Annotated in this window: 30 protein-coding genes and 1 pseudogene (1 of these 31 running past the window's edge); 13 read left to right on the forward strand and 18 right to left on the reverse strand. The window is 59.5% G+C overall.

What is annotated here, in order from left to right:
• Window positions 1-312 precede the first annotated feature (312 nt).
• A complete protein-coding gene (locus tag JFT66_RS10385) occupies window positions 313-1,089 on the reverse strand; it encodes a siderophore-interacting protein (protein WP_034118296.1) in 777 nt (258 codons plus the stop codon).
• The gene (locus JFT66_RS10390; protein WP_153839749.1) at window positions 1,086-1,655 is read right to left on the reverse strand and encodes a PadR family transcriptional regulator; all 570 of its coding nucleotides are present in this window, start codon (window positions 1,653-1,655) and stop codon (window positions 1,086-1,088) included. The genes JFT66_RS10385 and JFT66_RS10390 overlap by 4 nt, the downstream gene beginning before the upstream one ends.
• A 457-nt stretch (window positions 1,656-2,112) precedes the next feature.
• Here JFT66_RS10390 and JFT66_RS10395 point away from each other — a divergent pair, with 457 nt between their 5' ends.
• From JFT66_RS10395 to JFT66_RS10420, 6 genes and pseudogenes are all read left to right on the forward strand, one after another.
• Complete coding sequence (locus JFT66_RS10395) at window positions 2,113-2,604, forward strand: CS1 type fimbrial major subunit (protein ID WP_198859215.1); 492 nt, start codon at window positions 2,113-2,115, stop codon at window positions 2,602-2,604.
• Between the two features lie 102 nt (window positions 2,605-2,706).
• A pseudogene (locus tag JFT66_RS10400) lies at window positions 2,707-5,225 on the forward strand (TcfC E-set like domain-containing protein).
• 62 nt (window positions 5,226-5,287) lie between these two features.
• Window positions 5,288-6,028, forward strand: coding sequence for a molecular chaperone (locus tag JFT66_RS10405; RefSeq protein ID WP_198859216.1), 741 nt, complete (start codon window positions 5,288-5,290; stop codon window positions 6,026-6,028).
• Window positions 6,025-6,525 carry a CS1 type fimbrial major subunit gene (locus tag JFT66_RS10410; protein WP_233097070.1) on the forward strand — a complete coding sequence of 167 codons (501 nt, stop codon included), beginning with the start codon at window positions 6,025-6,027 and terminating at the stop codon, window positions 6,523-6,525. The genes JFT66_RS10405 and JFT66_RS10410 overlap by 4 nt, the downstream gene beginning before the upstream one ends.
• A gap of 35 nt (window positions 6,526-6,560) precedes the next feature.
• A complete protein-coding gene (locus tag JFT66_RS10415) occupies window positions 6,561-7,757 on the forward strand; it encodes a hypothetical protein (protein ID WP_233097071.1) in 1,197 nt (398 codons plus the stop codon).
• Window positions 7,758-7,818: 61 nt separating this feature from the next.
• Window positions 7,819-9,069 (forward strand): hypothetical protein, encoded by a 1,251-nt coding sequence (locus tag JFT66_RS10420; RefSeq protein ID WP_198859218.1) that lies wholly within the window; start codon window positions 7,819-7,821, stop codon window positions 9,067-9,069.
• Between the two features lie 152 nt (window positions 9,070-9,221).
• Here the strand turns inward: JFT66_RS10420 and JFT66_RS10425 are convergent, their stop codons facing one another.
• On the reverse strand, window positions 9,222-14,309 hold the full coding sequence (locus JFT66_RS10425) for a dermonecrotic toxin domain-containing protein (RefSeq protein ID WP_198859219.1): 5,088 nt from the start codon (window positions 14,307-14,309) through the stop codon (window positions 9,222-9,224).
• 133 nt (window positions 14,310-14,442) lie between these two features.
• On the opposite strand from JFT66_RS10425, the gene JFT66_RS10430 reads away from it, so the two are divergent.
• Entirely contained in the window at window positions 14,443-19,122 is a 4,680-nt protein-coding gene (locus JFT66_RS10430; RefSeq protein ID WP_198859220.1) for a hypothetical protein, read from the forward strand.
• Here JFT66_RS10430 and JFT66_RS10435 read toward each other — a convergent pair.
• Together JFT66_RS10435 and JFT66_RS10440 are read right to left on the reverse strand one after the other, a co-directional pair.
• On the reverse strand, window positions 19,061-22,153 hold the full coding sequence (locus tag JFT66_RS10435; RefSeq protein WP_198859221.1) for a transglycosylase domain-containing protein: 3,093 nt from the start codon (window positions 22,151-22,153) through the stop codon (window positions 19,061-19,063). The two genes, JFT66_RS10430 and JFT66_RS10435, sit on opposite strands and share 62 nt — an antisense overlap.
• Window positions 22,154-22,233: 80 nt before the next feature.
• A complete protein-coding gene (locus tag JFT66_RS10440; protein WP_198859222.1) occupies window positions 22,234-27,246 on the reverse strand; it encodes a hypothetical protein in 5,013 nt (1,670 codons plus the stop codon).
• Between the two features lie 461 nt (window positions 27,247-27,707).
• On the opposite strand from JFT66_RS10440, the gene JFT66_RS10445 reads away from it, so the two are divergent.
• Complete coding sequence (locus JFT66_RS10445) at window positions 27,708-29,129, forward strand: amino acid permease (protein ID WP_034118305.1); 1,422 nt, start codon at window positions 27,708-27,710, stop codon at window positions 29,127-29,129.
• 377 nt (window positions 29,130-29,506) lie between these two features.
• Here the strand turns inward: JFT66_RS10445 and JFT66_RS10450 are convergent, their stop codons facing one another.
• Window positions 29,507-29,671: a hypothetical protein gene (locus tag JFT66_RS10450; protein ID WP_198859223.1), complete on the reverse strand. Its 165-nt coding sequence runs from the start codon at window positions 29,669-29,671 to the stop codon at window positions 29,507-29,509.
• Here JFT66_RS10450 and JFT66_RS10455 point away from each other — a divergent pair.
• Window positions 29,666-31,483, forward strand: coding sequence for a M3 family metallopeptidase (locus JFT66_RS10455; protein WP_198859224.1), 1,818 nt, complete (start codon window positions 29,666-29,668; stop codon window positions 31,481-31,483). The genes JFT66_RS10450 and JFT66_RS10455 overlap by 6 nt on opposite strands.
• A gap of 124 nt (window positions 31,484-31,607) precedes the next feature.
• On the opposite strand, the gene JFT66_RS10460 is transcribed toward JFT66_RS10455, so the two are convergent.
• Window positions 31,608-31,895, reverse strand: a complete 288-nt coding sequence (locus JFT66_RS10460) for a hypothetical protein (RefSeq protein WP_198859225.1) — start codon at window positions 31,893-31,895, stop codon at window positions 31,608-31,610.
• 57 nt (window positions 31,896-31,952) lie between these two features.
• On the opposite strand from JFT66_RS10460, the gene JFT66_RS10465 reads away from it, so the two are divergent.
• The gene (locus JFT66_RS10465) at window positions 31,953-36,788 is read left to right on the forward strand and encodes a dermonecrotic toxin domain-containing protein (RefSeq protein ID WP_198859226.1); all 4,836 of its coding nucleotides are present in this window, start codon (window positions 31,953-31,955) and stop codon (window positions 36,786-36,788) included.
• Between the two features lie 52 nt (window positions 36,789-36,840).
• Here JFT66_RS10465 and JFT66_RS10470 read toward each other — a convergent pair whose 3' ends face one another.
• The 4 genes from JFT66_RS10470 to JFT66_RS10485 all read right to left on the reverse strand — a co-directional run bounded on the left by JFT66_RS10470 (window position 36,841) and on the right by JFT66_RS10485 (window position 40,375).
• Window positions 36,841-37,965: an OpgC family protein gene (locus tag JFT66_RS10470; RefSeq protein WP_034118307.1), complete on the reverse strand. Its 1,125-nt coding sequence runs from the start codon at window positions 37,963-37,965 to the stop codon at window positions 36,841-36,843.
• A gap of 132 nt (window positions 37,966-38,097) precedes the next feature.
• Window positions 38,098-38,394: a cupin domain-containing protein gene (locus JFT66_RS10475; protein WP_198859227.1), complete on the reverse strand. Its 297-nt coding sequence runs from the start codon at window positions 38,392-38,394 to the stop codon at window positions 38,098-38,100.
• Between the two features lie 61 nt (window positions 38,395-38,455).
• Window positions 38,456-38,740 carry a putative quinol monooxygenase gene (locus JFT66_RS10480; protein ID WP_034118344.1) on the reverse strand — a complete coding sequence of 95 codons (285 nt, stop codon included), beginning with the start codon at window positions 38,738-38,740 and terminating at the stop codon, window positions 38,456-38,458.
• 15 nt (window positions 38,741-38,755) lie between these two features.
• Window positions 38,756-40,375: an FMN-binding glutamate synthase family protein gene (locus JFT66_RS10485; RefSeq protein WP_034118343.1), complete on the reverse strand. Its 1,620-nt coding sequence runs from the start codon at window positions 40,373-40,375 to the stop codon at window positions 38,756-38,758.
• Window positions 40,376-40,654: 279 nt separating this feature from the next.
• Here JFT66_RS10485 and JFT66_RS10490 point away from each other — a divergent pair, with 279 nt between their 5' ends.
• Complete coding sequence (locus tag JFT66_RS10490; protein ID WP_034118342.1) at window positions 40,655-40,927, forward strand: type B 50S ribosomal protein L31; 273 nt, start codon at window positions 40,655-40,657, stop codon at window positions 40,925-40,927.
• Between the two features lie 6 nt (window positions 40,928-40,933).
• Here the strand turns inward: JFT66_RS10490 and JFT66_RS10495 are convergent, their stop codons facing one another.
• From JFT66_RS10495 to JFT66_RS10510, 4 genes are all read right to left on the reverse strand, one after another.
• Window positions 40,934-42,319, reverse strand: coding sequence for an ATP-binding protein (locus JFT66_RS10495; RefSeq protein ID WP_198859228.1), 1,386 nt, complete (start codon window positions 42,317-42,319; stop codon window positions 40,934-40,936).
• Entirely contained in the window at window positions 42,316-44,127 is a 1,812-nt protein-coding gene (locus JFT66_RS10500; RefSeq protein ID WP_198859229.1) for a DAHL domain-containing protein, read from the reverse strand. The genes JFT66_RS10495 and JFT66_RS10500 overlap by 4 nt, the downstream gene beginning before the upstream one ends.
• Window positions 44,124-45,053: a cytochrome-c peroxidase gene (locus tag JFT66_RS10505; protein ID WP_052224563.1), complete on the reverse strand. Its 930-nt coding sequence runs from the start codon at window positions 45,051-45,053 to the stop codon at window positions 44,124-44,126. The genes JFT66_RS10500 and JFT66_RS10505 overlap by 4 nt, the downstream gene beginning before the upstream one ends.
• Window positions 45,054-45,136: 83 nt before the next feature.
• Complete coding sequence (locus JFT66_RS10510; RefSeq protein ID WP_034118338.1) at window positions 45,137-47,011, reverse strand: putative bifunctional diguanylate cyclase/phosphodiesterase; 1,875 nt, start codon at window positions 47,009-47,011, stop codon at window positions 45,137-45,139.
• 257 nt (window positions 47,012-47,268) lie between these two features.
• On the opposite strand from JFT66_RS10510, the gene JFT66_RS10515 reads away from it, so the two are divergent.
• Entirely contained in the window at window positions 47,269-48,615 is a 1,347-nt protein-coding gene (locus tag JFT66_RS10515) for an HD domain-containing phosphohydrolase (RefSeq protein WP_198859230.1), read from the forward strand.
• Between the two features lie 12 nt (window positions 48,616-48,627).
• On the opposite strand, the gene JFT66_RS10520 is transcribed toward JFT66_RS10515, so the two are convergent.
• The gene (locus JFT66_RS10520; protein WP_198859231.1) at window positions 48,628-52,761 is read right to left on the reverse strand and encodes a dermonecrotic toxin domain-containing protein; all 4,134 of its coding nucleotides are present in this window, start codon (window positions 52,759-52,761) and stop codon (window positions 48,628-48,630) included.
• Between the two features lie 219 nt (window positions 52,762-52,980).
• Here JFT66_RS10520 and JFT66_RS10525 point away from each other — a divergent pair, with 219 nt between their 5' ends.
• Entirely contained in the window at window positions 52,981-53,394 is a 414-nt protein-coding gene (locus JFT66_RS10525; protein ID WP_153839768.1) for an NUDIX hydrolase, read from the forward strand.
• 19 nt (window positions 53,395-53,413) lie between these two features.
• On the opposite strand, the gene metR is transcribed toward JFT66_RS10525, so the two are convergent.
• Both metR and JFT66_RS10535 read right to left on the reverse strand, forming a co-directional pair.
• Window positions 53,414-54,331, reverse strand: coding sequence for a transcriptional regulator MetR (metR, locus tag JFT66_RS10530; protein WP_034118334.1), 918 nt, complete (start codon window positions 54,329-54,331; stop codon window positions 53,414-53,416).
• A 78-nt stretch (window positions 54,332-54,409) separates the two neighbouring features.
• Window positions 54,410-57,671, reverse strand: the 3' portion of a protein-coding gene (locus JFT66_RS10535) for a dermonecrotic toxin domain-containing protein (RefSeq protein ID WP_198859232.1). The gene runs 2,351 nt beyond the window's last position; the window shows 3,262 of its 5,613 coding nt (coding positions 2,352-5,613); its start codon lies beyond the right edge, outside the window; it ends in the stop codon at window positions 54,410-54,412.

The raw sequence follows: 57,671 nt of genomic DNA on the forward strand, positions 1-57,671 counted from the left end.
TAGGTCCATAGGTTTCAGCTCTTTCCAGGGCATGGTCAGATCCTCGCGAAATCGACCCTGCCAGTTAAAAACTGTTACCTATGTGCGTGAACTGATTTGTAACCCATGTGGGTGAGTCATACCGGCGTGGACCTTTTGCTTACTTTTGGGTCCTTCCAAAAGTGAGCCGCTGTAAGAGCGGAACCCATAGTGGCCGTTACCTAAATAACGGATATGTACTCGGTCAAAACCCCCCAACATCCTGATTGGCTGTCACGCCACCATCGGGGCCCACCTCTCACATTCCCAAGGCCGGCATGTGCCTGCGAAAATTTATTCTTCTTCGCTGCCTTCGGCCCGCCAGTAACCCACGGCCTTCAAGAACTCGTCATTGACCTTGTGCGTATCCAGCAGCACCCGGCGCACTTGGCGAGACAGCTTGGTTTCGGTCGCGACGAAGGTGTACAACGTGCCGCTTGGCAGCGTCAGGTTGCGCACCGTGTCGAGCAGGTCATCCTGGCCGCGCAGCACCCAAATCACTTCCACATCGGCGGCACTTTTCAGGGGCTGCTGCTCCGCCGCATCAGCGATTTCAATCACCGCCAGCACCTTGCGCCCCGCCGGCAGTTCTTCCAGGCGGCGTGCGATGGCCGGGATCGCCGTTTCATCGCCGATCAGCAGGTAGCTGTCGAAGATATCCGGCACGATCATCGAGCCCCGTGGCCCGCCGATATACAGGTGCTGACCGACTTGCGCCTGCTCGGCCCAGGTGGAGGCAGGGCCATCGCCGTGCAGCACGAAGTCGATATCCAGCTCACCGATGCTCAGGTCGAAACGCCGTGGCGTGTAGTCGCGCATGGCCGGTTGCGGGCCGTCGCCCTTGATGGTGAATGTCGGGCTTTCCAGTGCGGCTTGTTCGGCGGCGTTCTGCGGGAACAGCAGCTTGATATGGTCGTCGCTGCCCAGGCTGATGAACCCCGCCAACTCCGGGCCGCCCAGGGTGATGCGGCGCATGCGCGGGGTGATATCGACCACCCGCAGGACTTGCAGGCGGCGACGCTTGATGTCGTGCATCACGCGATGAATTTCCAACTTGTTGTATTCGCTCATTCGCTTTGCTCCGGTACAAATTGAACTGCTGGGCCGTCAACGATGGCCTTGGCGGTGGTGTTGAGCAGGTCGGCCACCCGTTTGATTTCCTCCGCGCTCCAGCGCCCGTGATGGGAATGCAAGGCGTGACGCAGGTTGTGCACCGCCTCGTGGATTTGCGGCGGGCGGTCGTGCCCGCGTAGCGACCGTTTGCTGACGTCAATACGCATGCGCAACCCCTCCAGGGCAACCGCTTGCTCGGTCAAGAAGAGACGACCGGCGTCGGTGATTGTGTAGCGTTTTTTTCCGCCATCGGTGTCGCCTGCGATCAGGTCGCTTTCTTCCAGAAAGGTCAGGGTGGGGTAAATCACCCCTGGGCTTGGGGTGTAAGCACCGTCGAACAGGCTTTCGATTCGGCGAATCAAGTCATAGCCATGGCAGGGCTGTTCAGCGATCAGGGCGGGTAACAGCAGCTTCAGATCGCCGGCCGCAAAAACCCGGGGGCCGCGCTCGCCGCGTTCCCGGCCGGGGCGTTTTTCGAAACCGTCGCGACCATCGGCGGGCCTTTGGTGGGGATGCTCTCTCATGCTGGGATCCTCTCTACATGTTTAGACATAACTTAAGATATATCTTTTTCTTGGGCAAGCAGGACTGACCAACGGCGTGCAGAGAAAGATTTTGTAAAGGCAAGCGCGCGCCACCGTGAGGCTTTATGAACTAGAGTAATTACTCAGCATTCAGCCGGTAAAAATTAATCAATTATTAGATGAATGAAAGTTATTGTTTTAGAGCGATTTGTAAGTCTGTTCTTACAGATGTTTTTACGCATGAATCGTTCTTGTTTAAGTGTGTGTGGCTTTATTCTTACAGTTATTTTAAAAGTTTTGGCAAAATGCCATCTTTTTCACTCGATAATTGAAATCAAAAGCCACGTCCAATAAAGATGTGGCTGGCATATCTGTTTTTTTATTTGGTCGATTCTATTTAGGCGTTGCAGTAGTTAGCGGCGGCGCTTTAACCAACGAAAAAAACAGGTATTGACGTATGTTCAAGAAATTCGCAGTTTCCCTCCCTCTGGCTGTTGCAGTATTGGGCTCTTCAGTTGCGATGGCCGCCAACGATGCCAGCACCACGATTAATATCCGTGCCGACATTCCTACCAAGCAGTTCCATGCCCAGCCGCTGGACCCGGACTTCGGTAAAAGTGAGGTCATGACCTATAACACTGTTACCGGTCTGTTGAGCCCGCTGTCAGCAACCTTCTCCATGAAGAACACTGGCGGTTCCATCGACGCCTACCTGCAAGACGGCCCGGCCTCGCTGACCAACGGCACCGACGCAATCGCGCTGACGTTGACCATGGGTGGTGTAGTTCTGGACGCTACACCGAAGGAAGTGGCCGCCGACGCTGAATCCAACAGTGGCGTGCAAAAAGGTCTGACCATCACCGCCGTTAAACCGACGGACACACAAACCGGTGCTTACACCGCTACGCCGACAATCATTTTTGACAACGTACCGCGCACCACGTTTTGAGAAGGTGTACCCATAAGGCCAGCCCTTATTGAAACGCCAGCCGGCCGCTGCCTGCGGTCGGCTTTCAACCGGTCCGCAGTTTGCCAGCAGAGTATTAAGTGAATGTTCCCTTTCAGACCCCTCGTGGCAGCCATGGCGCTGACCACCTGTTCGGTCGTTATGGCCGCGCCTGACAATAACTACACCCCGCGCAGTTTATTGTCTCAGGCCAAAGGTTTGCCAAGCGATTTCGAAGAGCACTTTTTCGATGTGCCGTTGGCGGTACGGGTTGAGCGGGATCAACAGTTCCTGGGCGAAGCGATGATTGTTTTGACCCGGGATGACCGGATCACCCTGCTCGAGTTCACCGACCACAGCGACAGCCCGATTACGGGCAGCGAACGTGACACCTGGGAGAACTACCTCAAGCCCGGTGTGCCCTTGGGGCAATGCACCCAGGCGTGTCCCGAGCAGTTATTGGCGGTGCACTACAACCTGGAAAACTCCCTGGTCTCCATCCTCACCGAAAATGCTGAGCGTGATGCTGCCCCCAGCAGTTTTACACCCAGCCCGACGGCGGCAGCACCGGGCTGATCATCAACAACCAACTGAACCTCAATGGCGGGCAAAACCAGGACCTGGGCGGGCGTTTCGGCGTCGAGGCCAGCAGCAGCCTGGGCAACTGGAGCCAAACCCTGAATTTTCAACTGGCACGCCTCGGCGGGCCGGACACCCAGCTTTACCACGCCCTCTATTCGGCTTACGCCCAGCGCGAGTTCGAGGGCCAGTTTTTGCGCCTGGGCTACTTCACCCCCAACTCCGAAGGCCTGAACCGCCAGCCGCGTTCGTTCGGCGCGGCGCCGGATGTGGCCGTCGGGGTGATGGTCGGCAGTTCCGACAGCCTGGCGATGAATAACCCCAAGCCGAGCATCTACCCGATCTACGTCACCGCCAACCGCCTGGGGTCGGTGGAAATCTACCGCAATGGCCTGTTGATCAACACCCAGGCAGTGCCGGCAGGTTTGCAGACCCTCGACACCCGGCCCTTGCCAGGTGGCATCTATGAAGTGGAAGTGCGCCTGATCGAAGATGGCCAGGTCACCTCCACCACCCAAGAGTTGGTGTACAAGCCCAACAACTGGCGCAACCATGACGAGCGCTGGCGCTATAACCTGTTTGCCGGGCGTGAGAGCACGCTGCTCAACAACTGGGAACAGCGTGACAAGGGCGACATGACCGCCGGCGCCTCGGTCAACTACCTGGTGCACCCGCGTGTGGTCCTCGGTTTGTCGGGCCGCCAAGTGCAGGACCGTTTGCAGTTGGGCAGTTCCATCGACTGGAGCCTGGCCCAGGGCGTCAGCCTCTATGCCAACGTTTACCAGACCCGTGACTATGGCACCGGCATGGACGTGCAGGGGCTTTACAGCTACGGCACGGGCAGTGTGATCGCCAGCCACAACCGCAGTTGGCTCGACACCCGCAACACCTACGAAACCCTGCCCGACGGCACGCGCTTACGTCAGCGCAACACCTTTGTTGGCCAAACCAGCACGTCGTCGCTGTCGATCAACCACCGTTTGCCGGGCCAGAACTCACTGAATGCTCGCGTCTCCCACAGTCAGGGCAATGTCGAAGGGGTGGGCCTGGACCTGGGCTGGACGCGGCACGACACGCTGTTTGGCAGCGATGCCAACTGGCGCCTGTCGGTGTTCGACCGGCCCCCCACTGGCACTCTCAGCGACAAACGCAACCGTGGCGTCGACCTGACCCTCAACCTGGCCCTTGGTGGCCCTGGGGAAAGCTGGTCCGGCAGCCTCGGCTCGCGCACCGCCCGTGAAGGCCAGCGCGATAACAACGCCTCGCTGACCTACCGCAAGGAACTCAAGGACCACGCCCTGCAAAACGTCTCGGTCACCGCCTTGACTGACGTCTACGGCGTGGGCCTGTCGGGCATGACCAGCTTCGCCACCGACACGCTGGCGGGCGATGCTTTTGCCCAACGCTCGTCCTATAACGGCGATTTGACCGGTGGCCTCAACCTCAACAACACCCTCGCGGTGGGCGCGCAGAAGATGGTGCTGACCAGCCAGTACCATGGCAGCGGCTCGGGGATGATCATCGATGTGGAAACCGACGTGGAGGACATCGCCCTGCGTGCCGATGACGTGACCGGCTCCAGCATGGTGCTGCGCCCCGGGCGCAACTTCGTGCCCATCACTGCCTATAAGAGCAGTTCGGTCGCCTTCGACTTTGAAGGCAATTACCCACCAGCGGCCACCATCCAACCGGCGCGCACTGCTTACCACATGAACAAGGGCGGCGTGGGGTATCGCAAGATCAGCGTGATGAAAACCGTGACCGTGCTCGGCCGTCTGATCGACCCGCAAGGCCGGCCGCTCAAGGGCCATCACGTCATCAACCACGCCAGCCGTGGAGTCAGCGAGGTCGATGGCTTCTTCTCGATGGAAATGAACGCCGGCTCACCGACCTTGGAAGTGCGTCGTGGCAACGAGTTGCTGTGCCAGTTCCGCCTCGACCCGAGCAAGGCTCGCAGCGAGAACGATGTGCTGATGATCGGCGATCTGCGCTGTACCCAAGACACCCTGGCGGATGCCCAGGTGGTCCCGCGAGCCGCCGGCTGATGGCGCTGAAATTAGCAGGCGGCGCGAGCCCCTGCGCCTGTTATTCAACGAGGTTCACCGCAATGAAACGAGTATTGGCAGTCATTAGTTTTTGCCTGTTGGCCCAAGGGGTTCAGGCCGGGCCGAGCATCAATGTCGGGGTGGTGTATGACTACCTGGACGGCGACAAAAGTACCTATCTCAAACGCATTTTCAACGGCGGTACCAGCACGGCCTTTGTGAAGGTGGAGATACTTGAAATCGTCTACGACGCACAAGGCGGGGCCAAGGAAGTGCCGCTCCAACTCCAGGCCGACAGCCGCGCCCGCGACGGGTTGGTGGCCAGCCCCGCCCGTTTGATCGTGCCGGCCAACGCCATGCAGGGTACACGCCTGGTGTATCTGGGCGAACGCGGCAGCGAACGCTATTTCCGCGTGCGCTACATCCCGGTGATGCCGGAGAAGGAGGACGCGTTCGCAGTGACCGAGGAGGAGCGTGAGGCGTACCAGAAAACCCTGCAGGCTGGCGTGAGCGTATTGGCCGGCTACGGCACGGTATTTTTCGTGCGGCCCAAGGACACTCGTTTCGACACCCGGATTGAAAACGGTGGCGCCCGGTACGCGGTGCGCAACAACGGCAATAGTGTAATTGAGGTCGACGAGTTTAAGAGCTGCGTGGTCGGTAAAGCCGCTGACTGCTACCCCACCACCAAGAACCATGTGTTGCCGGGGCGCACTTTCTCCTTCGACAAGGAAGCGGGTCGCGAATACCGTTTCAAAATCGTAGAAGGCGAGGCGCAGAAAAACCATGTGGTGCAAGGATGAACCGCGCCAGGTCGCAGTCGCGGCTGTTGGCGGCAGCGCTGTTCTGTGTGCTGGTGCTGCTGAGTTTCCAAGCCATCGCCGCCCGCGAAGAAGCGGTGTTCCATGTCTCGGTCAAGGTGCCCACCAGCGACTTTTTCGTGCTGCCGCTCAACCCGGGGTTCCTGGAGCGCGAGCAGGTCATGGATTACAACCTGGTGACCGGCCGTCTCAGCCCGTTGCGTGAACCCTTCGATGTGAAGAATGTGTTGGGCGGTATCAATGCACGCCTGGGCTTTGCGCCGGTGCTGTCCAATGGCACTGACTTGATAGCCCTGGAAGTCACCTTCAACGGGCACCGCCTGGACCTGGTCGACACCCTGGTGGTACCGGAGGATGAGGCCAAGGTTGGCAAGCGGGTGCCGTTGGTGATTGCCGCCGAGCCGCAGCCCCAGAACGGTTATTTGCCGGGGCAATATTTTGGCAGTGTGCAAATTATTTTTGATGCGCTCAGACCATGAACATCAGTTCAAGCCTTTTACCTATGGATAAAATTATGTGGTTAAAAAGCCTGATTCTGGTTGTCGCCTTTGGCCTGCTTCCAGGCATTGCTGCGGCCGCACAGGTGTCGATCTTTGCCTCGTTCAAGCCTGACCCCTCCCAACCGATGCGCAATGTGTTCAAGAACGAAACGCCTCCGGGAGACAGCTATTGCGGTTGGGCGCCTCAGTATTGTCATAGCGATCGCTACAGCATCGGTGCGCCGATCACGTTTCGGTTGGCCCAGACGATCCAGCCCGGGCACGATGAGCGCCAAGGAGTGATGTTTCGGGCACCTACTTATCGTCAGAATGTGACCGTCATTCACGAAGAAACAGGGGAGTCCCAGACGCTCCAGTTTCGGGTCAGCGGTATCGGCATGGGGATTACTGATCGCCCGGAGGAGCCTGGTACCTGGGAGACCTCCTGGACGTACCCGCCGGCACCTTGTGTCAACAACGGTACTGCCGTCGGGAGCCCTGCGATCTACTTGTTTACCTATTTCTTGGCGGAAGGCGCCGAGGGCTGTGCAATCAGAGCCGCCAAGCCGGTTTCCCTGCTGACCTTTAGATCCTTCGGGTTTGCCTACGAATTGGTAACGCCCAACCCGCTCGGTATGCGCGTGGGTATTTATCGAGGGCAGACAACCTACAGCGTGGGGCCTAACAAGGACTTCGACCTGGGCGATGTGATGTTGCCCGACGATGACCAGATCACTCTGGATTTCCGGCTGACGGTCGAACATACCCTAAAAGTCGACATCCCGCCCGGCGGCACCAACGTCGAACTGGTACCCCAGGGCGGCTGGCAAGGCTGGTTGAACCAGGGCCGCAAGCCGACGCGGCTGTTCAAGGACCAGACCGTCAACCTCTACGTCTCTTCGCGCTTCAAGATGGGCCTCGATTGTCAGTACGCCGACGCCGACAACGACTGCCGGATCCGCGATAGCGTGTCTGGTGAATCGGTGCCGGTGAACGTCAGTGTGAGCTTGCCCTACGGCATCAGTGACGCGGCCGGGCGCCCGGTCAACCGCCAGCCGCTACGTCGCGATGGCGTGGGTACCGAGCTGTTCCAGCCGACCTTCTATGTGGACCGCAAGGCCAGCACCTTGCATTTCGAGATCGAGCGTGACGAGGTGGAAAAGATGCTCAAAGTCGGTGAGTCGAGGACGTACTCGGGTAACGTCACGGTGATCTGGGATTCAGAGGTTTGATTTTTTTAAACGGGATGTGTTGAGGTCTTGGTACCTGCGCTCCGACGAGTAAGTGATAAAAATGAATCTTAAAGTATTGAAGCAATCGGCCGTGGCTGCAGGTTTGGTGAGTGCGCTATGGGTAGAGGGCGCGAGCGCCGAAACGCAGCAGATCACTGCCAGCTTCAGGCCGGACCCCACCAATGTGACGGCCAACAAATTCAACAACACCACACCCCAAAGTTCGATTTGCCTGGCCCATATTCCGACTCAATGCAAGGCGCTGGGTATTTTCAGCCTGCGCTTTGTCAGCTTCTTAGCCAGTTCTCAAGCGCCCATCGTGGGCAACCATGAAGACCCGCGCGCCGGGGCCTATTTCCAGGTGCCTTCATCGTTCAGGGATGTGGAGGTGCGCAACACGGTAACCGGTGAGGTCGCAACGGTGCAGGTGCGCATTGCGGGCTTCGGGTCGCTCTGGTCCTTGCCGCGACCACCGGGTGTTTCTGCATGGACGCAACCAGGGGTTGGTTGGGGCGAGCAGTGGCGGCGCGCACCAAGCCCGTGCGTCACCACAGGGCATTTGGCGGCAGGCACCAGCTTTGCTTCATTCTTCTGGATCGTACCGAAGGATGCCGGCGCCTGTAGTCGTGTGCCGTCGGTTGATATTCCCAGGTTCAACTACTACACCACGGAGTACGCCTACGAAATGATAACGCCCAACCCCTTGGGCATGGCGTCCGGGCAATATGTGGGCAGCATGACGTACACCGTCGGCGGCGCGGGTGCGGACTTTGACTTTGGCGATAACATGGTCTCTACCGGTGATAGCTCACTCACCCTGGATTTCACGCTGGATGTGGACCATATCCTCAAAGTCGATGTACCGCCCGGTGGCAACGACATCGAGTTGGTGCCCCAGGGCGGCTGGCAGGCCTGGCTGAACCAGGGCCGCAAGCCGACGCGGCTGTTCAAGGACCAGACCGTCAACCTATACGCCTCCTCGCGCTTCAAGATGGGCCTCGATTGCCAGTACGCCGAGGCCGACAATACCTGTCGGATTCTCGATAGCGTTTCCGGTGAATCGGTGCCGGTGAACGTCAGTGTGAGCTTGCCCTACGGCATTACCGACGCGGCCGGGCGCCCGGTCAACCGCCAGCCGCTACGTCGCGATGGCGTGGGTACCGAGCTGTTCCAGCCGACCTTCTATGTAGACCGCAAGCCCAGCACCTTGCATTTCGAGATCGAGCGTGACGAAGTGGAAAAGATGCTCAAGGTGGGCGAGTCGCGGGCTTATTCGGGCAACATTACGGTGATCTGGGATTCGGAGGTTTAATGCGTATGTCCGCTGGTTGCCCCAGCGGGTTTCCTGTCGCGATAGAGGTAACCGCGCAGACCCGCTTCAGGTGTGAGGGCATCACACGCGAATGCCCACACCCATGACCTTCAAGAAAGGCACAGCAATACATAACCAGTACCGGCGGCGGATCAGATTCCGGCGATCACCATGGCCTGGCGTGTGAGTCGTCGGCTTAGTTCCCGTTCATCATGGAAGCTTTGGAGAAACAAACTGCCGTAGAACTCGTCACTCATGGGCGCGCCGGTCAGGACTTGCTCCTGGGGCACGTTCAGCGTGTCGGCCAGCTCGATCAGGTGCTGGCGCAGTTGCGTGGCGGTGCTCGGGCTTTTCTGCTCTGGCGGCAGTTGCTCATGGGCGGCCCAGGCGTTTTGCGCCAGGCGCAAGGCGTCGATGGTTTCACTGACTTGATGGTGCTGGCATTTGATCTGTGCATATTCCTCGGTATGGAAATTGCGCAAGTAGTCACTCCAGAAATATTGCTCAAGCATTTGGTCCGTCAGCCCATCACCCTGTTCATCCTCGATCACCTTGTTGTAGGCGCTGACCAGTTGCGCTGCTTCGACATTGCCAGCTGCCCGGTAAAGCATGTGGTCAGCCAGCCAGGGCAGATCCAGGCGCGCTTTCAGGCCGGTCTGATAGGCGCCGTACACCTCGACCTCGTCCAGGGTGCCGGGTATACCGTCGACCACATCGGTGGTCAGCCGCAAGGGCGGGCCTTCGCTGCCGTCCTCATTGAGCGTGGGCGTAGTGAGACGCTGCTGTATATCCCGATTGGCGATATGGTTGACCTTGTCCAGCCGGGCTTTTTGTTTGGCCAGCAGCACCAGGGCATTGGTCCGCTCTTGTACGGTGGGCTTGCGCCAAGCCTCCAGCTTCAGGGTTTCGATGCCCATGGCGTTGAACACCTGCGCGCCGGCATCGGCGCAGTGAGTCGGGGTCGCGGCGAGGTTGAACAGCGTGGTGCGAGTGGCTTCATCACTCTCGGCAGCCGTTAGCAGGCGTCGCACATTGGTGCGCAGGAGCGTCAGGTTCTGCTGATAGCGCACCAGGTCTGTCGGGTCCTGAACGATATCGAGCGGCGGCTGTTGCTGGCTTCTAATGATCTCGAAGAAACCCTGGGAGCCGTGTGCCTGCTCCAGTTCATCCCAGACTTCCTGCCACGCTGGACGTATCTGCGCAGGCAGGTGGCCAAGCCAGAACTGGCTGTCGTGTTCACCCCGGGGTGGGTAAGTGCGATAGGGGTCCAGGCCCGCGGCGCGGCGGTAGCTGACCACCCGGTCCTCGGCATCGCGCTCGAGTTTGTTGCGGTCCAGCCGGGTGCGGGCGATCAATTGTGCCGATGTGGAACCTGGTTCGACATCAGGTACCTGAGTAATGGAGGTGTTCAGCAGGCTCAGGTAGAAGTCCGATGCCCGCGGTAGCTCGAAGAGCCCTGCAGGCCATTGGCTGATACGCGTGTTGTTGAGCATCAGTATGTTCAGTTCAGCTAGGCGGCTGACGTCCGGCGCAGTGACCAGGTGTTCGTTGTGCGAGAGGATCAGCACCCGCAAGTGGTGCAGTTGGGAGAGCTGTTCCAACTGCTGTGAGGTCCAATGGATCGGGTTTTCCGCCAGCCCCAGTTGCGAGAGGCGACGCATACCGGCTACGGCGTCCGGCAACTTTTTCAGGCGCTTGCCGGTGAGGTCCAGGTTGCGCAGGTTGGGGAAGTTGTGCAGGAACGGGCTGTCGGCGTCGGTGAACTCGGCGCCCGCCAGGTTGAGGCTGGTGATGTGGCTCAGTTGGGTAGTGAGTTGGGGGAAGTTCTGCAAAAAACCGTTGATAGTTTCTCCGCGCAGGTCCAGTTCGCTGCCCACTCGTCTGTCGCCGCCCTCCGTTTCGTAGCCCTTGGCCGACTGCTCCCAGCTTTCGCTTATGAGCGTGCTCACGCGCTTCCTGAACAACTGCTCCGGCAGCGATGGCCGCATGCGTCGGGTTCCGGCAGCGGGGAGCTGCTGCCAGGTTTTGAGTTCCTTGTGCAGGGTTTTCTTCTGGGTTTCAAGCTCGCGCACTATGCGCTGCCCATCGGCCGAGTTCAGGGCGCGGGCGTAGTCGGCCACGTCTTCTTCAGTCAGCGTCGGATACAGCGCCTTGAGTCGTTCCTCAATGCTGGCGCGGCCCAGCCTGTCGCGCAGGGCACTGAAGGCGGGTTTTCCCAGCAGCAGCAGGGTCTCTCGTGGAGGGTCTGTGAACGGCGGTTGGGCCAGTACCGCACGGCGTTCGGCGGGTGGTTGCAGTTTTTGCTGGAGCCACTGGCGCAATGCCTGGCCTTGGCCGGGCGCGAAGTTCAGGTAGTCGCCGGGTCGCGCTTCGGGCAGGGCGTGCAGTACGGCCTCGTACAAGTCCCAGGTGGTCTCTGTGCCTGCCCCGTGCAGCGCATAGCGTCCCGGCGCTGTACGTATCAGCAGCGTATTGATAGATGCATCGTCCGGCCCGACACTGCAGCGCAATTGCCCGGTTGGCGATTGCTCGCGAATGCTCAAGCGCCGGTTACCGAACGCGGAACTATGGACTTTCAGGTAGCCGAGCAGCAGGCGCTCGGTATCGGGCGTCGGGACATCGCCCCTGTAAAAGCCTTCATAGGCGTGAGTGGCTCGCGTTTCGAACTGCAGCGCCCGGGCCTGCTGCTTGAGGCGCAACGGTAGCTGTTGTTCTTCGCTCATGAACCGTACTTCAGCGGGGCGGGCCTGGGCCAGTATCGCCTGGGCGAGGTGGTCGGGCAGGGCCGGGAACTGTCGCTGCAACAGCAGGCCGTGGGCGCTGTTTGACTGGCGTTTGAAACTGTACAGATGCTCGAATATGTCATCCTTGCGTGAAGCTACATAGCGGCTCAACTGTTCTCGCAATGCCTGCGCCCACGTGTCGGGGTCGTCGGGCAACGGCTCGCCGAGCAGCCCGGCCAGTTCGGTTTTGTCGAGCAAATCCACCACCCGCTGGGCCAGCCGGCCAGCCAGCAGGTCTTCGCGGCTGATGGCCAGGGTTGCAGCCGCAGTTGCCTGCGTCGCGCCATGCTGTATGGGGTCGCCGCTCAGGTCGGGCGCTTCGTACACGGCGATGGCCTTGCCTGGGGGCCAGCCGTCCATTCGCGTGACCATATCGGCCGACCAATAGGCGGCTTCGCCGTTGCCTGCAGACGGCTCGCTGAGTGTGTCGATGTGCTGCCTGAGTTCGAAGCGATCCAGCGTGTCAGCCAGTAGCGGTGGTGGTGCCTGGTTTTCGACGTACATATGCCGCAGTACGCCGGGTTCGATACCGCTGATGTAGCGCACGTGTTCCAGGCTTGCTTCGGACCAGGTGGCGGTTACCGTGCTCAGGCGCTGGTACAGTTGCGGCTCGTCCCAGGCCCTGGGCGCCTCGCCCTCCAGCACCACGGCACCGCGCCCGTTTTGTACCACCTCGGGGCGGTAGGCGTCGGCGCGTTGTGGATGGATGATCCGGTGCTGGCCGCTGTCTGGGTCCTGGCTGACGGCGTAGTGCCTGTTATCCAGGCGCAGGACGCTTTTGCCGTCGTGCCGATGAAAGCCGTGGGCGTCTGGTTCAGAGCCGGGTGGCAGGGTCAGGCCTGTCTGTTTGTATGGGCTTAAATCCGCATGCCATAAGCGCTGCTTGCCATCGGCCAGGGTCACCGGCTTCAAGCCTTCGACAAAGGGCGACGGTTTGAGGTGCGCCAGCTGCCCCGCAGCGCCAAACGCGAGCAGTTGCAGCACGTTTTCCGTGACCCCGACCACCTGTTCAATCGCCTCTATGCCCTGGCCCTCGGCCCAATCCAGCAGGCCCTCGCAAACCTCGTCGGCGAGTTGGTAGGCGGTATAGGCCAGCATCAGTTCACCTAAAAACGGCACGAAAGGGGTCACCACCAGTAACGCGGCGTTGAGGATGTCGGCGAAGATTTTCTCCAGGTTGTCCCACCAGGCCCAGCGCGCCATGCGGTCGGCGTAGGCGGTGGAAACGGCCAGCTCACTGGCGTCGTTGAGGATTTTATTGAGTTTTTGCTGGTACATATGCTCCCACAGCGGCGCTCGGATACGCTTCACGCTGAACTGCAGGTTGGGATTGTCGAGTGCGGTGTCGCGCCAGCTGGGCAATGGCTCGCCAGGTACATGCGGGTGCCAGGTCACCCGGCTCAGGCGTATCCCCAACCGGCTGAAGAAATGCCCTTGGTATTGATGCTCGACAAACTGGCTGAAGAATTTCTGGTAGTCAGGCTGGCGCAGTTGCCGGGTCAGTTCCTGCATGAAGTGGCTCGTCGAGGCGTAGCGTTTCAGCGGGTGTTCCGGGTCATCCGGTACATAGGCGATGACGGGCAGCACCTGGCGGCTGTGCTCCAGGTCGGCGGCGATCAGTACGACGCCAGTCAAGGTCGCGTCCATCAGGCTCAGGTCATGGCAGTGTGCGGCTTTACCCTCGAGCGTCAACCCTTGGCTGCTTTCGATCAAGCCGGTGATCAGCGCATGGTCCGCGGCCTGGATATCGCCCTTCATCAATGCCATGCGGGCGGCGACTTTCAGTGCTGCCCGTTGATTGACCAAGACCCGCGCGCGCAGCACGCCTTCAACCACCGGTTGGCTACGGCCCAGGTAAAGCTCAAGGTGCGCTTGGTACTGGGCCCCGATGTCGAGGGTGCGCACCAGGGTTTTGAACTGCTGGATCGACAGCTGGTTTTTGAGCGGTAGTGCGTCGAACCGGCCTGAAGCATCGGGCCGGGTGATGAACTGCGAGTCGGCGGTGAAGGTTTCTGTCTCGGCAAAGTTGTGCAGCGCCGCGTCCAGCAGCGACACCGTGCGGCTTTGTACGCCAGCGCTGAGGTTCTTGACCCACCAGGCTTGCCTGGCTGGGGCATACAGTTGCAGACAGGTGCGGTGCACATCCACGTCGAGGTTGTAATGCTGTTTCAGCGCCGCTTTTAACAAGGGCTCGGCGAATTTCTTGAGGTCGCTAGCGGGGGCCAGTTTGTTGTCGACCAGGGTTTGGGTTTTCCAGTGTTCGGCCATCGCGGTTTGCAATAGTTTGTGTTGCTGGGGTGAAGCGCTTTTGTACCAGGCGGGTATGGATTTGCGGCTGGCTTTCAATGCGCTGATGCGCGGTACTGGCAGCGTTTTGATCCAGTCGGGCAAGGCGTCCCGGATGAATTCGTAGTGTGTGCTTTGCGCGGCGAGAGCGGTGTAATCAAGAGTGGCCATGAGGAGTTTCTGCGGCAAATAGGGCACTCAGACTAGTGGCGCGCAGGGGCGTACTTGGCAGTAATTTTCTATCGGCATGGGGCGCCAGGCAGCCTGTAGCGTCGCAGGCTCCCTTCAACCGAGAAGCCTTTTCATGACGTCATCCGAGTCGAGTTCAACGTCCCGGCGCCAAGCCCATATCGAACAGATCGAGACGCTGTTGCGTCCGCCCCCATCCTTGCTGGCGGTGGCGCAACAGGCGGCCCAGACCTACCTGGACACGCATTTTACCGCGCAGCGATTGAGTGCCGGCCTGATCCATCTGGGCACCCCCGCGGCTGACAGCACCCGTGCCGCGCCGTCCTACACGTACCAATCCTTGCCCCAGTTGCTGGTACAGCGCCTGGCCCGGGCCAGGCCCACGTTGTTAACCGAGAATTATCAGGTCGTGGTCCTGCGGGTGCGCGAGGTGTATGCCCCAGGTGGGCCGACCCTCGCTGAACTGGAGAACCTGGTCAACGACTGCGGGGCCCTGCTGCTGACCTCTTATGCCGAGCATTTGCAAACCTGGTGGGGTGAGCCCTTCACGAGCAACAAGACACTTTGGAGCTACGTGTCCGATCACCTGCTGGAGTTGCTCTACGACTCTGCAAAGCCACCCGGCACCAACGAAACAGAGTTCGCCGAACTCTTTTCCAAAAACCTGTTGCGCCCCCTGCGGCCAGACCCCCAATGGAGCCTGCAGGACGGCCCGTTGCGGGTGCAGACCTTACACCTGCAAGGCGTGGGGCAAGTGGCGGATCAGGCGCAGATGTTGCCGCTACTGGTGCTCAGCCATGGCTCGAAAACCTTGCTGTTCAGCCCGGCGAGTGGGGTTCACGCCCTTGATAGCGTGGCGGCGGTCGGCGCGCTGTTGCCGGCCTACACCAGCCCGGTGCTGACGGGGGCGATCGAACAGTGGTTTGCCCTGGACGCCCAGGGCGACCCGTTCGATGCCCTGGCGGCGAGCTACCTGGCGCGCCAACTGCTGGAAATCGACAGCATCGAGCGCACTGTGCCGCGCACGGCAGATGAGTGTCAGGCGCTGCTCGATTACATCGTTGATCCACGGCGCTGGTTTGTCGGTGAAGTGAGTACGCTGCAACAGCGTCTGCGCGAGGCCATGCCGTTGTGGTTGGGCCAGGCGAACCACGAGGACAGCATCGCCTGCGCGCATCTGTTGCAGCAGTGGGTGATAGCCCTGCATGACAGTGGTGCCTCGCATTTTCTCGAGGGCATCGAGTCGATTGAATACTATGCCGACCATCAATTGCAGCACTGCCTGAAGGCGCAACCGAACGCCACGCCGATCAAGCCGGCAGAGGTTTGCCTGAGCTTCGATCGCGTAATCGCCGCGCCAGTGCCGGTGCCTGGCGGGTTCATTGCCGGGGAGGTGGACCCGGTCACGGTGACCCTGACCGAGTTGGCCCTGGAAAACCTTGCCGGTTTCCCTCACACCGCCAAGCACATCACGCTCAATGCTGACCCGGCACCGGCGTGGCTGACGTATAGCCTGATCAAGCGCTGTGTGGAGGAGGCCGATGTCGGCCAGACCTACCCGGCCCTGCTGAAAAAAATGCTGATCGATGACACCGCTGAGGCCGCACGCCGTCGCCAGCTCTTCATCCGGCAACTGCGGGTACAACTGCCCCTCACGGCCCTGGAGTCGAAGATCAAGGGTGAACACGGTTTGACCCACAGCGGTTTTCAGCGGGTGCGCGCTGCCGTGCAGGCAAGCGCGGCCGAGCGCAAGGTCGGCGGGCAAGCCATCGCCCTGTGGCCGCTGGCATTCAAGGCCACGGCGGATGCTCACCCGGATGTGGTCGCCGGTATGTTCATCATCGGTCCTCAACAGGGGCAAAGCGGGCCGCACCTGCTGTACCGGCCACTGTTCAGCCCGATGCTGCAGGAATATGAATCGATCGAGCATTTGTTCACGGCGATCAAGACTCCAGGCGCCTTGCAGGACAACGTCCTGACCTGGCTCGCCCCGGCGCGCCAGGCCATCTACGCCAACAATGGCTTTAACGAACCGCACATCCGCCGCTTTCTGTCGGGCGATGAATTCACCGTGTTTGCAAAGCCGGCTCCGGCGCAATTGAGCAAGCAGGTGGCCGCCAGCGACCCGGCGCAGCAGGTTTTCGAGGCCACGGCCCAGGCATTGGTGGCCCTGGCGGACCGCCAGTCGGTGTCCAATGCCGAGCAGCGTTGGCGCCACCTCAAGCAGGCCGGTTGGCTGCTGTTCGCCAGCGTGCTGCCGCTGCTCAATGGGCCGCTGGCGCTGGGCGGCTGGCTGGTTCAACTGGCGGCCAGTGTACAGGGCGATATCGAAGGGTTGCACAGTGGCGATGGGCAAGCGCGCAACGCCGCCTTGACTGACTTGCTGGTGAACCTGCTGGCGATTCTCGCTCACCAGGCCACGCCCCATGATGCCCACCACCCGTTGGACCTGGAGCACCCGGTATTCGCGGCCCTGGCGCGTGCCAGGCCGACCTCGGCGCCGCTCAGGCAGGTTCCTGCTCCTGCAACGTTCTATGCCCCCACGCGCTGGGCCAATGCCCGTGACGTACCGACCTCGCAGCAATTGGCGCTGGCCGAGCGCTTGTGCCTCAAGACCTTCCCCAAGCCCTGGCCGCTTGCCTTGGACGATGCCGTTTCCAGTGGCCTTGCCCAGGGCTTGCTGCGCGAAAGGTCGCAGTGGCGGGCGCTGGTACGCGGGGCGCTGTACCGGGTACAGGTCCAGTATGGCCAGGTCCGGGTGGTCAGCGCTGATGGCAAAACTCTCGGGCCCTGGCTCAGGCATCTGGGCGCGGGGCGCTGGGATTTCGACCTGCGCCTGCGGTTGCCGGGTGGTAATGCCGATGATGCGATTCAAGCGGTGCGGCAAGCGCTGCCGGCAACCAGCGCCACCCTTGAGGCGGATTATGCAAACGCCAAGGCCTCACGAGAAAGGGCCCACCAGGCGATGCAACTGGCCCGCACACTGGCGAACCGCTCAGCCGGGCAGCTCACCGAGCGGCAGCGCGCCCAGGCATGGGAAAGTTATGCGCGGGAAACAAACAACAAATTCGAATTGGCTATCGCTGAGTTGGCACTACTCAAGCGCCTGCGGGAGTTGGCCCCACGTGTGCGCTATGAGGAACAGCTTTGCGAGGCGCTGGAGGCGGTGATCCTCACCGCGCAATCGCTGGATGCACAGTCTCGACACAAGATCATGGGTCTCAATGCCCGGCTCCGGCCGCTGCTGGACCGGCTGAGTGAGGAAACCGAGGAGGAAGCCGATTCGGATATCAACCGCCGCGATCACGCCGAACTGGGCAGTATCATGCGTGAGTCGGCGGCTGTGCAGGAAAAGGCTATCCGCTGGCGTACCCTGGAATCCGGGTACCTGGAAGAGTTGAGCGGTGTACCGCGTCTGGGTCGGGATAAGGCTAAGGCGCTGACGCTGGCCAGGCGCCCCTCGATACGGGACCTGCAAGCCTTGCAAATGACCACCTTGTGGAGCATCGCCATCGACGTCGCGGGCCCCGCGCTCAGTGACGAAGTATTCGACAGTGTCGAAGAAACCAGCAAGCGTGCGCGCCGGGCCAGCCGCACCCTGGCGGATTTACCGCAACTGCAAACGACGCCCGCAGAACGGATTGAACTGCTGGAAAATATCGATCGTATCTATGCCCAAACCGACGACCAGATCGAGTTCTGGCGCGCCATGGAACCTGACAAGTTCGATCTGGACTACCTGCAAAAACTGCAAACCTTGCTTACCCAACTACACCAGCAGGTCGAAAAGGACCTGGCCAGCCTCCGGCAGCCTGAGGCGCACACGGGGCTACCGGCCGTGCCCGCGCCGGCGCCATCGGGCAGCCGACGTAAAAAAATAATCCGCACACGCAATCACGACCTGTATGTGGCGCAGCTCAGTGAAGCCACGCAACAGAGCCCCGTTACCGCAGAACTGCAGGAGGCTGGAGGCGAGGTCATTGGCACGTTTACCCAGGCGGACGATGGCGTGTGGGAGCCAGTGAAACCGACGCCCAAGCCGGATGCGCAACTGGGTCAATTGATGAAAAAGGCTCAGAAACTGTTGGCGGATGAGCGCCGGGCCATCCAGTCGGTCGAAGCCTTGGTTGAGCGAGTCAACGATCCGTCCTCCCTGGAGCATTTGCTCGACGCACAGGCCAATATTCGCCAGTGGACCGCCGAGGCGATTGGCCGCAGGCGACGGGGCATGGAAACCGTGCGGCTGGTGGCTCGCCAACAAACCAACGCATTGGAGATGGAGAATAATCTGGCGCTTGCGGTGAGTCGCCTCAAGGCCGCCGGGTTAGCGGCACGGATCCGAGCGACCCGGCTGCGGCCCACCACGCAGGAGCACGTCGACTTCCTTTATCGCCAGGGTGAAGTGCGGGTTTTCCGGCAGGGGCAACGCGTGCTGCTGCGGGGTACGGCCAATGATTATCTGCAGGTCTATGTGGTCACCGACGCACAGGATATCCGTGATGCTTTGTGTTACGCCCATTTCCACTACAAAAGGCGCCAGGGGCCGGATGATCACTACGAAGGCGAGCCCCATATCAAGACCCCCGAACAGGAGCGCCTCGGGCGACAGGCACAGGCCCGGGTCGAGGCTCAGGCGTTCGAGCGTATCCGCACCGGCCAGACAGGGCGCGTACGCCTGACGCTGGAAATCGGCCGGTCGAAGATCACCTTGCCGTTCGCCCGGCGGTTGTTTTTCACTGCCGAGGCGCTACCGACAGACAAAGCGTCTGCTCACCCGGCTTCAAGTACGGCATAAGAATCGGCGCCATGCCTTTGAGCACCTGCACGGGCAGCGCCGAAGTGAACTTGAAGCCTTGCGCCGAACTGCCCGGTACAAAGGCCGTGAGCGTGCCGAAGTGCCGGTCGCCGATATAGAACACAAAGGTGGCGGTACGGTTGATTGCCTTGGAACTGAGTACCCGCCCGCCGGCGCCGATGGCCTCGATGCGGTTGTCGCCGGTGCCGGTCTTGCCGCCCATGGCCAGTGGCGTGCCGTCGTCCAGCTTGAAGCTGCCGGCCACGCGTTTGGCGGTACCGGCATCCACCACCTGGGAGAGCGCCCCGCGCAGTGCCCGTGCCACCTCCACCGGCATCACCTGTTTACCGGCGGCGGGGTCATTGATCACTCGGGTTTCGTAGGGTGTACCGGCGGCAAAGTGCAGGCTGTCGATGCGCACCGCCCTGGCACGCACGCCGTCGTTAAGGATGATCCCCATCAACTCCGCCAGCGCTGCCGGGCGATCACCGGAGCTGCCGATGGCGGTGGCGAGGGAGGGCACCAAGTGGTCGAACGGATAGCCGACCGCCTGCCAGCGCTGGTGAATATCGAGGAAGGCTTCCACTTCAAGCATGGTGCGGATGCGACTGTCGCGGGCGCTTTGATGGCGGCTTTTGAATAGCCAGCTGTAAACCTCCTGGCGCTCGAACTGGCTGGCCTTGACCACCTCGCTGAAGGTGGCTTGCGGGTGGTTGAGCAGGTAGCCCACCAGCCACAGGTCCAGCGGGTGGACCTTGGCGATATAGCCTTGGTCGGGCAAGTCGTAGGCGCCGGGGCCGTAATCCTTGTAGAGTTTTTGCAGGCGTTCGTCGCTGAGTTTTTCGTTGGTTTTGACCCCGGTCAGGTGCGAGCGTACGAACAGGTTGAAGCTGGCCTGGCTGGCATCAGGCAGCAGGTAACGGTGCACGGCGGCCAGGCGCATCGGCGTGGGGCGCAGGCCATCAAGGAAGGTGTCGAGGCGCGCCTGGGTATCTTTTTTCTGGTACTTCTTCCAGAACTTGCGCAGGAAGGTGGTGCCCTCGCGGTCGGCGAAACCGGCAAGGTATTCCTGGCGGCGCGGGTCGTTGTCGTCCTTGAGCAACTGGGCGCTGTTGTTGGCGCCGGCATAGGTGCTGTAGCGCACCAGGTCACGCATCAGGCGAATGAACGGCAGGTTGATCGACTCGCGCAGAGCGTCGCGCAAGGTCGGGCTGCGGCCGTTGTCTTCGTTGCGAAAGTTATGGAAGTGATGCAGGCCGCCGCCGGTGAAAAAGCTTTCGCCGGGGCTGGCAGAGTAGGTGCGATCAAGGGCGGCTTCGAGCATGTTGCTCAGGGATTTGTCCGGGGCCTGGATCAGGTAGTCGAGGGCCCAGCGGCTCAGGCGGTCCTGGTTGTCGACGGTGACTGCTTTTAGCGCAGCGGGCGTTTGTATAGCGTACTTGTCGTGCAACTCGGTGATGATCTGCAGGTAGGTGGTCAGCACCCGCAGCTTGGCGGTGGAGCCCAGTTCCAGTTTGCTGCCTTCGTTGATATCGAAGGGCTGGTCGGTATTGTCGGTTTGTACCCGCACCCGTGACCCATCCGGCGTCAGCTCGAACAAGGTGAAGCTGTAGCGCACTTGCGCGGTATTGGTCGGGTTCAGCAGGCGCTCGCCAAGCAAACCGACCTGGCGGGCGTAGTCGGGGTCGGCCAGGTGCTTGAGGTAGTCGCTGACCTGGCCCTGCAACTGGGCTTGCAGGGTACTGGTGGCCGACAAGTCGAGACGGTCCAGATCGTACAGCGGCCGATCGAGCAGCGCGGCCAGGCGTGCGCGGGCCATGCTGATGCCTTTGGTGGTTTCGATGGGCTGCACCGTGGGTTGCTGCACCCAGTCGCGGTAGCTGACCTTGGCCGCCAGTGCAGCCTGCAACAGCGCCGGCGTAATCACACCGCTCTGGGCCAGCAGGCGCAGGTGGCTGTCGGTGAGCCGGGCCAGTTCGTCGCGACCTTTGGCCAGGTAGTGAGATGGGCGGCGCTGGGCAATGATCAACGACAACACTTGGCGCAAGGCCAGGCCTTGCTCGCCGTTCACCGGGCCGAGCAGCGCCTGGTTGACCTGGTTGAAGTCGGCGCCGTACCACACCCGCAAACCCTCGGCCAAGCCATGCACTTCGCCGTGGCCCGGTACCGCCGACAGCGGCACGCTGTTGAGGTAGTCGCGCAGGATATTCTGCCGCGCCGGCAACGTTTGCGGCCCATCGCGATAAGCGCGTACGGCGGCGGAAAACATCTGCCGCAGTTTTTCCGTGCCCGACACGGTCAGGCCATCCGGGGAGTGGCGGTATTTTTCCAGCTGGGTGGCCAGGGTACTGCCGCCGGCACTCTGGCCCGGCAGGTGCAGGGCCTTGGCCACTTGCGACCACGCGGCATTGGCAAAGCGCGGCCAGTCCACGGCGGGGTTGGCCTGGGGTTGGGCAGGGTCGAGCAGGTCGCGGTTTTCCACAAACAGCAGGCTGTTGACCACCAGGGGCGGGATGGCGGTAAAGCTTTCGTAGAGGTGTTGTGGGTAGTTGTACTGGTAGAGCGGCACGGCGCGACAGTCGGTGATCGACAGCCCGGCCTGGATCTTTTCCGCGTAGGGCACAAACAGGCCCTTGGCGCTGTAGTCCATCAGCGCCGGCGAAAAACGCGCCTGGGCCTCGATCACATAACCGCGCTTGAGCAAACGCGGCAGGAAGGTGCCAAGGTCGCTGTAGCCCAGGCGCCGGTCGAACGGGCCGGCACCGGGGTAGGCGATGGCAGCGCTGGGGCCAGGCTCGACCTGGTAGGTGAGGCTGCGGGCCAGGCGGCTGAGCTCCTGGGCCTGCAGGCGGGAAGTGCGCATCTCCTTGGCGGCGGCAAACCCCAGGCCCACCAGCGCCATCAGCACAATCAACCAGAACAGGCGTCGCCGATAGCGGGGCCTGGGTTTATGTTCGGGTGAAGGCGCTGGGTCCGAACTGCCTTGTAGTTTCGCAGCCTTGGTCGATTCGGTTTGCCACAGTGCGCCCATAGTCGATTGACCCCTGCACGCAGATTGATCGGACTTGTTTCAAGCGTAGACGTTGGGCGCCAGATCGGATGGATTTGTGCTCATGGCCGCGGAAATTTAACGCTGTTCTCCAGAAAGCCCAGCCAGGTTCGATTGTTGGCCGGAGCCCAGCGATAGTTCACGCCGTCATGAAAGAACACTGATTTGTCCTCCAGGTACCAGACGTGCATTTTTATCCGCAGCTCTCGCAGGTAGTCCTGCGCCGGGCACGCCAGCGAAGTCCAGGGGTCGCTGATCCACAGGTTCGCCCATTCGGCTGCGCGGAAGTCAACGGTAGTGTTCAGGACGGCGGGTATATTGCCGACCACCACAAAGGTATGCCCCTGGCACATCCACACCTGGGCGTTGCCGCCATTGGTGCGAATCAGTTCGCAGGCAACATGGGCCATCTGGTCGCAATTGCCGGCACCGGTCTTGAGGATGACCTCGGTGTAGTTCGGGTGGCCGACCTTGCTGTATTCCCACATCACCACAGGTTCGGCTTCTTGCAGGCGCAGGATTTCATCCGGCGTGGCGCCCTGGACGTTGGCGGATCGCAGGCCGGTTCTGTCCAGCATCGCCTGGGTGCTGGCGTTGGCTTGCTCGGCATAGTACTGGGGGAGCCGATCACTGGGGCCAGGTGGCCAGATATCCAGCTGGACCGGTTGCGAAGCGAAATTGAAGTTCAGGCGCCGGCCTTGGTCTGAAGTGTTCAGCAGTAGTTCGCGCTGTTTGATGACGCTCAGCCTGCTGGCCTTGGCACGGATTTGCGTGATTTTTTCGGACGAAAACCCTCGCTTGCTCAGCTGCCGGTACAGGACTTCCAGGGTCGGCAATGTCACCAGTGGTTGGTCTGGAATCAGTCCGCCAGCGCTTAAAAACTGCATTCTAGTGTCGCAATAGGCGCTGATCAGGGCTGCATCGTCGCCGCCTTGGCTAAAATCCAAGCGCTGGAATTGCAAGGTGTTGTCGGCCCCGCTGGGCGTTGCGTCTGTCCGGTAAAAAGCGCCGATATCGGGCTCGGCTACCCAGTAAGGCATTGTTCTGTTGGGTAGCGTGATTTTCAGCGCCCGGAGCGTTCTTCGGTCATGAATCACGTTCACCAGTGCGCCGAGTTCCACCACCTGGGTTTTTTCGCTGAGCAAGTTGTCCACGTCGTCTTCGGGAAAGCCGAACTGGGGCTCATTGTCGATACGTTTGCCGCTGACCTGTTGTTGGTAGATCAGCGCCGGTTGTTGGAGTTGCTCGGTCAGTTCAAAGCCATCGTAGTGTGGGTTGACTTCACGAACGCTTCGGTAATAGACCAGCTTGCGTTTGTTGCCATCAATCACTGGCGCCGGCTGGATGCGAATGTGGTCGAGCGCCTGCACTCGACGTTTATGAATCGAGGCTTTGAACGGATACAGCTTCTTGGTGAAACAGACGATAGGCACTGGGCTGCGCTTACCTCTAGCCACCGGGCAGGTAGTCTCGAAGTGGTCGTCAAGCCTGGCATGCGCCGCTGACGTAAGTTCATCCAGATGGTTGGAGTGGTCATGGGCCAACCGCCATACGCGGCCCTGATCCAGCAGGTCGGTGGCGCCGGCGCGTGGAATGAGCAAGGGTGGCGTTTCGAAAAAGCGCTCTGCCACCCGCGCTTTGTAGCCGTCGGCCAAGCTGATCGGGGTGACGGTTATCGCCGTGTCCAGCTGCACACCTTCCAGTGCGGGCCCATACGGCCTTGCGCTGAAGGGGTCGAAGGCAGACCAGGCGTTGGCGCGCCGGATCATCAACAGGTGGCTCAGACCCTCAGGGTGTTTGAGTACACCGGGCCCGACATCCGGGCGGTCGATCAGCCGCGCATAATCAATCGCTGTCCTGTGGGCAAACCGTTGCTGGGCATGCCGCAGTGCGCCCGCCAGTGCCCGCTGGCCGGAGTGGTTCAGCCGAGCCAGGCCATAGGCCGTCAGGCGCACCAGCGACGGTATCGCCTCCAGTGGGTTGATCAGCTCATTGAGATAGGTGGCGCTGAGCTTTGTCAGTTGCAGCAGTTTCAAGTAGGCCGGAGCGGGCTTGCCCAGGTGCTTTACGCTGCTGGTCAAAAAGCCTTTGGTCGGCATGAACAAGCCAAGCATGTCGAAAAAACAGCCGAGGGTACCATCGAGCACACGCTTGATCTCGCCGGAGGCGAGGTCGTGGCCGCAGGTCCAGAAGGGGATGAGACCCAGCAATGCTTCATACGCCAGTTGGGTGTTTTTTTCCCGCTCTTCCAGGGTGGTCATGCCTTTGGCCTGAGCCACCCAGGCGTCGATATCGAGAAAAAAATGTTGCTTGACGATGGTGCTCGCCAAGCTGAGGTTTCTTGGTGAGTCGAACACCAGGGGCCGGGCCGTGGCTGGAAGGGCTTCGAACTGCCAGAGTCGGTCCACGATCACGGTGCAGTATTTGCCTGGTGTGGGAGGGCTGCCTTCGAAGTAGGCATTCTCGTCAATCGCCAGACGGCTGCCCACCAGCAAATGGGCTTTTGGTTGAGTGCTGCGCGGCGTGCCTGTGGTGGCTATGAACGAGCGTCCGCCCAGTTCCAGGCTGGCGGGAAGCCGGGTGTTTTGTTGCACCTGATTGAGCAGGGGAAACAGTTCGTAGTCGTGATGGGGGCCTTGTGCAGTACAGCGCAGGATGAAGCCGAACCGAGCGGTACGGGCCATTTTTTCCCCGGTTACCTCCTGGGTCTCCGGTTTGTTGGCTGCCCACCTCACCACCAGCAGTTGCACGGTGCTCTGGTGAAGGCGCTGGCGGTCGGCCAATGGCAACTGAGCCAATAGGTATTGGATGACACAGGTATAAGCTTTTTTGAGGCGTTTAGCGTAAGCGCCGGAAGCCTCGCTGAACAGTGCGTTGACAGTGCGCAGTTGGTTGAAGCTTTTTTTCAGGGTATCAAGGTCGAGCCCGGGTTCGGTTGAGCGCCATTTGTCATCGAGGGGTTGCAGGTGGCCGCTCATGTGCAGCTCCACCAGCGACTGAAGCTTTATGCCCTTCGTAGGCCTGTGGGAGGGGAGTCGCGACGGGCCCTGTCCTTCTTGCAGGGATTTTTTCTTGAGCAGGCGATTGTTGGGGAAGACTCTTTTGAGGTCCGCCAAGGCTATGGCGCGACGCATGGTGGGCCTTGTGCGCAGCGTTCTGGACGCACTGTCCAAAGTCTTTATGCGAGCGCTTAAGCGTTCTTTGACGCTGTTGATTTGCTCAGGACGATAGGCCTGCGCCGGTTGCAGCTCACCCTGGGTAATGGCCCAGTCGATCAGGGTGGAGGTGGCGAAATGCTCGCGCCACAGGCGCTCCTGGTCGGTGTGCGGCGCCTGCGTGGCCAGGGCCATGACTTCGCTGAACGACATTTGCCGCGCTGATCCGCAGGCGAGTGCTTCTGCCAGCATCACACCTTGTTTGAACAGCATCCAGGCGTGGGATGTCATGAAGTACAGCGAGTCGGGAATGTCTCGTACCAGAAACTCCGGCGCGATGCCGGCCAGTAACAGATGCGCGGCCAACGCCGTATGTTGGGCGTTGGTAACCCCTGTTTCGATCAGGTGAAACTCCAGTGTGCGGCGCAAGTCCCGATAGCGATGGCCGTGGTAATCGCTGTGGTTCAGGTTCAAGCCCGCGAGGGTGTAGCGCGTCTGTGCCGCGTGCGGGTCGAGATCCAGGATCAGCGCGGCCAGCACCAGCGCATCACGGCTGGCGTTGCTGGTACGTTCACCGGCGGCGTGGCCAAACCAGCCCACCGCGCCCAGCAATTGGTCGGCGAGCGTCTGCGCGCGGGGGCGTGCAAGCAACTGGTGCAGTTGTTGCTCCGGCGGTGCGGGTGTCAGGTCGGCGGCCAGCAGGTTGAGCAAGCCGCCCATGCGTCGGGGGGCAACGGTGGCAGTGATGTGGATGATTTTGGCGCGTTGCTCGGCGCCAAGGGTCAGTGCGCCCGGATGCGACAGGCCCAGGGCCTCCCAGTAATTACCCAAGCTGGGGCGCACGAGCAAGGGTGTTTCGAGCCGTTGTTGATACTGCAGCAAGGCAATCTCGGAATGGGCAAGGTCACTGACGGGGGGCACTGCCACCGGCTCGCTTCGCCGCAGTTGCTCCATCAGGTCCCAAGCCGCCTCGCGCTTATCCGGCAAGGGCAGGCCATGCAATCCGAGCAGTTGGGCGAGGCTGAATTTGCCATCCTGGTGGACGGGCAGGTCCATGGCGCTGGCGAGGGTTTGCAGGCGCTCGAGTCGGCCGTCCAGAGCCAGTGGCGCCAGTTGCTCATGGCTGATCTCCACAGGCAGGCTCGAGAGGGCGACACCTCTGATCGACTGTTGCTGAGGGTCAAACTGGTACTGGCCGGGTGTCAACTCACGGCGTTGGGCCACTGCCAGAAACTGCGGATGTTCAGTGATCTCTTCGAGTAACGTCTTGGCGGTGCCCATTGTCACGGCCCAGAACGAGCTCGAACTCAGTCGGAAACGGCCGCGATACAGGCTGTACAGGCTGAAGGTGTTTTCATCTTCGTCCTCTGCGGCGATCTGTGTGTGCAGTGCATCGGCTACGGTGTGCAGATCCTGATTCAGTTGCCTGAACGCGTCCGCCAACTCAGGTGCCGCCCGCCCCAGCGCGTCGATCAGCACACCGCGCTGGGCAGCGGTAGTCGGCTGGGGGTAGCCATGGAACCGGAGCACCTGGCGGGCGCTCAGCTGCAGGTTTTCGGCAGGATAAGGCAGGCCGACCGCATCGGGGTCGATGATCTGGACGATGGCCAGGATCGGTGGCGCGAGTTGCTGCCAACCGCTGGCATCTTTCAGGGTGAAGGGTGTGCCGTTGGCATGCAATGTTCCGTTGCGCACGCTCACGTCCATCGGCTTGAAGCGCTGCTGTTCGGCCCACGCGAGAAAAGACGGGCGCTCAAGCGCCTGGCGATACAGCAAGAGCCAGCGGCCGAGGGTGCAATGGGCGGGAACCGTGAGCGACGCCGAGGTGGCATGCGGCTCGGCCCGCAGGTGCTGGATCAAAGTGTCCCGCATTTGCCGATCGCCTTGCAGACGCGAGGGCAGGGTGGTCAAGTCAGTCATCCGTGAACGTCTCGTTGGAGGGGATGAAAGAGGGTGCCTGTTGTGGCAGCAGGCTTCATCGAGACCTTTCCGCGTTCACCATGGGTTGCATCGCTATCGGGTGAAAGCCCTGTGCCAGAGCCTTCGGTACTGGCAATTAGGCGATGGCAGGGGCATGACGATGCACCAAGGCTGTGCAATACTCGCCGCCGTTTCGGGCAGCGGCTTTCAGGGGCAAATCAGGTAATGCCCCTCCATAAACCCGGTTTTTTCCGCGAATTACCGCTGGAATTTTGGGTTTTTATAGTGAAAGACCCTGCGCTGAGGTTTTTATACTGCACGCCCCGCTGGTCTTGTAGGTTTTTTCCTACGAGACGAGGCTCTCCATGAGGCAGCCTCGGACTCACTCCGCAGCCAGGCTTATCGGCCTGTCTGTGTGAGACCAAGTGGTTTATCCAATAACAAGATGAGGTTGTATCCCCATGCCCGTCGGCAACCCACTGCCCCATGGCGAGACCGCTCAAGGCGGCCCGCTCAAACGCGAACTCGGTGAACGGCATATTCGCCTGATGGCCCTTGGCGCCTGTATCGGTGTCGGCCTGTTCCTTGGCTCGGCCAAGGCCATTGAAATGGCCGGCCCGGCGATCATGTTGTCCTACATACTGGGTGGCCTGGCAATCCTGGTGATCATGCGCGCGCTCGGCGAAATGGCGGTGCATAACCCTGTCGCCGGCTCGTTCAGCCGCTACGCCCAGGATTACCTCGGCCCCTTGGCGGGCTTCCTCACTGGCTGGAACTATTGGTTCCTGTGGCTGGTGACTTGCGTGGCGGAAATCACCGCCGTCGCCGTGTACATGGGCGTCTGGTTCCCCGACGTACCCCGCTGGATCTGGGCCTTGGCGGCGTTGGTCAGCATGGGCACCATCAACCTGATCGCAGTCAAGGCGTTTGGTGAGTTCGAGTTTTGGTTCGCGCTGATCAAGATCGTCACGATCATTGCCATGGTCATCGGTGGTGTCGGCATTATCGCGTTCGGCTTCGGCAATGATGGCGTGGCGCTGGGGATCTCCAACCTGTGGGCCCACGGCGGCTTTATGCCCAACGGCGTGACCGGCGTATTGATGTCCCTGCAAATGGTGATGTTTGCCTACCTGGGCGTGGAGATGATCGGCCTTACCGCCGGTGAAGCGAAGAACCCGCAGAAGACCATCCCCAGCGCCATCGGCTCGGTGTTCTGGCGCATCCTGCTGTTCTATGTGGGCGCATTGTTCGTGATCCTGTCGATCTATCCGTGGAATGAAATCGGCACCCAGGGCAGCCCGTTTGTGATGACCTTCGAGCGCCTGGGCATCAAGACCGCCGCGGGCATCATCAACTTCGTGGTGATCACGGCGGCGTTGTCCTCCTGCAACGGCGGCATCTTCAGCACCGGGCGCATGCTCTACAGCCTGGCGCAGAATGGCCAGGCACCGGCGACCTTCGGTACCACCTCGAGCAACGGCGTTCCGCGTCGGGCGCTGCTGCTGTCGATTTTTGTGCTGCTGTTGGGCGTGTTGCTCAACTACATGGTGCCGGAGAAGGTCTTTGTGTGGGTGACCTCGATCGCTACCTTTGGCGCGATCTGGACGTGGCTGATGATCCTGCTGGCCCAGCTCAAGTTCCGCAAAAGCCTGAGCCCGGCCGAGGCGGCTGGCCTCAAGTACCGTATGTGGCTGTACCCGGTCAGTTCCTACGTGGCGTTGGCGTTTCTGGTGCTGGTGGTGGGCCTGATGGCGTACTTCCCGGACACCCGCATTGCGCTGTATGTAGGCCCGGTGTTTCTGGTGCTGCTGACGGTATTGTTCTACGTGTTCAGGTTGCAACCGAACAACGGCGGTGAAGGTGCGGCGCTCAAGCAGCGATGAGTCAATGAGCCAACCGGTTCACGAATAACGTGGGGCCTCACGGGCCCCGCGTTTTCTGCCTGGTTGCCATCCCTGGGTGTCTACACAACTTTGGGTATTGCGCTGAACCTGTGGCGAGGGTGCTTGCTCCCGATGGCGGCCTCAGGGCCGACCAGGATGTTGGGTTTTTTGACCGAGTACATATCCGTTATTTGGGTAACGGCCACTATTGGTTCCTTACCTTTGGCAGCTATAAGGTGTGTAGATACCTTCGGCTATCTATCTATTCCTCTCTCTGCTTATTCATTCTTTAGGCTGGTTGTTCCGACCGCTACCTTGAAGAATGACCCATGCCCCAAAGCAATCCACTTCTGCTGCCTTATAATCTGCCGCCCTTTTCAGCCATCCAGGCAGACCACTTGGTGCCCGCCATTACGCAGGTCATTGCCGAGTGCCGCAGCGCCACGGCTTTGATTATTGCCAGCCAGACACCTTTTCCCACCTGGGATGACCTGGTGCTGGCTGTGGATGAGCTGGACGCGCGCCTGGATGGGTTCGTGCATATCGTCAAGCTGCTTGACTCAGTGCCGCAAGGGTTGGCCTGGCAGCAGGCTTCACTGCACAGTCGGGATTTGGCAATACAGTACAAAGCCGAGCTGGCAGCCAATCTCGACCTGTATCGGCTCCACCGACAACTTGCCGCCAGCCCGATCGCTGCCCTGTTCAATGAACAACGCCAAAGCGCGCTGCAAAAGATTCTGCGCAGATACCACCTGGCCGGTCTTGATCTGTCAGTGGACCAGCAGCTACAGCTCAATGCGTTAAACGAAGACATCGACATCCTGGGCCAGGCGTTCTTGGACCGCGTGAGTAATGCGAACAACGCATGGCGCAAGCACATCCAGGATAAATCGTTGTTGAGCGGGCTGCCTGAGGCAACACAGGCACGCATGGCGGCTGCGGCTCAGGCAGCCGGCCTGGAAGGCTGGTTATTGACGCTGGCGGGTCAGTCCTTTCGCGAGGTGATGACCTACGCCGATCATCGCGCCTTGCGTGAGGAGATCATGGTTGCCTACTACAGCCGTGCGGTAGATAGCGGTCCGGACGCGATTGCCAATGACAACGAACAGGTCCTGACAGTGCTGCTCGATAGCCGTCACCAAAAAGCTCAGCTCCTGGGTTATTCCAACTTCGCCCAACTGGCGCTGGTAGACCAGATGGCGGACACGACCGAGCAGGTCACTGCATTTATGCACCAACAGATCGAGCAGGCACGCACGACGTTTTCCCATGAGGCGCACCAGTTGCAAGGCTATGCCGCGCAACGGGGTATCGATGCCCTAAAGCCTTGGGACTGTGACTATTTCGCTAGAAAAATTCGTCAGGATCTGGCGGGCCTCTCCGAGGAGGCAGTGCGCAATTACTTCCCGTTGGGCACAGTACTGCAACGCTTGTGTTCGTTGACCAAAACGCTTTTCGGCGTTGATTTGATCGAACAGACCGAGGTTGATACCTGGCATCCGGACGTGTGGGTATTTGAGCTAAGAGAGTACGCGCAGCCGATCGGACATTTGTTCATTGATCCTTATCGGCGCAATGAGGAACCCGGGCTAGGTTTCACTTCCAGTCTGCGCAGCCACCGAATGACGGCTGAGGGGCGACCTGAATCGCCAATGGCGGTGTTACGTACCCAGTTGCCAAACCCGACAGCGGCCCATCCTTGCTTACTGGATCACTTGCAACTCAGGGTCTTGTTGCATGAGTTCGGCCACTGCCTGCAACACCTATTGACCGGCGCGCCCTACCGGGCGATTTCAGGTATTGATCAACTGGGCCGAGATGCGTCGGAATTCGTCAGCCAAGTGCTGGAGCAGTTCTGCTTCACTCCGTCGTTCCTGATCTGGCTTTCTGGCCATTTCCAGACGGGAGAGCCCCTGCCTGAGGAGATGGCCAACCGTATGAACCGGCTCGTACATACTCAAACCAGCCAGGAAACCGCCAGGGTTTTGCTCTCGGGGCTGGTCGATTTCGAATTGCACCGAACCTACGGCGACGGGCGTACACCTCATGAGGTGTTCATCAGCGCCAACGCTGAAGTCGGGCATTTACAGTGGCCTGATGGCACTCGCCCGCTCAACAGTTTCGAACAGTTTGTCGGTGGCTTTGGGGCCAAAACCTATTCCTACAAGTGGTCCGGTGTCCTGGCGAGGCAGGCTTTTGAACGGTTTGAACGTGACGGCCTGTTCAACCCCGATACCGGCAAGGCCTTCCGTGATGCCTTCATCACGGCGGGGGACACGCGTACGCTGTTGCGTGCACTGGCGTTGTTTCGTGGCGAAGGCCACCCATGCGTCGATCACTCTACCGGGGTGTGAGGCACTGGTGCATATGTAGTGCCTGGACTGAAACTTGAAATGCCAGGGTGATTTTCCCAGGTCACTTATGGCTGCTTCCCCTGCAGCCAGCCAGCAGGGAGAGCACTCGATGGCCACTGACAACCTAGCGTATTTTTTCAGCGAAACCCCAACCGACCGCACGCAACTGAGCGACCGCCAACGCGCACGCCATTTTACCCTCAAGGACCTCGACTGGCTCGACGCCGTGTACCTGGCCACCGATGCGTTGCGCCAGGCGCAGAAAATGCCGATGCACGTCCAGACCCTGCAACTGCACGTGCCCGGCCAGCACGCGGTTGAACTGGCGGGCGCATTTGTCATGAGCCCCGCCCCGGAAGGTGGGGTTTTTCTCTATACACCCGCTCGCGGTCTGGAAAAGCTGGAAAGCCATGAAACACTCAAGACGCAACTGCTCACTTGGCTCAACGACCCGGTGCAGCGCCAGGCATTGCTTGATTACCTGTCCATTTCCCAGCAAGCCACGCTAAAACCCATTACGCCCATGACCATCACCACAAATACCGTGGCTGGAGCGGTCTTCGAAGCACAGCACAACACCCTCTTCAACAACCTACTTGAAAATGCCAACCTGATACGCGAGCAATTGCTCAAGCTGCCCAGTTTCACTTCGCTGCTGGGTGACTACATTGCCGCTGAATTGGCCCAGGCTTTTCCAGATGTCGACCAGCATCAAACCCAAGTGCTGAGTTATGCCATCGACACATCCAGCGAAGCAGGCAAATCTGATACGCCAACGTCCCGACACACGACCACCTGCTCCTTGAGCGAAACCGTCCTCCGGTATTTCGTCGCCAATGGCTGGCCAGCGGGTGAAACTCGACGCTACTCCAACCCCCAGCGTGTCCTTGATCCACAACGGCCCACTCAGGAGGCCGATGATCAACTGCGCTGGGAGGTGTCAGTCCAAGGGCTGGCCCAGGGTTTGAAAATACACATGAGGCAGCAGCCCAAGGCCTTTTGGGAACTGCCAGCCGCCACCGGACTTTCACGGCTGCAACTGTTTGCGGACGCCATGGCCCAGGCTTTTTTCACGGAGTTACTGGACCAGCAACAGCAATCCACGATTACGCTCGAGCAACGTCTGCAACTGCAGGCCCTGCCACTCAAGGCTGAGCTTGCCGCGACAATGCCGACGCCGATCCTGAAGGCTGAAAAGGCCTTGCTGGACGCGCCCGAACAGCCCCCTGCAGAGCTGGCGGGCGCACTGATCATCAGCCATACAGAAAGCGGCGATCACTCGCCCTGGCTGCTCTATAGCCCCCATCATGGCCTGCACCTGTTTACTGAACTGGGCGCACTGAAAACCCACCTTCTCGACAGGCTCAATTCCCGGCAGCATCCCGAGGCCTGGAAAAATCATCTATCCAGGCCGGAACGCTTTGACGAAGTTGATCTGTCGGGCAGCGACATCACCTGTGCGCCCATCACCGGGGGCATTTTCCCAAGCGTCATGGAGGGCATCATTAAAAAACAAGGGCGTAACCTTGAATACGCCCTCGATCAGTATCGCCTGAGCCAGGGCACGATGGATCTCGACGCCCTGGTCGATCATGTGCTGGATGTGCGTGGGATGATTGATCAAACATTATTGACCCTGGAGCCCATGGGCCGCTGGAGTACCCAGTTGGCAGCCACATGGACTGCGACGGCGACAGAACCCAGGATTCCGCCAACGCTCTCTGCAATGCGCACCACCCTGCATTTGCTCGAAAATGTCAGCGCCGAAATCGAACAACAAGTTGCCTTGCGCCCCTCGCTGGAGCGCTCCGCCACTACCTATCTCAACACCAGACTGCACGCCATCAAGCCGCCACACCTGCAGGCTGCGTGCCTCTCGGTACGCCAATACAGCAGCCCATCGAGTGCCAGTGACAAACCTCAGTTGCTGTCATCGAGCCGTGTGGTCGACTATTTTCTGGCGCGTTTATGTGGCGAAGTGGAGCCACTCACCGATTCGCCGAACACCCAGTTCTACTCAACGGTTCCTGATAAACCGGCCACTAAAGTCTCGGGTTTGGACGTCACGACTTTCAATACGCTGATCGACAGTGCCGTCGGCGGTTTTACGCAGTATCTGCGTAGAACCCACAACGTGTACCCCAACACCCAGCCCCTGCTGAGAAAAGCCATGGAGATGGGCCTGACAGCGGAAATGCAACTCAGGCTCTGGAACGACGCTTTAATGCCCCTCGACTACGAGGTTCTTTTAACCGTACTCGGCATTTACGCCAGAGACCTGCGACTGAGTGTCAATGGGTTTCGTCCTGACGCATTTGCCTTGAAGGTCGCGACCGTGGGGCAAACGACCTCGCAAGCTCTCAGTAACTGCTTCGTGCTGACCGAGCGCGGCGGGCTTGATCCTCACTATTGCGGGCGCACGCTGTTGTGGACGCCTGCGTTGGGACTGGAAAGTTTTGATTCATTGAGTCACTTCAAGGCAGCAGTAGATCGACGCCTGGCCAGCCCGGACGAACGACAGGTGTTCCTGGAGAACCTGGGGCAACCGGATTGGCATGCCTATCCGGCCTATGCATTGAGCTCGCTTGAACTGATCGAAGCCAACCTCGTCGAGCACTTGCAGCGCACCTTTGCCCAACAAAAAGACCGTGAACTGGAGCACATCCTCTCCATGAAACTGTCGGTCGAAGAGTTACGTAACCTGTGGCAGGTTCAAGTCACGCAAAACCTGGCACCCACTAACTTGCGGCGAGCCAAGGACATGGTCCAGGCGATGATCGTGCAACATGGCACGCAATGGTTGGGGCAAGCCAGCGCGGTCGACCAGCAGCTTCATGCCGAACTGTTGGAGCAGTATCGAAACAATGTTGTCGACAATCAGGATTACCTGCATGGCGTCGACTCGCTGGCTAAGTTTACGCGCAAGAAGCTCAGCGCCTTGCTCAAGGAGCTTGATGCGCAGAGTAGCGTCACACCTGATGACATTGAAGCCGGGCTCCCGGCAGAGGGCAGCACGCCTGCCCGCAACCAGGGGCTGCTGGACTATGCCTTGAGTCATCAATCGTATTGGAAAGGCGAGATTCCACTCTTCGCCAGCACCGGCACAACGCGGTTGCCTGACACCATAGATGCGCAAACGCTGAAAACACGGATACAGGCGTTGAACATCAACGTGGCTTATCAAACGTACATCAAATCCCTTCTGGGCCCTGCCAGTTCGGACTTTGTGCAGCGCTCAACGCGATTCGCCAGGCAACTGCCCTGGCAACTGATGCAATACGCTCACAGCTTGACGTTGCAAGGCCAGCTTTCACCGGCGGCTTTCGGGCTCATTCAACAAGTCATGGATATGCCGGATGCCACCGCCCGGGCGACCGTGGTAGATGCCAACGCCATGATCCGCCCTTTGGAACTGCTGATCGATGCCGGCAAGAAAACGATCAAGATCCCTGGGACTTACTTGATCAGTCCAGCCTCGGGTGACGAGGGGCCTCACGTCCTGTATGCCCCCTATAGTCCAGGCTACACCCTGAAGGAATATACCGGTGAGGCCGCACTGCGCGCTGAGCTGACAGCATCCGGCACCTTACAGGGTTGGGTTCGGCAGGTGGTCCCGGGCGTTGACCATGCGGCACTGACAAGCGCACTGGAGCAACCTCAAGCTGGCACCCTCGTCCAATTGGCAAGCACCCCTATCAGTGCTCCTCTGTTCAAGCAGTTGTTCACCGATAACGTCGAGCTGCTGACGACGCTGTTGGGCTGCCAGAAAATCGCCAATGCAGGCCCCGCGTGGGATACGGCCAAGGCGGTATTTGCAGACGGCGTGCATGAGGCACTTGTGTTTTATGCCGGCAAATTGGCTTATCCGTTGATCGCCTGGCAGAGCTATAAACTGTTCAAAGCCTCTGCTGAAGAACTGCAAAGCCACCAGTGGCATGAGGCACTTGGCCATTTCATCGGCGGTGTCGCACTGATGGCCGGTTTACGCCGTGCTATGCCTTCGGTGTCAGCGAGCAGCGTCCCCCCGGTATCAGCGCCTTCTACACCTGCGACCTCTGTGGTGTCCTGGCCCGCGCTCGACATAACGGCTGCGCCGCGCACCCGGCTACAACGGTTCGAAGTGCTTGAGCCGACCTTGGCCAGCCTGATCAAAGACACCACGCTTAACCTTTACCGATCCGCCTCTGACCACTACTACGCGGCAGTGGCAGGGAAGGTGTTTCAGGTCATCAAACACGGGTTGGGTTGGCACATCACCGGCAATCGAGAAGTCGGCCCTTTGGTGCAAAGCAACCCACGGCAACAGTGGATGCTCAGCAGCAGTGACCCGTTGCTGACGAGCCGTAGAGCGGTTGCACGATTGACCAACCGCTTTTACTCCGAGCCCTTTGCGCGGCCCAATATGAATATATTGGCCATCGGCATGCGCGATATTCGAGCGCTTTACGCGCAAGAATCGTTGATGATCACCGAGGCCCTGGCGTTGGCTACGTTCTATGCAAGGAACGCCCAGGAAAACGTGCGCCTGCTCGTACGCACGCCCCTTGCCGCGCCTGAACTCGTTAGCCAAATCAAAACGTTTTTCGGTTTGCAGACCCTTGAGGACGTACACCTTGAAAAAATCCAGGAGGTCGTCGATAAGGTCTGCAGTGCGTTGATGGAACCGTCACTGACCTCCCCGGACTCAACGCGATTTGTCATCGGCCGCTCGCGGATGCCGGCACTCACGGGCGCCTACAAGGTGATGGCCTTTACGATTGTCCCCGACCCCCTGCAACTGGTGTATTTGACCGAGGCATTTTTCAGCCCAGGTCTGAAATACAGTCATTTGTTGATAAAGCCGTTCTATGTCAACGTCCATGCGCGTGCGACTACCCTCATTCATGAGATCTCTCATCACGTCGGTGAGACGTTGGACTTGGCTTATGTGCACTCCACCCATCCCTTCCATGACTTGATCGACCCTCAAACCCCTGACGGCAATAGCACTAAGACAGTGTTGGAAAACCGCCAGCTTTCAAGGCTGTCGCTCACCACCCCGGTTCAGGAGCTGTTTCAGGTGGTGGACATCGCCACCGGTCTGAAGTCTGATCCGAGCCTGGGCACGTCAACGGAGCCTATTTTCAACAGGCTGCTCGCCGCTACGGGAACGCAAACCCTCAGCGATGCCCGACGAGTGTTCCGAACCGATCCGCTTAAACGCATCATTACGGTGCTTAACAATGCCGACTCCGTCGCCTACTTGATTGCACAATTGGGACGTCGAAAAGAGATCCCTGTGAGTCCAACCAGCGATTCGCCCTGATCGCAGAGACTCATCGCCTAACGCCATGCTCCGTCAGGGCATGGCGACATCCTCAGGCTGGGCTGGCCTGCTTGGGTTGGGCCAGTCGCTTGTTGAACTCCAGCCACGCGGCCAGCAAGGCCATCACGCCAGCACCCACCAGCGCGGTGAAGACCTGCATGGCGAAAGTATCGCCGGCCAGGGCGTTGACCATATCCGCCAATGGCGCCAGCAGCACGCCCAGGCAGAACACTTCCAGCGAATAACGTCCCATCCGGCAGGTTTGCTGTGCTGGCCAGTTCTGTGTCCACGTGCTGCCCGGCAACAGTTTGGCGGTGACATAGGCCAGCGCCAGGAAGTGCAGCAAACGTACCGGCGACAGGTCGGTCTTGCTGATCGGGTACAGCCAGTTGTTGAGGGTTGCGGGCATCACCGCGTCATGAACCTCAGGCCAGAGCCACGACAGCGTGATCACACCGGCGACCAGCACATATACCAGCGCCGCGACAAACAGCGGTTGGCGCAGCAAGGGCCGCGTCTCGGGGGCTCTGGGCCGCTGGCTGTAGATCGCGGCGGCGCCCCCCAGCACAAACAGCAACTGCCAGGTGACGGGGTTGAAATACCACACGCCATCGGCAATGGCCCGCAGGTTCCAACCCATCCACGGCGCCATCAGGTACACCACCAGCGAGACGCCCACCACCGCCCAGGTGGCGCGGACCATCAGCGGCAGCACCACGGACAAACCGGCCAGCAAGACGATGTACAGCGGCAACGGGTCCATCAGGTTGGGCTTGAAGCGCAACAGCAGCTCATCGGTCAGCGCCTGTTGTGGATGGGTGACAAAGTGCGTCAGGCCCATCTCGGCCACCAGGTCGCGGGTTTCCACATGGCTGTTGGCGAAGAACACGATGCCCATCAACATCGCCAGCAGGAAGATATGCACCACGTACAACACCCAGGTGCGCCGCAGGATCTTCAGGCAGGCCATCCAGTAGCCTTCGCGCTGCATGACCTTGCCGTAGGCCAGCACCGAGGCGAACCCGGCGAGAAACACGAACACTTCCGCCGCATCGCTGAAGCCGAAGTTACGCAAGGTGATCAGACCCAGAGGGTTGTGGGGGACGTGATCCCAGAAAATGAAGATCAACGCCAGGCCCCGAAAAAAATCGATGCGCGGGTCGCGTCCGTTCAGCATGGCAGCGGGCTCTTGAACAAGTTGTTGGGTGATGACCGGCGAGCGCACGGCATTTCGCACGCCGCACGTCGGGCGGGCGCAGGTTGGCGGTATTTGTAAGCAATTGCAAAGGGTGGGTATTACTGAATGTCTCTAGACATCAATGATGACCAACGCGCCTTTGCTACCGGGCAGTACGGCATGAGCAGTACCGGCTTCTACAAGGTACATCTGGCCGGCATCCACACAGATTTCCTTATCGTCGATGCTCAAGAGCAACAGGCCGCTGACCACAAAAAGTCCTTCGTTGTAATCGTGGGTTTCTTCTTCATACGCCCGCCCGTCCATGCGCAACACCTTGATCCGCGCCGGGCCGACCTGGCCCAGGCTTGTGGATTGCCAGCTCTGCGGCAGTTGCGCGGCGATGGCGGCGAAGTCCAATAACGGCATGTGAACCTCCTTGGTTTCAGTGATGCCGTCGCTGGTCTGGCTCAGCGGGCAGTGGCTATGTTCAGAAAGCGTCCATTAACAACACCCGGCAGGGCTTGGCCTGATGCGCGTTGATCTGTGGCACCAGCCGGGTGAAGTGTTCCGTCTGGCAGTGTGCATCCAGCGCCGCCTGATCGGGCCACTGCTCAACGAAAATGAAGTGCCCGGGGTCTTTCTGATCGACAAATAACTCGTAGGCGATACACAGCGGTTCCAGGCGGGTTTTTTCCACCAGCTCGGCGTACCACGGGCGCACGGTGTCCAGGTGTTCGGGCTGGATGAAATCTTCGGCGATGACCTTCAGCATGGCAGGCGTCCTTATTTAAGCCGCAGCGCTTTCATGCGGCTCAAAACTGTCCGCCCGGGCCATCTGCCACATGCGCGAATAGAACTCGCCATTCACTTCACCCGTGAGCAATTCACCGGGCTTCAAGAACACATGCAACTGTGAAAACAGCTTGATCTCGGTCGCCGACATACGCCGCACCAAATGCTTGGCCGACAGCTGCGATGGATGATCCAGGCCAGCGGCGGCGAGCATTTCGGCCAGGGCGTGAAGCGTGTTGCGGTGGAAGTTGAATACGCGCTGAGCTTTGTCGGGCACCACCAGTGCGCGTTGGCGCAGCGGATCCTGGGTGGCGACGCCGGTCGGGCATTTGTTGGTATGGCAGCTTTGCGACTGGATGCAGCCGATGGCGAACATGAAGCCACGCGCCGAGTTGGCCCAGTCGGCGCCGATGGCCAACACGCTGGCGATATCGAAGGCGCTGACGATCTTGCCGCTGGCGCCGAGCTTGATCTTGTCACGCAGGTTCAGGCCGACCAGGGTGTTGTGCACGAACAGCAGGCCTTCACGCAGCGGCACGCCGATATGGTCGGTGAACTCCACCGGCGCGGCGCCGGTGCCGCCTTCCTTGCCATCGACGACGATAAAGTCGGGGAGAATGCCGGTTTCAAGCATGGCCTTGGCGATGCCCATGAACTCCCATGGGTGACCCAGGCAAAACTTGAAGCCCACCGGTTTACCGCCGGACAGTTCGCGCAACTGGGCAATGAACTGCATCAACTCGATGGGCGTGGAAAACGCACTGTGGCGCGATGGCGAGATGCAGTCTTCGCCCATCATGATGCCGCGGGTGTCGGCGATTTCCTGGGTGACTTTGTGCTTGGGCAGAATCCCGCCATGGCCGGGTTTGGCTCCCTGGCTCATCTTGATTTCGATCATGCGCACTTGCGGGTTCTGTGCCTGCACGGCGAAGCGTTCCGGGTCGAAACGGCCATCGCTGGTGCGGCAGCCAAAATAGCCGCTGCCCAGTTCCCAGGTCAGGTCGCCACCGTTTTCACGGTGGTAGGGGCTGATGCTGCCTTCGCCGGTATCGTGGGCAAAGTTGCCGAGCTTGGCGCCTTGGTTGAGGGCGCGAATCGCGTTGGCGCTCAACGAGCCGAAGCTCATGGCCGAGATATTGAACACCGATGCCGAGTACGGCTGTGTGCACTGTGGGCCACCGACCATCACGCGAAATGCGCTCGGGTCACTCAACGGTGCCGGGCGCATGGAGTGGCCGATAAATTCAAAGCCCGACTGGTACACGTCGATCAAGGTGCCGAAGGGTTTGTCGGCGGTTTCGTTCTTGGCGCGGGAATAAACCAGCGAACGCTGGGCCCGGGAGAAGGGCAGGGCGTCGCTGTCGGACTCCAGCAGGTATTGGCGGATTTCCGGACGAATGCCTTCCACCAGGTAACGGATATTGCCCAGGATCGGGTAGTTGCGGCGCACCGCATGGGGGCTTTGCAGCAGGTCGAAAATGCCGATCAGGCTGAGGATGCCGGTGACCAGGGTGATGGGCCACAGCCATTCATGTTCGATAAAGGGGAGGCTGGCGAGGGTGAAAATGACGCACACAGCGAAGAAGGCGTAGCGGCTTAGCAAGGACAGGCTCATACGGTTTCCTTGGGTTCGGACTCTTCAGGTCGATGCAACATTCTGCGCCTGTAAGGAAACCATAGACAACCTGTGGGAATGTTCAATTTGGCACTACAGGTGGGACAGACTGGCACGGAATAGACGGCTGGCGGGGTTGAACGCAGCGTTGACGATCAGCTGACTGGTTAGGGTATAGAAGAGCCTAGCCTGTTCTTAATGCAATCGGTTCTCGTTTGAGTGTATTTGTTTGTGTTACTGTATAACAAATCAAATGCATCCAAACGCCTCGGAGGCTCTATGAAACCTGGTATCCATCCCGACTACCGCACCGTGCTGTTCCACGACACCGCTGCCGACGTGTTCTTTTTGATCGGCTCCACCGCCGACAGTGACCGCACCCACACACACAGTGACGGCAACACCTATCCCTACATCCCGCTGGACGTTTCCAGCGCGTCGCACCCCATCTACACCGGCCAGCAGCGCAAGACCCAGGCCGAAGGCCGGATTGCCGGCTTCAACAAGCGTTTCGCTTCGTTTGGCTCGAATCCGAAAAAAGCCGAGGCCTGAGGGCGGCTAGACGGTTTGGCGAATGGGCAGCACCACCCGGAAAGTGGTGCCTTTGCCCAGTTCGCTGCTGACGGAGATGACGCCACGGTGTTTTTTCACTATTCCGTAGGAGAGTGAAAGCCCCAACCCCGTCCCTTCGCCCACCGGCTTGGTGGTGAAGAACGGGTCGAAGATTTTCTGCAGCGTGTCTGGGGCAATGCCGCAGCCGTTGTCGGCGACTTCCAGCCAGATAGTCTCGCCCTCCACCCCGTTGCTGAGGGTAATGGTGCCACGCTCCGGGCCCATGGCTTGCGCGGCGTTGATCACCAGGTTCATCACCACTTGATTGAGCTGCGAGGCCAGGCACTCGATGTCCGGCAACGGTGTGCAGTGCTTGATCACATCGGCCTTGTACTTGAGTTCGCTGGCGACGATGTTCAAGGTCGAATCAATGCCCTGCTGCAGATTTGCCCACTGCCAGGTCTGGTCGTTGTCCACCCGGGAAAAGTTCTTCAAATCCTTGACGATCTGTACCACACGGCCAATGCCTTCCTTGGACTCGCGCAGCAGCGTGGGAATGTCTTCCTTGAGGAAATCCAGGTCCAGGCGCCGGCGCAGGGCTTCTAAATGCTCAGCGCCCGGGGCGGTTTCTGCCTGCCGATAGGCATCGAGCATTTCCTGCAACTGGTTGAAGTAGCCGCCCAGGGTGCCAAGGTTGGAAGAAATAAACCCCACCGGGTTATTGATCTCGTGGGCCACGCCGGCCGCCAGTTGGCCCAGGGAAGCGAGCTTTTCCGATTGCACCAGTTGGCTTTCCAGTTGTTTGCGCTCGTCGATCTCCAGCTGTAAAGCCTGGCTTGCCAGGGTCAGCGCCTGGGTACGCTGCTCCACCAAGTGCTCCAGGTGACTGGTCTGCAAGGATGCACGCCGCGCCATTTCCCATTTGGCGGCCAGGGTATTGGCCATCTGCTGCACTTCGATATTGTCGAAAGGTTTTTTCAGGATCAGCAGCCGGTCATGGGCGTGTAGGCGAAACAGCAACTCCTCCCAGGAATAATCCGAATACGCCGTACACACCACCACCTGCAGGTTTGGGTCGACTCGCCACAGTTCTTCAATAGTCTGGGCGCCGTCCCAGCCTTGGGGCATGCGCATGTCCACGAACGCCAGGGCATAAGGGCGTTGCTCGGCCATGGCGTGTTCGAGCAACGTCAGACCTTCCTGGCCACCGTAGGCCGAGTCCAGCTCGAACGTGGGGCCTTGCGGGTTTTCGCGGGCGCCGAACAGCAGGGCTTCCATATCGTCCAGGACCTGATTCTGCTCCAGGGGCGGCATGAGGATTTTGCGGAAGTCTTCGTGAATCGAGGGCGTGTCGTCGATCAGTAGAATGCGCCGGTTCGTAGGTTCATTCATGCTTGGCCTGCTGCATCGTTGAGGGGGATTTGCAGGGTGAACACAGCACCCTTGCCTGGCCCGTCGCTATGGGCGGTAAGGCGGCCATTCATTTCAATCGCGGCCAGGGCGCAGCTGTGCAGCCCGAACCCATGGCCTTCCTTGCGCGTGGTGAAACCGTGGGTGAAGATCCGCGTCATGTTCTCGGCGGGGATGCCTTCGCCCTCATCCTTGACGCTGATTTGCACGAGGCTGTCCTCCACGGTGGTGATCGACAAAGTGATCTGGCGCGGGCGGTCGACGAGGTTCGACATCGCGTATTTGGCGTTGCTGATCAGATTGACCATGATCAGCAGCAGCCGGTGTTTGTCCGCCATCAACTCAGGCACCTGGGCGTACTCCTTGACCACCGTCACATGGTGACGGTTGAGCGCGCCGGAGTTCATGCGCAGGGCGTCGTCCATCAAGGCGCTGATTTGCACGGGCTCCAGCACGCTGGAAACACCGGCATAGGATTGCTGGGTGGAGACGATGTCCTTGATGTGGTCCACGCTTTTGCTCAATTGCGCCAACTCATCGGTCAGGCCCTGTTGCTCGAGGGCGATGGCCTCCACCAGTTGGTTGAGGTAGCCGGGCAGCAGTTTGCCTTTCTCATCTTCACGCAGGTAAGCGCCAAGGTCATCCGGGTGCTGGTTGAACAGTTGCATGGCCTTGCCCAGCCCCAGTGCCTTGCTGGTGCGCAGCTTTCGGGCGACCAGTTCGGCAGAGATGTTCACGCTGTTGAGCACGTTACCGACGTTGTGCAGCACATTGGTGGCGATTTCCGCCATACCGGCCTGGCGGGCGCTGTCGAGCAGTTCGCTCTGGGCATTCTTGAGTTCCAGGGTGCGCGCCTCAACGCGTTGCTCAAGGCTTTCATTGACCGCTTGCAACGCACGATTGACCCGGTTGATCTCGGCAAAACTGCGTAGCAGGCGGATGGCCAGGTACAACAGCACCACCACCAGCAGGCTCGCAAACACCAGCAAGTAGCGATGGTACTTCTGATCGATAAGGTCGGCGGCTGTCTGGTCCTGGTTGAGTTGGGTGGTCAGGGCGTCCAGTTGATCGGACAGGGGGATGGCGGCGATACGATCAAGCAGGTCGTTGACCTTGGGTTGCTCGCGCAGAATCAGCGAAATGTGATTGCTGAGAATGCCCACGGGTACCTGGAATGCATCGGGCAGGTTTTGTTGATTGATAGCCAGTTTGTTCAGGCCGACGAGGATGTCCGCAGCCCTGTCGTCGCTCGTCACTTGGGCAAATTCCAGGGCGCTGAGCAGTAAGTCATAGGTGTCGGTGGCGATGCTTTGCTGTTGCAGTTTGTCGGCGTCTTCCAGTTGCAGGAAGTGGGCCTGGATGTCGTCCTCGGCCGTCGGCAAAAAGGCCAGGGAATTGCGCAGCACTGCGTTGTGGGATTTGAACTGTTCGACCAAACGCGCCTTCTCCTGGATCGACTGGCGATAAGCCGCCTGGGCGGTCTGCCAGTCGGCGGGGTTCGCGTGGCGATGTTGGCCTTCGCGGCGTTCCAGCGTGGCCCATAGCTCGCTCATCTCGTTGAGCGGGGCCACCAGCGGGTCGTAATTATGGGTGAGGGCGATCCGGGCCTTGAGCACTTCGACGTCCCATTGGGCGTTGAGTTGTTTGATCTGGCGGATCAGGTCGCGGGACTCGGTGTAGGCAGTAGATGAGTCGCCGACCGACTTGAGGTACAGGAACACCAGCACCGAGGCCAGTATCACGGCGATGCCGCTGAGCGTGAGCAAGCTGGCCAGGCGTGACGATTTCATAAGGGCTTGCCTGCCCATTCGCCGGTTAGCGTCTTGAGGAATTGGATGATCAGTGTCTTGTCCTCCGCCGAGGGGATTCGCCCCAACTGGTAGGTGAACATGATATCGACGGCCTCTTCCAGGGTATTGGCCGAGGCATCGTGAAAGTACGGAGCGGTGACTGCCACGTTGCGCAGGCTCGGTACCTTGAACACGTTGCGGTCTTCTTCATCTTGGGTGAGCAGGTAGCGCCCCAGGTCTGCGTCGGTCGGGTTGCCGCGGGCCGCGAAGTAATCGCCCATCACGCCGAACTTCTGGTACATGTTGCCGCCGATATTTGCACCCTGATGGCAGGCGATGCAGCCATAGTCCTTGAAGCGCTGGTAGCCGTACTTCTCTTGGGTCGTGAGGATATCGGTGTTGCCTTGCAGGTACTGGTCAAAGCGCGAATTGGGCGTGAGCAGGGTCCGTTCATAGGTGGCGAGGGCGTTTTGCACGTTGGCTGGCGTCACGCCGTCGGGGTAGATCTGTTGGAATGCGGTCTGGTAGTTGGGCAGGGCGGATAAGGTCTTGACCACGGTTTTCCAGTCGTTGCCCATTTCCATGGGGCTGGTGACCACCTGCTCAACCTGTGCCTCCAAGGTATCGACCCGGGCGTCCCAGAATTGCTTGAAGTTCAGGCTGATATTGAACACCGTCGGCGTGTTGAGCCCGACCGGCTGGCCATCGAAGCCCAGGGAAAACGGCCGATTATCCACACCCCCCGTTTCCAGGTGATGGCAACTGGCACAAGACAGGCTGTTATTGACGGACAGCTGCGTTTCATTGAACAACTGACGGCCCAGCTCCACAGTGGCTGCATCCAGCATCGGCACCGGTGGCAGTGGTTTGAGCGGGCCATCCAGCGGCGCGGCCGTGGCCGGCTGGCAGGCGCCATACCCCAGCATGATGGCAAAGCCAAGCACCTGAGGTGATAGACGCAAAGAGCGTGGCAAGGCATGGCTCAAGCGGTCGTTCCTTGGGCAGAAGGTTAGTAAGCAGGCATCAGGCTGCGTTGTCCGGCTTGCAGTAACTGGGCGAAATCCTCGGCGGCCACGGCTTTACTGAACAGGAACCCCTGGCCTTCCTCGCACTGGTGGGCTTTGAGGAACACCAATTGCTCAACGGTTTCCACGCCTTCGGCGATGATGTTCAGGTCCAGGCTTTTACCCAGGCTGATGATGGCGCTGATCAGTTGCGCATCCTGGCTGTTTTCACTCAAGCCGCGAATGAACGATTGATCGATCTTCAGCACATCAATGGGAAAGCGCCGCAGGTAGCTGAGGCTGGAATACCCGGTGCCGAAGTCGTCGATGGACAGCCGCACCCCCAAGGTTTTGATGCGTCGAAGGGTGGTCAACGTGTCTTCGGCGTTTTGCATCAATACCCGTTCGGTGATCTCCAGCTCCAGTAAATGCGGGGCCAGGCCCGTACGCTCAAGGATCTCCACCAGATTGGCGACAAAATTGCGCTGGCGAAAATCAATCGCCGAGATATTCACCGAGATGCAGATAGGCGGCAGGCCGGCGACCTGCCAGGCGCGCGCTTGCTCACAGGCCTGGCGCAACACCCATTGGCTTAACGGCACGATCAGGCCGCTGTCTTCGGCCACGGGAATGAAGGCCGAGGGGTAGATCCAGCCGTGGTCGGGCTGGTGCCAGCGAATCAAGGCTTCGGCGCCGACGATCTGCCCGCTGTTCAAGTCCAGTTTCGGTTGGTAATGCACGATAAACTCATTGCGCAGCAACGCCAGCCGGATGGCGCTTTCCAGGCTTTGCTGTTCCTGGGCACGCAGGTTCATTTCGTCGATGAAAAAGCTGAAATCGTTAGGGCCTTGGTCCTTGATGGTGTGCATCGCGGTTTCGGCTTTTTTGATCAACTCCACGGCGCTGCTGCTGTCGTCAGGGTAAACACTGATGCCTACGCTGGCGGTGACGCTCAGGTCGTGGCCGGCCACATAGCGGGTCGCGCTGACGGCCGCGAGGAGTTTTTCGGCAATGTACTGAGTTTGCTGGGGATGCTTGATGTCGTTGAGGATCAGTACAAATTCGTCGGAGCCGTAGCGAAACACCGAGTCCGACTCGCGCACCGTGGCCACCAGGCTTTGGCTCACCTGCTTGAGCATTTCATCGCCGACCGGGTGGCCCAGTGCGTTGTTGATGCGTTTGAAGCGGTCCAGACCGATAAACATCACTGCCAACTGGGTGTCATGGCGCCGGCAGACCGCGATGGCTTGTGTCAGGCGGTCGCCCAGCAGTGTGCTGTTGGGGAGTTCTGTGAGGGCGTCGTATTGCAGCAGGTGCGAGACTTTGAGCAGTTCCTGGACCCGCTCTTCAATGGTGCGTTCGAGCCCGATCAGTTTAAGTGCAGCGTCGTGGGCCAGTTGCCATTTCCACGTCAAGGCAGTAGCCATCTGGCGGATTTCGAGATCGTCGAATGGCTTTTTCAGGATCAGCAACTGATCGTCATATTGGAGGCGCGCTTCGATGGCTTCAAAGGAATAGTCAGAGTAGGCCGTGCAGAGGGCGATTTGCAGGTGAGGGTCCACGTTCCACAGCTGTTCGATGGTGTCCAGGCCATCCCAGCCCGGGGGCATGCGCATGTCGATGAACACCAGGGCATAGGGGGCATTGTCAGCCAGGGCCTTGTTCACCAGCTCCAGGGCTTCCTGGCCCTGATAGGCGGAGTCGAGCACAAAGGTCTGACGCACTGCCGGGGCGGTACCGAACAGGGTTTCTTCAATGCTGTCCAGGGACTGGCCGCCATTGGCATCGGCGCACAGCACCTTGCGAAAATCCGCATGGATCGAGGCCGTGTCGTCCACGATCAGGATACGTCGATTGGCCCGGCCTGAGCGGGGGGTCATGGCTGGTTCCGAGAAGCGGGTAACGCCGGTTTCTGGCGCATAGGGTTTCCTTACCTTGAATGCGTGAAGTAAACAGGGTGGGGCACCGGTTTCATCCCACCAGCATAGTCGGCTCCTTGAATAAGTCGGCCAGTTGGCGTCAAATCAACGCCAGTTGCCCCGGCATTCATCTAGCGCTCAATGTTTGCGCAAGTACAGCGATGGATTACGTTGGGGCGCAATGAAGCAATTGTGTGTCATTGCCAGGAGGTGTCGCCATGGATGAACAACTCGCTACGACGTCCCCCTACACCCCCACCATTTTGCTGGTCGACGACGAAGAATCGATCCTCAATAGCCTGCGCCGCCTGTTGCGTGGCCAACCCTATGATGTGTTGCTGGCCGGCAGTGGTGCCCAGGCCCTGGAGATCATGGCGGCCCAACCCATTGACCTGGTGATGACCGACGCACGCATGCCGACGATGGATGGTGCGATGCTGCTGGCCGAAACCCACCGCCTGTACCCGTCCACCACCCGCATCCTGCTGACTGGCTATGCCGACATGAGCATGATGATCAAGGCGATCAACGAAGGTCAGATTCACTGCTACATCAGCAAACCCTGGAACGACGAGGAAATGCTCCTGACGTTGCGCCAGTCCCTGGAGCACCGGCATTCCGAGCGCGAGCGGTTGCGTCTTGAACAGTTGACCCACACACAGAACGACGAGTTGAAGGCCCTCAACGCCACCCTGGAAAAGCGCGTGCAGGCGCGCACCAGCGAACTGCAGCAAACCGCCGACATGCTCGACCTGGCTTACGATGAACTCAAGCGCAGCTATGTGACCGGCACCGAAGTGTTTTCGCTGTTGGCCAACTTGCGCCTGCCCAAGCAGAAGCAGACCAACCGCCAGTTGATCGAGCTGATTCGGGTGTATTGCAAGGCTCAGGCGCTGGACGATGCCAGCGCCCGTGACCTGACCATGGCCGCCGCGCTCTACAACATCGGCAAGTTGAGCTGGAGCGACAGCATGATGGTCGCACCCTCGGACTTGCTGCACAGCACCGACCGGGAGCGCTACCGGGCTTACCCGACCCAGAGCGAGTCATTGCTGATGACCCTGGAGCCGATGAAGGACGCGGCGCGTTTGATCCGTCATCACCAGGAGCGCTGGGACGGCACAGGGTTTCCAGACCATCTCAAAGGTGAGTCGATCCCTGCCGGCGCGCGGTTATTGAAGCTGGCCGTCGACTTTATCGAATTGCAGAAGGGCTTGATTCTCGAGCGCCAGATGAACAGCGATGAAGCACTGCTCTACATTCGCAAATACGCCGGCAAGCTCTATGACCCGGGCATGGTCGAAGACTTCGTGCAGGCCTGCGCCGCGTTCCTCAGTGACGTGACGCTGGGTGACCCGAGCGTGAAAGTCTTGACCACCCGCGAACTGGCCGAGGGCATGGTGCTGGCGCGCAACCTCAATGCCGACAACGGCATGCTGCTGCTCAACGCCGGCAAGGTGCTGAACCTGCCGCTGGTCGATAAGTTGATTGCGTTTGAAGCGATGGAAGGCGCCAAGTACAGCGTGTTTATCAAGGCGCCCGACGAACCGCTGCTGCTCACCTAGGGCTGTGTTGTTCTACACCCCCCAGGCTACTGGCTTGCTGGCGTGGTAATCATAGATACCCCTGAGTATGAAGATATCTTTGGCGTCCTCTTTTCCGGCTTTTTCAATCGCCACGCGCCATAGACCCCGGCCCGCGCCTGCCTGCACTTGGGGTAAATCCACATAGGTAAAGTTGCCGATTTTCTTGCGACTGACACGGCCTGCTTCAATATCCTGGATGATTTCCTCAAGTTTTGCTCTGGCCGGGTCTGGCAGGAGTGTTTTTTGGGTTTCTGCCAGTTCATCCAGCCTCACGATGTTGACGGCCGGATCTCGGGTCGGTATGGGTTCTGGAACAGCGGGAGGCGCGGGCCGGGTGGGTGGCCTGTCAACTCTATGTGTTTGAACGCGTGGTGTGTCGAATTCTAGTGGCGTTGAAAATTGGGACAGGCCGCTTTCAAATTTGGCGATAGCGGTGCTGTCGACCATGTGCGCGGGTGCGTCGGGACTTTGCTGATTGCCTCGCGATATGACGATATAGGGTGTTCTGGTTTGTTTGAAATCATCCGCATAGGAAGCAACGTTCAGGTCCTCGAGTTTTTTCTTTAAAAATTTAATCCTGAATAGGGCTAAATCTTTTTTTATATCGGAGTCCGATAAAAACTGAATCAGTGCTGTCTCGAGGGTGATTTGATTCCTAGAGGCATATCGTTCGACAACTGAGTATCTGTCTCCTTCGTCTAAAAAGGCGTTGATTGAGTCTTCCTGCCACGTATCAAGTTTGTATTTGTTTACAAACACATCTAGCGCGCGCTCCTGTTTTTTCGTAACAGTGAAACCTAAAAATTGCGCGCCAGTATCGGGGTCTAAAACACCAATCGTAGACAAAATTTCTTTTGAGAAATTTTCATTTTTGCCAATTATTTTCTTTATTTTTTTAAACAGTTGATCTTTGTTTGAGTCCGATAGGGGCGGCGTCCATATCCGTGTTGATAGGTTCAGTTCGTTATAAATATCCAGCTCGATCCGGAGTGTTAACAAGGCGTTGCGTAATTCATTTTTAGTGCGTGGATTCAAATTGTCCGGGTCTGATAGCCGGCGGCGAAATTCGGCCTCATCTAGAGGCCTGCTTGCGTATTGTCGTGCGTTACTCAGAAGTTGTCGCTTCTGGTGTTGACTCATTTTTTTAATGATTTCTTCGCAAACCCGCATGTCCGCTTCTGATGCATAAACCCCAAGCGCTGCGATCAAATCCACATCCACTTGCTGTTCAGGTGTGAGCGAGCGCAGGCTGCCCAACACTGAACCTCCACCCCGGGTATGTCGTTCGAAACGTGGCTTCCAGCTTTTTGCATCACCCGGCACCACCATAAAGTCTGGGCGGTTGCCTGCCGGGGCTTTTACATAACGCGCACCGTCCTCCACATAAGACTGAAACAGGTGATAGCGGCCGGTCTCATCGCGCATCGCGATCAGTTGGTTATTGTGTTTATCAAAAAAACACGGGGCGCTGCCCACCGGTCGCGACAGCTTGTAATGATGGGCCTGGGCAAAGGCCGGCAAATCAAATAACGGCTCAATCCGTACCGGCAACCGATAAGCTGCAACGTCGAGCCAGGCGGGTTCCAGCGGCCTTATTGCGGCTCCTGCCAACGCGACGCTGGTTTTTTGCCCCACGCCGGTTTTTTTCACCAGCCCCGGGATGCGGTGCCCCAGTTGTCTGGCCAGGCCCAACCCTCGATTGATGCTGCGGCGCAAAAGCGCCTGCGCCGTCTTGGCGGGTATCAGGCCGAGCAGAAAGTCGGCGGTTTCCACGCCAAACATAAAGGCGTTCACCGTCGACTCCAGGGAAATTTCGGCATTGCTGCGTGAGCGGAAATCGGCGTGGGAGAGTTGAAAGCCCAGTTGCGCGGAATACAGGTATGCGAGGAAATTACCGGTTATCGGCGTCAAGGCATACCGGTGCACGCCGCGGGTATCGTTGAAGATCCGTGTGATCTCCAGCGCATCATTAGTGGCCATCCGCTGGATGAAATAGGCTTTCCATTCGGGTTTCGCTTTCAGTGCGTCCAGTTGCGCCAGCCCGTTGGCCAGTTCCCTGAAGGGCACGTCATCCGGCGCCTCCGGGGTATAGAGCACACTGACCCCGTCAGGCCTGGTGCCTTTTCGATGAATGACCAGGACGCGATTGATTACCTGCCCCCCTTGACCCCGTGCCTGCGCGCCGCCCAGCACCAGCAGGTTGACCTCTATTTCGAACCCGCTCACTCGGGGGCGGGTGCTGGAGTCGGGGTGTTCGTTGATGGCCTTTATCCAGTCAAACCCGCTGCCGGGGGTCTGGAAAGTAAACAGTGTGTGGGCGGCAGGGTTGAGGCGAGTCTCAAGGGCATCCTTGTTCATTTGCGCCGCGCAGGCGCGCTGCCAGGCGGTGGCGAAGGTGCTTCCCGTGCCGCTCTCGGAGAAGGCTGACCGAAGGTACGCGGCGTATTTTTGCCCAATGTCGGCCTCCTGGGCGAGGGCGCGTAAATCAGTATTGTCGAGCGCCCCCCACTTTTTCCCGGCGGTGTCGAAGATGTTGGCGGTGGCGCTGATCGTTCGGTGTATGTCATGCACGGACCAAGGGTCGAGATTGCGCCGGGCATAACTTTCCAGGGTGCGCAAATCCACAGCGACTTGTGTCTTCCAGGTGCCCCAGGTCAGTTTTCGCTGCGCCAGATACTCTGGGATATGTATCTTGGGGTCTTGGCTGATGTAGACCGTGGCCGTTTCCTCGTCACGATAGCCTGTGACCTCGGCCGTCCTGGAATTGGACACGCGCAGATGGACCAGGCTTCTATAGGTGGCTATCTCCACGTTGGTAAAGGCCGGCTTCTGTCTTTTGAGCACCGTCTCGGTCTCTTGCTGCGAAAACGCCTGGAGTGTCGCGATGTTCTCAAGCAGTGGCGTGAGTGCCTGATGGCTATCAAGCAGCGCTTGTTCCAGTTCGCGGTACTGGACCTGCTCTTGAGGCTCGGCCAATTTCAGCCAGACGGGGTCGGCTTCCAGCAGGCGCAGGTTTCGCGCTGCGAGAGCATGGGAGACGTCCAACTGCGGCGCCAGGTCTGCACTCAGGTCAAGCTCGCCGGCCGATGGCAATGTCTCGTTGCGCAAGGTGTTGCGGGTTGCATGAAATTGGCGGACTCGTAGTGAGTGGATGCTGTCGATGATCACGTCCGCGATGATCTGTGCCAGTTGCTCAGCCAGTTCGGGCGCATCGCTCAGCACCGCACGCGCCGCGTTTGGCAGGCTGGCGATCAGCAGCTTGCCTGCCAACAGCCCCTCACGTATTCGCGCCACGACGGTTTCGTTCAAGGTCTCCAGGCTTGCGTATTCTTCAAACCCTTCGCTTGGGCTGTACAGCATCACTTTTCCTGCGAGGGCTGTGGTGCCCGCACTGCTGAGGATGAAGGCGCCGGCGAACTCACTGCCATCCTTCAGCGTCAGTCGGTAGACCATGGGTCTGTTGGCGGCGGTAAACACCTGTTCCCGCCCCGCGGCACTTGGGTACTTCAGCACGTTGTCTGCCAGCGCCCGGCCTGCCCGCGACAGCGTGCCGTCGACTGTGCCCAGGGCCAACTGATGAGCCAGCACTTGTCGGCGCAGGAAGACCAACTGCTCTTGCGGGTTGGGTTGTGCGTCCTGGCCCTTGGTCCAGAACGTATTCAGGCTTAGGGTGATAGCAATTGCTGGCGCGTTGGTCAGCGTCGCTATCGAGCCGATTGAAACCAGGCGTTTGTCCGCGTCCAGTGTGTTGCATTCCCGGTAGAAGGCGCCGGTCTCCTGGCTGGCCGGCGCGTCGGCTTCGCGCAACCGCTTGATCAGCGACCCCAGGGGCTCGCAGGACAATAGTTGCGGTTGCTCGGCCTGGTCCAACTGGTAACGGCTGTAGAAGATCTGGTTGGGGTCGATGGGCCGCGGCGCATCGGGAAATATCGCCGCCAATTGCTGCTGATACACGCCGCCCGGCCTCGGCTGTTTTTGCAGCAGTTCGTCGGTTTGGGCATTGAGCCTGTCCAGCTCGCGAATGAGGTGTGCCTGTTGCTCGTGGGCCGAAAGCGAAGCGGGCACCACCACAGGAAGTGTCACGGGCTGGGTAGCTTCAGAAGCGGGAGGCAATGAAGTGTGCATGGGTAAACTCTTATAACGAGGGCACGCCACACCGAAGATGGCGCGTGCCCGGCTGAATAGGAGTTTGCGAGTCTAGGGGCGCAGGTTGTCGCTTAAGGGGTGCTTGTTTGTCGGATTAACCAGCACCGTGTGACCGCCAGGCAGGCTCAAGACAACACGGTTGCCAGTGCCTAACGCCCATGTGATCCTTGCCGGCTTTTGAGATAAGGCGTTTATTCCATGTCCATGACTATCCGCATTGCCGCCGCCCTGTTGATCGGCAGCGACGGCCGAACCCTGCTGGTGCGCAAGCGCGGCACCCAGGCCTTTATGCAGCCGGGTGGCAAGATCGATGCCGGTGAACAACCTGTGGAGGCCCTGGCCCGTGAGCTGCACGAAGAGCTGAACCTGCGCATCGATCCAGGCCAGGCCAGCTATCTCGGTCACTTCTCGGCACCCGCCGCCAATGAGCCGGGGTTCACCGTGCAGGCTGAGTTGTTCCAGGTGCATATCGACGGGGCGGTGTCACCCGCCGCAGAGATTGAAGAGGTGTGCTGGATAGACCCGGCCAGTGACGGCGGCTTGCCGTTGGCGCCGTTGACCCGCGACCACATTTTGCCGTTTTACCGCGCTTCGCTGGCCACTAACGCCTGATCAACCCATTGATGGGCTGTCAGCGCACGGCGCTGACCCCATCCAGGGTGGAAAACGACGTGTCCTTGGCCGTCAGCAAAAAATCGCGCATATACGGCGCATCCAGCATGTCCGCGCGAATCCCGGCATACAGCGTCGCAAACAAGCCTTTCTCGCCCAGGCGCTTGGCCTTTACATAGCCGCGCGAGCTGTACTCATGCAGCGCCCAATGCGGCATGCCGCATACGCCACGGCCGCTGGCCACCAGTTGCATCATCATCACCGTGAGTTCCGAGGTACGCACCTGGGCGGGTTCGACGTCGGCAGGCTCCAGAAAGCGCGTGAAGATATCCAGGCGGTCGCGCTCCACCGGGTAGGTGATCAACGTCTCCGTGAGCAGGTCTTCGGGCACGATGTACGACTTGTTCGCCAGCGCGTGCTGGTTGGCCACCGCCAGCATGGCTTCGTAGGTAAACAGCGGCACATAGGTGATACCCGGCAATTCCAGGGGGTCGGACGTCACGACCAAGTCCAGGTCGCCACGTGCCAGCGCTGGCAAGGGCGCGAAGGCGAAACCCGAGGCAAGGTCCAGCTCGACCTCCGGCCAGGCGTCGCGGAACTGGTCGATGGTCGGCATCAGCCATTGGAAGCAGCTATGGCATTCGATGGCCATGTGCAGCCGCCCGGCGGTACCACCGGCCAGGCGTGCGATGTCCCGCTCGGCACCGCGCAGCAGCGGCAGGGTCGCATCGGCCAGTTGCAGCAGGCGCAGGCCGGCGCTGGTGAAGCGCAGCGGCTTGGTCTTGCGCACGAATAACGGCATGCCCAGGCGCTCTTCCAGCTCCTTGAACTGGTGAGACAGGGCGGACTGGGTCAAGTGCAGGCGTTCGGCGGCCTCCACCAGGCTGTCGGCTTCGCGCAGGGCGTGCAAGGTCTTGAGATGGCGGATTTCCAGCATGGCGGCCTCCATGAATAAATTTTGTGCTTAATGATAAAGCATTGAAAAGTATTCATGTTGGCCGCTACGCCATTCAGGTTAGTTCAGGGCCTCGAAGTGCTGCTTGGCGAGCGGTTTGTCGATATTGCCGCGCCAGATTTTAACGTCTGCAAAGGTGGCCCCGGCACCCACTTTAGCCGCCTGCCATTTCATGCCCAGGTATTGTTGTTCGAAGAGCTTCAAATGTGCCTTCTCAAAGTTTTCGAACAGTGATCGAGGCGTTACATAGTGAAAGTGCGCATACCAGATCGGTTTGTCGGCTTTTCCCTGCCTGGTTGCATCGTAAACCTCGTACTCCTGCAGGTAGTCGTCTTGCCCGTCAGGGCGTTTGTCTCTGAGCTTTTGACGCGTGCCTTTTTTTCGAATCAGCACTCGGCCTTTTTTAATCAGGTAGTCCAGGTAGCCCTCCGTGGGGGTCTTGCTCTCCAGACTGCGCTGGATACGCAGGGCTTCCCCTGACTGTTTAAGCGCCGCGGCCCGGCTGCGCAGTTGCTCGACCAGTGGGTTGCCGGCATCCAGGCTTTGCACGTTACTGGCTCGGGTTTCAAGAGCAGTGGCTTCTGCTACACCCAGCATATGTTCGAGATTGATCGGTTCCATGGTTGTGTAGCCGCGGACTTTGTTTTCCAAGGCATCCACTGCTTCCAGGCGAGCACGGGCCTCGGCCACGACGGCCTTGACGTCGGTCGGCAGTTTCGGTGGTGGTGGGGCGGGGCGGCTCTGGGTCGTATTCAGGCGAAAGGTGTTGCTCTCTGCGATGTTATCCCACACCTCAATGACCGTTCCATCTGCGTCGTTGACCATGAATTGTCTTGGCGATTGTTGCCCGGCGGGTTTTTCGATCCCGATCATTAAGTGTCCGTCTTCGGTTTCAAAAACAGCCTGAGTTGCGTTCGACTTCGGTTCGGAGGCGGGCTTCTTTATGGCGCGCTGGGCTTTTTGAATCAGGCGTTTAAGTTCGTTTTGCAGGAGTGGGAGGAAGGTTTGGTCGAAATGATCCGGTGAGCTGTCGTTCCAGGCGATCAGGTCACGGGAAAGTTCTTCGTATACCTCGATGCAGTTTTGCAGTATCCGGTTGCGTTCAACCCTGGTGATAGTGGCTTCGTTAAGGGTCATGTGCAGGGGCCCGAAACGATCGAGTTTGCGCCTGGCGTGGTTCACTGCGTGTTCCAGGTAGACCCATTCAATGCTGATGGTTGACGGTCGAAGCGTGAGGGCTTGTATAAGGTTGCCGCTTCTGATGCTGGCTAGGCGTAGGTCGGTAAACCTTCTTTTCCATTTGTCCAGAAGGGGCGCCATCTCCGTACGCGTTTTTTTGACGGTTATGCGCTTGGTCCACGTGCTCATGTCCTTTATTGAGCTTTCTATCCGGTTCAGTTCGTCGAGATGGTCAAGACGGCACTGCCTGATTTCACTGAGCAGTGCCGGAATCCTGCCAGGTACGAGAGACGAGCTTTTGAGTTCGCGATTGCTCGCGATTAATCGCTCAGTCAATGCAAGTGACCGGTTACTGGCGTTTTCGAGCAGGCGGTTCAATCGATCCGATACGATGTAGGCTGTTCTATTCAGTTCCTCGGGAATGTCGAATTCTGAAAGGCGCACTTGCTTCTGCCTGGCATCTTCAAACGATGTGTGCATTTTTTTTGCGTCTTCAATGTCCTTGGTCAGGTCGATGTCCAGCGCCTTACTGTCCCTGGTTTTTTGAGCTGACACAGCATTCGGGGTCGGGTGGTCGTTCAGGTATTTTTTCAGTTTGGTGTCGCTCTGCGTTATCTGAGAGCAAAGCTCGTTGAATTGCTTTATCACCGAGTTATTGAGCTCAAGGCGCTGCATGTTGATCTGAAGCGCAGCGTCCGGCAGTTGCCGATTGACCGCCGGTGGTACGCTCGCCCCCGCTCGCGATGCTCCCCGCCCGCGCCTGCTGCCGCCGCCATAAGCGGTAAGGCGGCCGCCATACAGGGCCGAGTAAGTGTTCCACTCCAGTGCCTGGTCCAGAGCGATGACTGGCGAGTAGTGCTTGCCCTTGGCGGTCAAGCGCATTTCATGCGTCGTCGGGTCGAACTTCACCTTGAAATAACGGCCGCCGTCGGCGATGAAGTGCTCGCCGGAGGTATGCCGCAACGTGTGGCGATAAGCACCGGTATGCACCGGTTGCAGGCTGCCGATTTCAAGCGGTTGATCGAATTCATAGCCGGCGAAGCGATGGCCGCTGGTTTTTGCCTGGCGAGACTTCAGGTTGCGCCAGAAGCCAGGGCGCCATGCGTGTTTGAGTTGGTGCTGGAGCATCAATGCCTTTGCGGTGGCGGGCCGGGCCGGGGGCACCGCAGCAAATGTCAGGGCGTCCATGCCGGCATACACCAGGCACTCGAACACCGAAGCCAACTGGTCAATGCCATGGTGCGTGTCGCCTTTCCTGAGGGCATCGACGGCGGCGTACAGGCTGGTGGTGGCATCGGCCAGGGAAACGGCGGTGCCGATCAGCGGAATAAAACCCAGCGCGATTTTGATGCCGTTGAACACAAAGCCACTCTTGAGCGCGTATTTTTCATCGGCCAGGTCTTCGTTGGAGCGGGCGTCATTTCGATTGCTCTCAATCAAGCGCCCCATGTGGGCATCCAATTGATGGGCCGCCAGGGAGGTGGTGACCGGCCAGGGAAAGCCGACACCGATGATCGCGTCAAAGTTTTTTGTTTTGGCCAGGTCGATGCGGTTGACGTGAGACCTGGGTTCGCCAGTCAACGCACGGCTTGCCACGTAGTTGACCATGCTATCGAGGCTGCACAGGTCAAACAGTTTCTTGCGTGCCAGTTCGAGGCTGTCGAAGCGTCGCAGGCAGCGTTCATCCGGCGCGTCAGGCAAGTAAAGCAAGGTCGTCCCGGAAGTTTTTTCCTGTATGAAACTCACGCCTGAGAGGGTGACCGTGCCATAGGCGTTATTGTCGCTGTCGTCGACCAGGGTTGCTGGTAACAGGGCAATGCGCTGGGTGCCGATTGCCCAGTCCGCCTGTGTGTCGGCGTCGATTGCGATCTCCAGAATATTCAGGTCATCGGCGGTTATATGGTTCTGCATGAACGCCAACTGGCCCTGAATCTTGAGCATCAGGCGCAGCGGTTCGGTCAGGCATTCGCGGCGGTAGTCTTGCTGGAAGGTCGACGCTTGTGGGGTGCCCCTGAATGCCTGGTAGATGCGTGTTTCATAGTCTTTTGCCAGGTTAAGGTCGCGGATCATCCTGACCAGGTAGGTGCCATTGATACCGGCCTTGAGGCTATTGAGTTCGGCGGTGTTGTCAGCCGTCACCTCC

Origin of the sequence: Pseudomonas sp. MF6755 (assembly GCF_016405635.1) — a bacterium.
Lineage (GTDB): Bacteria > Pseudomonadota > Gammaproteobacteria > Pseudomonadales > Pseudomonadaceae > Aquipseudomonas > Aquipseudomonas haemolytica.

Bases quoted from the DNA above. Each gene is read 5' to 3' on its own strand.
- JFT66_RS10385 (WP_034118296.1), bottom strand. From the start codon at position 1,089: ATGAGCGAATACAACAAGTTGGAAATTCATCGCGTGATGCACGACATC.
- JFT66_RS10390 (WP_153839749.1), bottom strand. From the start codon at position 1,655: ATGAGAGAGCATCCCCACCAAAGGCCCGCCGATGGTCGCGACGGTTTC.
- JFT66_RS10395 (WP_198859215.1), top strand. From the start codon at position 2,113: ATGTTCAAGAAATTCGCAGTTTCCCTCCCTCTGGCTGTTGCAGTATTG.
- JFT66_RS10405 (WP_198859216.1), top strand. From the start codon at position 5,288: ATGAAACGAGTATTGGCAGTCATTAGTTTTTGCCTGTTGGCCCAAGGG.
- JFT66_RS10410 (WP_233097070.1), top strand. From the start codon at position 6,025: ATGAACCGCGCCAGGTCGCAGTCGCGGCTGTTGGCGGCAGCGCTGTTC.
- JFT66_RS10415 (WP_233097071.1), top strand. From the start codon at position 6,561: ATGTGGTTAAAAAGCCTGATTCTGGTTGTCGCCTTTGGCCTGCTTCCA.
- JFT66_RS10420 (WP_198859218.1), top strand. From the start codon at position 7,819: ATGAATCTTAAAGTATTGAAGCAATCGGCCGTGGCTGCAGGTTTGGTG.
- JFT66_RS10425 (WP_198859219.1), bottom strand. From the start codon at position 14,309: ATGGCCACTCTTGATTACACCGCTCTCGCCGCGCAAAGCACACACTAC.
- JFT66_RS10430 (WP_198859220.1), top strand. From the start codon at position 14,443: ATGACGTCATCCGAGTCGAGTTCAACGTCCCGGCGCCAAGCCCATATC.
- JFT66_RS10435 (WP_198859221.1), bottom strand. From the start codon at position 22,153: ATGGGCGCACTGTGGCAAACCGAATCGACCAAGGCTGCGAAACTACAA.
- JFT66_RS10440 (WP_198859222.1), bottom strand. From the start codon at position 27,246: ATGACTGACTTGACCACCCTGCCCTCGCGTCTGCAAGGCGATCGGCAA.
- JFT66_RS10445 (WP_034118305.1), top strand. From the start codon at position 27,708: ATGCCCGTCGGCAACCCACTGCCCCATGGCGAGACCGCTCAAGGCGGC.
- JFT66_RS10450 (WP_198859223.1), bottom strand. From the start codon at position 29,671: ATGCACGAACCCATCCAGGCGCGCGTCCAGCTCATCCACAGCCAGCAC.
- JFT66_RS10460 (WP_198859225.1), bottom strand. From the start codon at position 31,895: ATGGCTTTCCAGCTTTTCCAGACCGCGAGCGGGTGTATAGAGAAAAAC.
- JFT66_RS10470 (WP_034118307.1), bottom strand. From the start codon at position 37,965: ATGCTGAACGGACGCGACCCGCGCATCGATTTTTTTCGGGGCCTGGCG.
- JFT66_RS10475 (WP_198859227.1), bottom strand. From the start codon at position 38,394: ATGCCGTTATTGGACTTCGCCGCCATCGCCGCGCAACTGCCGCAGAGC.
- JFT66_RS10480 (WP_034118344.1), bottom strand. From the start codon at position 38,740: ATGCTGAAGGTCATCGCCGAAGATTTCATCCAGCCCGAACACCTGGAC.
- JFT66_RS10485 (WP_034118343.1), bottom strand. From the start codon at position 40,375: ATGAGCCTGTCCTTGCTAAGCCGCTACGCCTTCTTCGCTGTGTGCGTC.
- JFT66_RS10490 (WP_034118342.1), top strand. From the start codon at position 40,655: ATGAAACCTGGTATCCATCCCGACTACCGCACCGTGCTGTTCCACGAC.
- JFT66_RS10495 (WP_198859228.1), bottom strand. From the start codon at position 42,319: ATGAATGAACCTACGAACCGGCGCATTCTACTGATCGACGACACGCCC.
- JFT66_RS10500 (WP_198859229.1), bottom strand. From the start codon at position 44,127: ATGAAATCGTCACGCCTGGCCAGCTTGCTCACGCTCAGCGGCATCGCC.
- JFT66_RS10505 (WP_052224563.1), bottom strand. From the start codon at position 45,053: ATGCTGGGGTATGGCGCCTGCCAGCCGGCCACGGCCGCGCCGCTGGAT.
- JFT66_RS10510 (WP_034118338.1), bottom strand. From the start codon at position 47,011: ATGACCCCCCGCTCAGGCCGGGCCAATCGACGTATCCTGATCGTGGAC.
- JFT66_RS10515 (WP_198859230.1), top strand. From the start codon at position 47,269: ATGGATGAACAACTCGCTACGACGTCCCCCTACACCCCCACCATTTTG.
- JFT66_RS10520 (WP_198859231.1), bottom strand. From the start codon at position 52,761: ATGCACACTTCATTGCCTCCCGCTTCTGAAGCTACCCAGCCCGTGACA.
- JFT66_RS10525 (WP_153839768.1), top strand. From the start codon at position 52,981: ATGTCCATGACTATCCGCATTGCCGCCGCCCTGTTGATCGGCAGCGAC.
- metR (WP_034118334.1), bottom strand. From the start codon at position 54,331: ATGCTGGAAATCCGCCATCTCAAGACCTTGCACGCCCTGCGCGAAGCC.